Annotated in this window: 39 protein-coding genes; 4 read left to right on the top strand and 35 right to left on the bottom strand. The window is 36.3% G+C overall.

The window, feature by feature from the left end; genetic code table 11:
- Nucleotides 1-52: 52 nt before the first annotated feature.
- Nucleotides 53-400 (bottom strand): hypothetical protein, encoded by a 348-nt coding sequence (locus ACPV3A_RS30340; protein ID WP_063477668.1) that lies wholly within the window; start codon nt 398-400, stop codon nt 53-55.
- A gap of 269 nt (nt 401-669) precedes the next feature.
- Between ACPV3A_RS30340 and ACPV3A_RS30335 the strand changes: the two genes are divergently transcribed.
- On the top strand, nt 670-2073 hold the full coding sequence (locus ACPV3A_RS30335; RefSeq protein WP_063477667.1) for a helix-turn-helix domain-containing protein: 1404 nt from the start codon (nt 670-672) through the stop codon (nt 2071-2073).
- 463 nt (nt 2074-2536) lie between these two features.
- Here ACPV3A_RS30335 and ACPV3A_RS30330 read toward each other — a convergent pair whose 3' ends face one another.
- The 11 genes from ACPV3A_RS30330 to ACPV3A_RS30280 all read right to left on the bottom strand — a co-directional run bounded on the left by ACPV3A_RS30330 (nt 2537) and on the right by ACPV3A_RS30280 (nt 13582).
- The gene (locus ACPV3A_RS30330) at nt 2537-4555 is read right to left on the bottom strand and encodes a hypothetical protein (RefSeq protein WP_063477666.1); all 2019 of its coding nucleotides are present in this window, start codon (nt 4553-4555) and stop codon (nt 2537-2539) included.
- 329 nt (nt 4556-4884) lie between these two features.
- On the bottom strand, nt 4885-5271 hold the full coding sequence (locus ACPV3A_RS30325) for a hypothetical protein (RefSeq protein ID WP_063477665.1): 387 nt from the start codon (nt 5269-5271) through the stop codon (nt 4885-4887).
- A 46-nt stretch (nt 5272-5317) separates the two neighbouring features.
- Nucleotides 5318-5794: a hypothetical protein gene (locus ACPV3A_RS30320; RefSeq protein WP_063477664.1), complete on the bottom strand. Its 477-nt coding sequence runs from the start codon at nt 5792-5794 to the stop codon at nt 5318-5320.
- 311 nt (nt 5795-6105) lie between these two features.
- The gene (locus tag ACPV3A_RS30315; protein WP_063477663.1) at nt 6106-6789 is read right to left on the bottom strand and encodes an SOS response-associated peptidase; all 684 of its coding nucleotides are present in this window, start codon (nt 6787-6789) and stop codon (nt 6106-6108) included.
- 120 nt (nt 6790-6909) lie between these two features.
- On the bottom strand, nt 6910-7380 hold the full coding sequence (locus ACPV3A_RS30310; protein ID WP_063477662.1) for a hypothetical protein: 471 nt from the start codon (nt 7378-7380) through the stop codon (nt 6910-6912).
- 18 nt (nt 7381-7398) lie between these two features.
- Nucleotides 7399-7929, bottom strand: coding sequence for a hypothetical protein (locus ACPV3A_RS30305; RefSeq protein WP_063477661.1), 531 nt, complete (start codon nt 7927-7929; stop codon nt 7399-7401).
- Nucleotides 7930-7972: 43 nt separating this feature from the next.
- Entirely contained in the window at nt 7973-8533 is a 561-nt protein-coding gene (locus tag ACPV3A_RS30300) for a hypothetical protein (protein WP_063477660.1), read from the bottom strand.
- Between the two features lie 144 nt (nt 8534-8677).
- On the bottom strand, nt 8678-9526 hold the full coding sequence (locus tag ACPV3A_RS30295; protein ID WP_063477659.1) for a DNA adenine methylase: 849 nt from the start codon (nt 9524-9526) through the stop codon (nt 8678-8680).
- Nucleotides 9527-9809: 283 nt separating this feature from the next.
- The gene (locus ACPV3A_RS30290) at nt 9810-10697 is read right to left on the bottom strand and encodes a hypothetical protein (RefSeq protein ID WP_063477657.1); all 888 of its coding nucleotides are present in this window, start codon (nt 10695-10697) and stop codon (nt 9810-9812) included.
- 492 nt (nt 10698-11189) lie between these two features.
- On the bottom strand, nt 11190-11393 hold the full coding sequence (locus tag ACPV3A_RS30285; RefSeq protein WP_063477656.1) for a hypothetical protein: 204 nt from the start codon (nt 11391-11393) through the stop codon (nt 11190-11192).
- 428 nt (nt 11394-11821) lie between these two features.
- On the bottom strand, nt 11822-13582 hold the full coding sequence (locus ACPV3A_RS30280; protein WP_063477655.1) for a sensor histidine kinase: 1761 nt from the start codon (nt 13580-13582) through the stop codon (nt 11822-11824).
- Nucleotides 13583-13712: 130 nt separating this feature from the next.
- On the opposite strand from ACPV3A_RS30280, the gene ACPV3A_RS30275 reads away from it, so the two are divergent.
- A complete protein-coding gene (locus ACPV3A_RS30275) occupies nt 13713-14450 on the top strand; it encodes an MBL fold metallo-hydrolase (RefSeq protein ID WP_063477654.1) in 738 nt (245 codons plus the stop codon).
- 777 nt (nt 14451-15227) lie between these two features.
- Here the strand turns inward: ACPV3A_RS30275 and ACPV3A_RS30270 are convergent.
- From ACPV3A_RS30270 to ACPV3A_RS30250, 5 genes are all read right to left on the bottom strand, one after another.
- On the bottom strand, nt 15228-15467 hold the full coding sequence (locus ACPV3A_RS30270; protein WP_063477653.1) for a hypothetical protein: 240 nt from the start codon (nt 15465-15467) through the stop codon (nt 15228-15230).
- 79 nt (nt 15468-15546) lie between these two features.
- The gene (locus ACPV3A_RS30265) at nt 15547-16092 is read right to left on the bottom strand and encodes a hypothetical protein (RefSeq protein WP_063477652.1); all 546 of its coding nucleotides are present in this window, start codon (nt 16090-16092) and stop codon (nt 15547-15549) included.
- Nucleotides 16093-16131: 39 nt separating this feature from the next.
- On the bottom strand, nt 16132-16677 hold the full coding sequence (locus ACPV3A_RS30260; protein WP_063477651.1) for a hypothetical protein: 546 nt from the start codon (nt 16675-16677) through the stop codon (nt 16132-16134).
- Nucleotides 16678-17014: 337 nt separating this feature from the next.
- Nucleotides 17015-17704 carry a hypothetical protein gene (locus ACPV3A_RS30255; protein ID WP_063477650.1) on the bottom strand — a complete coding sequence of 230 codons (690 nt, stop codon included), beginning with the start codon at nt 17702-17704 and terminating at the stop codon, nt 17015-17017.
- Between the two features lie 210 nt (nt 17705-17914).
- Complete coding sequence (locus ACPV3A_RS30250; RefSeq protein WP_063477649.1) at nt 17915-18883, bottom strand: site-specific integrase; 969 nt, start codon at nt 18881-18883, stop codon at nt 17915-17917.
- 870 nt (nt 18884-19753) lie between these two features.
- On the opposite strand from ACPV3A_RS30250, the gene ACPV3A_RS30245 reads away from it, so the two are divergent.
- Nucleotides 19754-20644, top strand: coding sequence for a hypothetical protein (locus ACPV3A_RS30245; protein WP_063477647.1), 891 nt, complete (start codon nt 19754-19756; stop codon nt 20642-20644).
- 1005 nt (nt 20645-21649) lie between these two features.
- Here ACPV3A_RS30245 and ACPV3A_RS30240 read toward each other — a convergent pair.
- The 16 genes from ACPV3A_RS30240 to ACPV3A_RS30165 form a co-directional block, all read right to left on the bottom strand.
- On the bottom strand, nt 21650-22024 hold the full coding sequence (locus ACPV3A_RS30240; protein WP_063477645.1) for a DUF2538 family protein: 375 nt from the start codon (nt 22022-22024) through the stop codon (nt 21650-21652).
- 298 nt (nt 22025-22322) lie between these two features.
- Entirely contained in the window at nt 22323-22577 is a 255-nt protein-coding gene (locus ACPV3A_RS30235) for a helix-turn-helix domain-containing protein (RefSeq protein ID WP_063477644.1), read from the bottom strand.
- Nucleotides 22578-22664: 87 nt separating this feature from the next.
- Entirely contained in the window at nt 22665-24914 is a 2250-nt protein-coding gene (locus ACPV3A_RS30230) for an ATP-binding protein (RefSeq protein ID WP_063477643.1), read from the bottom strand.
- Nucleotides 24915-25198: 284 nt separating this feature from the next.
- Nucleotides 25199-26221, bottom strand: a complete 1023-nt coding sequence (locus ACPV3A_RS30225) for a hypothetical protein (protein ID WP_063477642.1) — start codon at nt 26219-26221, stop codon at nt 25199-25201.
- A 178-nt stretch (nt 26222-26399) separates the two neighbouring features.
- Nucleotides 26400-27749, bottom strand: a complete 1350-nt coding sequence (locus ACPV3A_RS30220; protein ID WP_063477641.1) for a hypothetical protein — start codon at nt 27747-27749, stop codon at nt 26400-26402.
- A 176-nt stretch (nt 27750-27925) separates the two neighbouring features.
- A complete protein-coding gene (locus ACPV3A_RS30215) occupies nt 27926-29464 on the bottom strand; it encodes an RES family NAD+ phosphorylase (protein WP_063477640.1) in 1539 nt (512 codons plus the stop codon).
- A 293-nt stretch (nt 29465-29757) separates the two neighbouring features.
- Nucleotides 29758-30420 carry a PilZ domain-containing protein gene (locus tag ACPV3A_RS30210; RefSeq protein ID WP_063477639.1) on the bottom strand — a complete coding sequence of 221 codons (663 nt, stop codon included), beginning with the start codon at nt 30418-30420 and terminating at the stop codon, nt 29758-29760.
- A 225-nt stretch (nt 30421-30645) separates the two neighbouring features.
- Nucleotides 30646-30837 (bottom strand): hypothetical protein, encoded by a 192-nt coding sequence (locus ACPV3A_RS30205; protein ID WP_063477638.1) that lies wholly within the window; start codon nt 30835-30837, stop codon nt 30646-30648.
- A gap of 356 nt (nt 30838-31193) precedes the next feature.
- Nucleotides 31194-31535 carry a hypothetical protein gene (locus ACPV3A_RS30200; RefSeq protein ID WP_063477637.1) on the bottom strand — a complete coding sequence of 114 codons (342 nt, stop codon included), beginning with the start codon at nt 31533-31535 and terminating at the stop codon, nt 31194-31196.
- A 195-nt stretch (nt 31536-31730) separates the two neighbouring features.
- A complete protein-coding gene (locus ACPV3A_RS30195; RefSeq protein WP_063477636.1) occupies nt 31731-32570 on the bottom strand; it encodes a GIY-YIG nuclease family protein in 840 nt (279 codons plus the stop codon).
- Nucleotides 32571-32599: 29 nt separating this feature from the next.
- Nucleotides 32600-33613: a 3'-5' exonuclease gene (locus ACPV3A_RS30190; RefSeq protein WP_063477635.1), complete on the bottom strand. Its 1014-nt coding sequence runs from the start codon at nt 33611-33613 to the stop codon at nt 32600-32602.
- Nucleotides 33614-33631: 18 nt separating this feature from the next.
- A complete protein-coding gene (locus tag ACPV3A_RS30185) occupies nt 33632-34783 on the bottom strand; it encodes a hypothetical protein (RefSeq protein WP_063477634.1) in 1152 nt (383 codons plus the stop codon).
- Between the two features lie 175 nt (nt 34784-34958).
- A complete protein-coding gene (locus tag ACPV3A_RS30180; protein WP_063477633.1) occupies nt 34959-35171 on the bottom strand; it encodes a DUF3006 domain-containing protein in 213 nt (70 codons plus the stop codon).
- Nucleotides 35172-35190: 19 nt separating this feature from the next.
- Nucleotides 35191-36096 carry a ComEC/Rec2 family competence protein gene (locus ACPV3A_RS30175; protein ID WP_063477632.1) on the bottom strand — a complete coding sequence of 302 codons (906 nt, stop codon included), beginning with the start codon at nt 36094-36096 and terminating at the stop codon, nt 35191-35193.
- A 515-nt stretch (nt 36097-36611) separates the two neighbouring features.
- Nucleotides 36612-37976: a hypothetical protein gene (locus ACPV3A_RS30170; RefSeq protein ID WP_063477630.1), complete on the bottom strand. Its 1365-nt coding sequence runs from the start codon at nt 37974-37976 to the stop codon at nt 36612-36614.
- A 15-nt stretch (nt 37977-37991) separates the two neighbouring features.
- The gene (locus ACPV3A_RS30165; protein ID WP_063477629.1) at nt 37992-39137 is read right to left on the bottom strand and encodes a 3D domain-containing protein; all 1146 of its coding nucleotides are present in this window, start codon (nt 39135-39137) and stop codon (nt 37992-37994) included.
- Between the two features lie 531 nt (nt 39138-39668).
- On the opposite strand from ACPV3A_RS30165, the gene ACPV3A_RS30160 reads away from it, so the two are divergent.
- Nucleotides 39669-40427: a LytR/AlgR family response regulator transcription factor gene (locus tag ACPV3A_RS30160; protein WP_063477627.1), complete on the top strand. Its 759-nt coding sequence runs from the start codon at nt 39669-39671 to the stop codon at nt 40425-40427.
- A gap of 23 nt (nt 40428-40450) precedes the next feature.
- Here ACPV3A_RS30160 and ACPV3A_RS30155 read toward each other — a convergent pair whose 3' ends face one another.
- Entirely contained in the window at nt 40451-40768 is a 318-nt protein-coding gene (locus tag ACPV3A_RS30155) for a hypothetical protein (protein WP_063477626.1), read from the bottom strand.
- Between the two features lie 184 nt (nt 40769-40952).
- Nucleotides 40953-41048 (bottom strand): IS3 family transposase, encoded by a 96-nt coding sequence (locus tag ACPV3A_RS30150; RefSeq protein ID WP_426203347.1) that lies wholly within the window; start codon nt 41046-41048, stop codon nt 40953-40955.
- Between the last annotated feature and the right edge of the window lie 19 nt (nt 41049-41067).

Below are 41067 nucleotides of genomic sequence, written 5' to 3'. Positions count from 1 at the left end.
AAATAGCAGTTTAAAAAATAGAAACAGCAAAATTCTGCAGGTCTGTCCATTTTTAGAATGGAGCCACCATATAAGCTTGATCCTTATTGGATCCTGTTGTCTTTACGTCAATTTTCGAATTATGCAAAATGCTCAAGTACAAGTAGCCATCTTCATGAAAAAAAGTCGAACCAGTAAATGACTCATCTGTATCCCTATTAGCGCCCCAAGCAAAATATTTAGTATCAGGGGCGTTAGTTTTCACCCTAATATTGTAAGTATCATCCCCTTTTAGAAATACCACAGGTTCCTCAAAAAAAATTTCAATTGGTTCTATTTTTTCCGAACAAGCAGACATAAGCACCAATATAAGGAAAAGCGAAGGAATCATTGTCCATCTATTAATATTAGACTTCTTCATATGTTGAGCTCCATTCTCTCGTTTTGTTCATTCGCATATCTTAAGGGTTTTATAAATCACTATATATATCGGCTTCTCTCAATCAAGATATAACCAATCTCGAATGAATTGCTGATTAAACAAAATATTTCGTCGATAATGTTTAAAGTGTTTCAGATTTTATAGATAAATATTTAAAAAATATTGACCGCTGGTATATTTATACATTAAATTACTTAGTATAAAGAAATTATTTAGAAAATACTGGATTTGGATCTGGGGGGGTCTCATTGGAACCTACAGACAGAACGATTAGTTCAGAATTGTTACGATATTTAAGGCAAGAGAATGTAACTATCTCATTCTTTGCAGATAAATCGGGGATCAACTCGGGGACTCTTAGCAGAATCATAAATGGGCAACAATCTATTTCCGTATCAAGTCTTGATTTGATAACCAAGGCGATGAATCTTGAGGAAGGATCTTTATATTCTTTATACGCTAATGAAACTTGTATGTTATCTTCTCTCGATTGGAGACGGCTTGGACCTTTCATCAAACGGTGTGCTGAACTCAGGAAATTACAAATTATTGATCAAGTAGTTGGTTTGATGATGGATAGTCTCAGCTATGCAGCTGTGCTTTTTGAATGTGCGGAAAATTTATATATAGCAGGTTATAAAGATGCCGCAGTGATTATATACAAAAAAGTGGCTGAAAGTGAAAGATATCAGCATGCAGAGAGGTTAGCCTTATGCCAATACAGAATATTTACTTGCTCACTAAATAAGAATCAAGAGCACAATTTGGAGTGTGCTTTACAACTTGAATCGTATGTATCACGTCTTGGTGAATCTGAGCAATTAGACGCATTAAAGGATCTCTCGAATATTTTTTTATCCTTACGAAAATGGACTAAAGCAAAATACTATGCACAATTGATGGGTCGCATCTCTAAAAATCTTTACGATCGAAAAATAAATCGAAATAAACAGGGAAAAAAATCTGTAGTGCCGGCAAAACCACTGTTTGGTTATATTTTATATTCTAACTTGATGTTGGGTGCGATCGCTGCAGAAAACGCAGCGTATGACCAAGCTCTATATTACGTTTCCTGTTATGAAGATCTTAACTGGGTTGTAGAAACAGATAATGAATCAGAGCAAACCAAGAAACAATTCCAAGAGTGGGCAATAGGTAACAAGTATCTCTACCGGTTAATGTCAGGGAGTACTGAGGTATTGGAAGAGTACGTAGATTATATTTCTGTTCGTAAAAACGAGGTGTTGATGGCCCTATTTAAGATTGTTCAAGCAGCAAATTTGTATCGATTTGATATCGATAAGTATCTCGAACGATTTAGGGGTTATATATCTGATCAACTGGAAAGAAGCGAAACCGTGGGTAGCTATACGACTCATTTCTTTGATGATCGTTTTGCAAATTTTTTGACTGATGTAGGTTTATATTATTTGGGAAGAAACAATATCCATAATGGCGTTCGATATATATTGGATAGTTTGGCAGTTTCATATAAAATCAATAATGCAGCGAATATAGTGAGGTGCTGCAGCACAATCGAGAAAATTCGATCTAAAATAGATCACTCAGATCTCCAAAAATACGCTGCGATTATGAAGGAGGTTTACGATCAAGATGAAGAGAAAAATGGTGTTGCTATCATTAATTGCTAGTCTAGTGTTTCTGGTATTACCGAGCGGTATAAGTTCAGCGAATGAAGCAAGTTTGATTATAAAGAAACCTTATACCGCTGCAAGTCCTCAACATGGTGAAGGCGGATGGTGAATAACATCCAATAGGGTGCAGTGTTTTTGCTTGTTGAAAAATAGTTTTCTGATAAAAAGATGATTCCTGGTTACAGGAATCATCTTTTTTATGCAAAAACAATTTTATAGATGTACGGTTAAACGAGGATGTTAATGGAAAAGTATAACAAGGAATCGTTATAACATAAGGAGGAAAGTAAATGATTAAAGTTACCTTAGATATACTCTGGGAGACCTAACCCTGACACTCAATTTTGTGGATATATGTTGGCACCTAAAAGCATGAAAGTTAATTAAGGCTATCTTATCACAACACTATATTAGAACAGAGCCGGTAAATCGCAAGAACGATTTACCGGCTCTGTTTTTGCTACTGTTTTCTTCCTCCCTCACGGATAATATCCCGATTACTCCATAAGAGATTTCTTAAGTTAGATTTAGATCCCTCTATCGTAAAATGAGGGATATTGTGTTCTTTAGCAATCTCTACTCCGGAAATTGTAGCTCCATGTGATGTTGCTGTCAGAAGCTTAAATAGTGCATTGGATTTTCGCAACTCAGCGAATATTCGTTCAGGGTGTTCCCCGTTCTCATGCACAAATTCAGCGCCGGTCTCTTTTACAACTGATTCAAACCACTTTGCTTGTCCACCAATAACAGCAATTTTACAACCTTGGAGAAAAGGAGCAATATTTTTTGGGGGCTTTTTGATTTTTTCATCAGTCTTCTTCGGATGGAAAACATCATCTTCTGATTTCATATCTTCATGGTTCTTATAGATTTTAGAGATTCTTGCATACTCTCCTCTTTCTAAAGAAACGTTAAAGAGACATGGAACCCCGTTTGTAGGGTTGTGAAAAGCAACATCCCGTTCGTGTATAAGATACCTATTATTGTTGTCATGAATATCCACACAGTAATATTTGAAGTGCTCACCTAGCTCTATATAGCCTAAATACTGAACTATAGGTGCATAAGTATCGTCTCCTTGAAAGAGGAGCTGAATATACTGATAGGCTGAGCCATCTCCTCGTTGTCGTTTGGTACATTCTACCTCTGCTTCGTGTTCCAACCCAACAGCATTAACTATGGATTCAGTTATGACACTTTGCTGCCCATCGTCAAATATAATGTAGCCACCGTGTTCTCTTCGATAAAATGTTCCACTTCTTTTGAGTTCATTAGATGATAATGTATCGGTTACTGAAGCATCTTCTGTCTCGATGTTTGTCGCAACCGCTACTTCTGATACTGACTTATTTATTTGCGAGTGCTCATTACTTGAAGTTGCAATGTCAGATTCTTGGTGATTTTCTGATTGCACAATAAAATATGATTCAATTTGAGAAGCCAGATTTAACATCTGAGTGATTTCATATCGTAAGTTTTGTTTCTCGGTTAAATCAATGGTTCTTAAATTTATTAGATTAAGTTTTTTTAGTGCATCCTTATGAATAATTTCAATTAATCCTTCTGCTTTAAAGGATGGAGAGGAGTCATTATTTTTATATACTTCAACTTGTTCTAGTAATCGAGATTTTTCCGCTTCGTTAATTTGTTTTAATGTTAACTCTTGTTCTTCGTATTCAGATATTCTTGAATTTAATTGTGTTATTTCCCTAACTAAATACTTATTTTCATATTCTAATTGAGATACTTCCTTGCTTAATTGTGTGTTTTGATTTTGTACATCTAACAAGTCTTTTTCTGTTGATATCAGTTTTTTAGATAAGTCATTATTCGCTTTAATTAATTGGTCCATAGCTTTATTTATTTCTTTTATTTCTTTATTAAGCCTGGTTATTGTTTTTTCATTTTCTTGTCTGAGTTGACGTTCTTGTTTAATAATCAGGGTTTCTTTTGAAACTTTTGTTTCTTTCTGATCTATAGGCGGCTTTAAAATTGAAGTATCTTGTGATTGTTTCATACCATTAGCACTTTGTATAAGTTCCTCTAACCTCTTGTCAATAGCATCTGACCTTCGAGGAAACATGCGAAGCGCCCAAAAGTAATGCCATTGGCCAAATTTGTTTATTATTTCATTTTCTTTCGAAAGGAAATCAGAATCTGTTAAATCGGGATTCTCACCTGTATAAATATCTATCAGAGTATAAGTGATTGCCTTCAGCACGCTGATTTTCCCGGATGTAGTGTTAACTTTAAGTTTAATTATTTGTAGAAGTCCATCAATTTCTGCTGTTTTTTGAGTTCTTACATTCATTAATTTTTGAAATTTCCGAATTTCAGATGGATTCATCTCTTGAAGTAAGAGGGTTAAGTATTCAATTGGAAAGGTCTCATTCAGTAACTTTAGCAACACATACTCGTACTCTTTCTTTGCTGCTGGATCCAGCTGATCAAGCAGTTGGTCTAATTTTTTTTCCTTCAATATTACTCCTCCAGCCATTACTATGAGATAATAAAGCCCCCAAAGATTATGTAATTTACTCTTTGAGGGCAAAATCTACATATGTTTTTTTAGATTATACAATTCATTTGTATCGCTAACAATAGCCGATGTATCGACAAAGAGACTGCAACAATGAAGGCAGTCTCTTTGTCCAGCAGTTTTATACCCATTTAACGGTTTCACGTTATTAGTATATTCAAAGAGCCTGTTATTATTCATCATTACCATATTGGTTTAGTAAACATGAATATCTGTTCCCCCATGCGTTACTCATTTATCATCTTCCCACCCCTATTAAAAGCTGATTTTTATGATGTTCGAGTTTTCATCCCATATGTAAGAAACACTATACCGAGCGATCCAAAGCTTGCATAGTTAGTTACTTTAGTAATCAGCAGTTCGTCAGTCTCCTTCATAAAGAACAATATAAAATAAACTGACCCAGTTATTGCAATCAATAAAAAGAAATACTCCGCACCATGAGCCAGGCGTTTACTGAACTTATACTTACTTTTCCTCTCAACTACGTCATAGGATGCTTTAGATAAATCGTAGCCTGTTACCAGGAGTGCAACTACACTTACATATCCCGAAAAAGTCGGTGGTATTTTGATGTCAGTAAAAAGAGCTAGAGCTGCAATAATGACATAAACCACTGCAAGACTATAAAAGACGATAGCTACCTTAAGTTTCATTCAAATTCTCTCTCTTTCAATAGAATATAAAAAGATTATGAAAGGCTCATTTTACAATGTTTAATTCATATTCTTCAGTCGCATTTCCTGTAGTTACCATAAGTTTGTTTTTGTTTTCTTGTATTGATCCGGTCAAATCAACAACAAAGTGCTTTTTAATATAGTTTTTGGAGTAGAAATTTGCTGCCTCTTTTTCAGGTTGGCCATTATAAATTACTTTGCCGTTCAGAATAATAACAAGTGGATCAGAACTATTTACATATCTACCGTAGAGAAACAGATCTACTTTGTGGCCGCTATATTTAGCAAGGTCAATATCCACTTTGTATTGATCATCTAAAGAGATCTCTTCCTCATATCCTCCACCAATCTCATTAAGCATTACTCCTAAGTACACCCCATAAAAATTAGTGTATGGATCACCAAACGCATTCTCCAGCTTGTATCGCAGATTATTTGGAACTTGTAGTATAATTGCGACAATTAAAACCGCAATTATTCCTCCTATTATTTTCTTTTTCATTTGTTCTCCTTTATGTTTTATTTGCTTTTCACAAGATCCACGATAAATGCAGGTTTATCTTTCATTAGCGGCTCCAATTCACTTATTGTTGAAACACGCCTTTGAAATTGCAGTAATGAAATTGGGTTTAGTCTTATTTTACCATTTTGACTCGACATCTTGTCTCAATTTTAAAGATATTTTTTATCAAGGATGCTGATTGAAACAAAGGACCCGCTACAATTATGTAGCGGGTCACTTTACTTTAATTGAGTTTTTGGTTATTTAAAAAATGCTGTGCGAAGTTAATAATCAAAAGCTCTACATTTAATCTATTTAGAATTTAATGGTATCTCCTCTATCAGAGAAGGACTGGTATTCTTCACATTTCCCACATCTTTAGAAACAGGATACTTTATCATTCGGTCAGCAGGATATGGTTTCAAGAAACTTATAACCTTATTGGTCTCCTGGATATTTGGATTTATCCATTCATCTGCTGCTCTACCTGTTAATATTACAGGCATACGATCATGAACATCCGTAACAAGTTCATTTGGTGTGGTAGTTATGATAGTACAGCTATGAATTTCATTACCTTTTGGATCCTTCCAGGTATCATGTAGACCAGCAAAAGCAAAGGGGGCTTTCGTATTCAATTGAAATCTAAATGGCTGCTTTCCTTCTTTTTCATGACGCCATTCATAAAATCCGTTACTAACAATAAGGACCCTGTTTTGTTTTAATAAGTGCCTGTAGGCAGGCTTTTTTTCTATACCTTCAGATCGAGCATTAATGGTTTTGTACGCTATCTTGGGATCCTTGCTCCAGAATGGTATGAGTCCCCACTTTAGTCCGATTAATATCCTTCCTTCTCCTGATTGTTGCAAGATACAGGGTATCATTTGTGTCGGAGCAACATTGTAGCGTTTCGAATAGTCATAGTTGACCTCATCTATTCTAAATGTATCTTGAATTTCTTCCAGGTCTGACGTAATAGTAAAGCGACCACACACTTTAATCAACTCCTTTTAAAGTTAATACTCTCCTTAAGAGAATTACCTACTTCGAATAATATTAAACTCAAATATTATAAGGGAAAACCCACACTTCTTATCAGTGTGGGTAATTTTTTGCTAACCTCTGTTGTATGCTTGTTTAACAAATTTGGAAACATATTGCTCCATTTTGTTCCATTTCCTTATTAAAATATATACAAATGCTGCAGTAATCATACTACCAAGACCAATAGATACAAATAAACTGATTTGACCAAGGAGTACTATAGAGACGAACCAAATTGCTGCTAGTACCAAGTAGGACAGGCTAAACAAGATTAGTTTTTGAGTGAAATATACTATTAATGGTTCTTGTTTGTTGTGTTTAATCTGGTTAATAAAGCTGAGGAGAATAATTGCAAGAACTGTAATCAGCGAAATCATAGCTGTTGGAGATGCTACCATAGCTTGCCACCCTTTCCACTTGTATAAATATACAAATATTATAACACAACAGATTTTATGGGTGTCTTGTTCAACGTAAATAATCGCATCATTAACAAAAAGAAGCTCGATTAAATCATCGGGTTCTTTCCGCGTTATCTCCATTAGGGGTAACAGCCCTAACTACCGGACATTAACTTTTTTTAGGTATTCATGGTAAAGCTCATTTAAATAGGTTGTATACTTTAAATCAACTTCAGATATTATATTTAGATTTTTAAATCGTTTTCTTTCGTTAGTTTCTACTTGATTTTTTCTATACAACTTACATATGATTTCTTCATAAGCCATTATCTCAGCTAATTGGTTATCATTTAATTCATTTTTTGCTACAAAAGCGGTAACTTGGGCTTGAATGTTATTAATACCAAATTCATTGCATAAAAACGATCGGTGATTACCCCCTGCATTAACAACATAGGATTGATCAGGAAGTCTAATCAGACTTATGCCGTGCGGTTCAATATCCTGCCATCCATTCTCTGCAATCTTTCTTCGCAATGTACTTAGCTTTTCCTCATCTAGCTTCCTAGATAATCCGATAATATCCAATGGATTGACTATTTGGATGCCTAACTCGATTGAGATGAAATCGTGGCTGTTGTAAGAAATTTGTTTTAATATAGTGTCCGTCATTCCCCATATTTTCTTCATACACTTATTACCTCGATCTTCATTAAATTGATTTACTAAGGAATTAAATGACAGTCCAATCAACAAGTCTCAATAATCGATCGATTTGTTCCGGAGTACTACTATCACGCTGTTGCATTAAAATGCTGGAGGCATATTCGATATCTTGTAGCTGTTTATCATGTGTTCCCAATGAATAGACATAGTTATCAGTAGGAAGCGTCAAGTATCTCTTGACATCTACGCCTATTATAAGGTCCCGCTTTACTCTGACTGAATGTAAAATTTCAAGACTGTCGTTCCATAAAAAAGGTGACCGAGCTTGAATCAGTTCCCTAGTACGTGGCCAAATGCTCATAACCCCAATTTCATCTTCATCCACTAGAAGTTCCTCTTCACTAACTTCTACTTCAAAAATGTAAATTTGATCATTAGAATCTATGGGGATTACCCTGGCACCATAGAAAATACTAAGAGGGAAACTGTCAGTTAAATAAACAAAGCCCTCGGTTGTAGGATAAGTAGATGATGTATCGAAGTTCCTTATTACCCCCGTTGATTTTACTACACCAGCAGATAAAATCTCCTTTGCACGGGTTTCATATGTAGCATGGTATAATATCATGGTTTTAATCTCCTTTATTTTTATTACTATTATCGGATCATGAGATTCGTTGAATTATAGAGATATGATTTAACCAGTATATTGTAACGGGGAAAGAAAAACGAGCAGTCATCCAATTAAGGAAGATGCTCGTTTTCACACGAACTAAAACAATGTCAGAGGTGCATATTCCTCTTCATAGTTCATAAAAAAGTATTCAGTCTCAATCCTCTTCTTCTGACCACGTTCTGCCTTCGTCACTGTTGATCCAACCTTTGCTTCCACCGTGACAAAACGCCAATCCTTATATAGTTCCAGGATGAAAGGGTGTCCATAATAGGAGACTAAACATTTTCCTTGGATGTTATGAAGAAGATCAGCTAAATCTCGAAAGTCCTTTTCGCTGAAATTACCTTTGTAATAATGTGATCGTCCATAATACGGAGAATCAATGAAGAAAAAAGTTTCTTTGGAATCATATCGTTTGATACATTCTCTAAAATCCAACTTTTCGATCATGACATTCCGCAGTCGCTTTTCAAATTCAGCTAATCGACCGAGGGAATTTTGATAATCAGTTGCGGTTGATTTTATTTTTGAGGCTCTCCAGCCTGAAGGTTCATTGTTACACGGAACCATCATCTGACGAAGAAGGTAGTACCAAACTACTGCTCTTTCAAAATCATCTTCAGGGAGCGGTTTTTTTGACCAAGTTTCATATAGATACCTGGATGTTGGGATTGATGACAACGCGTCAATCAAGTCATCTCTTCTGTATCTAAGTTGCATAAGAAAATTTATGAGGTCAGTATCAATATCATTATATACTTCAACTGTGCTTGGAGCCTTCTGCGTGAGACAATGGCCACCCCCGCCGAACACTTCGCAATACGTATGATGCGCTGGTATTAATGGTATGATTTCTTTGGCTAATAGGCCCTTTCCGCCAAACCACCTAATTGGACTTTTAACTTTGTTAATATGAAATGGATTATAAGTTTTGAAGGCTTGCATAAGAGAGATCCCCTTTTCCGTATCGTTTAGTATTGATCGATCCGGAAAATGGCAGGAATCTTCGTTTTCCTCTCATAGGCTATTACTGGGGGCCGTATGAGTGCTACTTCTCACATTCGTGAAATGAGCCGGAGGCGGCCACAATGGACAACCAAACGGAGAATCTATCTTACTATGTCCCCAAATAGTAAGTTCCCCGCTCCTCCTTCGCACCATGAATTAGAGTCTCTCTCTTCGTTTCCTTCCCTTATCTTTGATTATTTTCACGGTATACACTTCCTCATTAAATCAGTGCTACTCTAAGTTTATTAAGAGTTGCTGCAATTTTGTTTTCCATCTGCAGCACATAGTCTCTCTTAATAAGATACTTTGTAAATTTCGCAATCAGTTTTCCATAACGGGATTTTATTTTTTCGTAGTGCTCCCGCTCCTTAAATAATTTAGGCAAAGTATCCTTTCCCAGTAGGAAATTTTCTACTTCCCCGAGATGATCCTGCTTCTTAAGTAGGGACAAGAAAGCTGCTTCGGCAGCGTCACTGTCTTTTTTTCGATTTCCGTAACTTTTTAGCAATTCTTTAATTTCCTCAAAAATGTTTTCTACACCAAAAAGTTGGGCTTTGTATTGGTAGTTTGTTAAGATTTCTCTGGCAATTAAGGGTGTTAACATTTCAAGTTCTGAAATAATCGAGTGTTTTTCACGCTGAATATCCTTTAATCGCCTTTTGTTTTCTTCCTCCTCGATGAGCTGTTGATAATGCCCAGGCTTCATAGCCAAAGAAACCGACTCTCCATAAATTCGGAATCGGATACCATTTTTCTCGAACTGAGCTTTGAGCGGATCGGTCATGACTCGACTCATATGTAATTCAATAAAAGGAATCGGATCATAAGACTTAACAAATTTGACTATATTTTCTGCAAATTGCTTCGCTGCAGACCGGGTCGTTTCGGTTTGCGGATAATCACTAATGGTTTGTTCAAATGGAATAATACGCTGTTCATAATGACTCAGAAAATAAATGTCTTCTCTTGGGAACTCCCGTGCTTCCATGTAACGAATGATTTCATTGACCCACCGACTTTTAGGACTCTGATAAAAAAGATATGCCGGCAGCTCTGTTGCTTGACGCGTGGATGATTCCGTAATGAATGCGATTCGTTGTTCATTCATGAATTGTCATAACCTCCTATTGTGTGATTTCCACTAAGGCGACGTCACAAGTGCTATTCATGAGAAAACAAAAAACACTTCCCCTAAGCACTTTGTTATTCTGCAAAAAGCACAGAAAAGCACTTAAGGAAAGTGTATGTTTCTCAAAAAAGATAGAGCGGATAAGTCGCGTGACGCCGCCAAAATGGTTGTTAAGATAAGCTAAGTATAATTCAGAGACCAATACAAAGTAAAGGGTATTAACCGGTATGAATAATCAATTAATCTGTCTTTAAAGGATGATTTTTTGCGATTCGATCTCCTCAAGTGAGCTACTCTCAAATAACCATTCATCTTTATCCGGAATATAATAAACTGATCCAAGACTCCATTGCATGATTTTACGATCGTTAACTGTTTTAATATAGGTGTGTGCCATCATCAATTGTTTCCTTTCAGATATTAAAAACCATGTGAGAATTAGGTTCGGACTTTAATAATTGCAATTTGATATTAAAGACATTTAACAACAACATTGAAAATTAAATGTGGGTTACCATATTCGGAATCAAATACAGATTTAACGCTACCACCTATTTTGATGGCATACATATGCTTCCAATCAAGTTGGTCGAAATATTGCCATAGTTGCGTATTGCCCTCATCATTAAGTAATTCCCAGTCTCTAGTAAACTCTTCAATATATTTATTATCCATGCCAAACTCCTTCTTTTATATTTATATTTTTTGTTTGATTGTTAATTCTAATTTTAATTTTTCCGTCCGCTATGCAATGCCTCCTTTGTCAGTTTGAAGAAATTCCTCTAGAAAGATTAGTTGACATAATCATTGATTTGAACTGGATATCAAACAGTCTTCCGTCTCAATAGTAATTCGATTCTTTAGTTTTTCAATGAGTGTACTTTTACCTATCCCACTACCTTCTCATCTAATGGGTAAAGAAAACACTTTCCTTAAGCCTGATAATTCTGCATAACAACACAGAAAAGCACTTAAGAAAAGTGTTACTTTCAAATTTGAAAAAGTAGCGGGTGGGTCGCGTGACACCGCCAAAATGAATTCTAAGTTATGTTAATTATAAAACAATAATAAATTTGATGTAAAGTTCTTAGACTCAACGTTTTCTATCCTATTTTCTTTACCTCTTTCCCCAAAGCGTAAAGTGGTATTCTCAACTTAAACAGGTTCCCATCTGCCAAAGGTTCTACAAAAACATTCCCGTTGTACTTTTTAAGAATAGTATTCACGATATAGAGTCCTAGGCCCGAATGCTTCTCTGTATTTGACTTAGTGCTAAAACCCTTCTCAAAAATCTGATTAATTTGTTCGTCCTGAAGTATTGTACCCTTATTAAATACTCCAAAACACAAATGATCATTTTCGACATAACCATTTACTACAACATATCGATCTTCCTCAGGATTATTTTCAACTGCATCAAAAGCGTTATCAATTAGATTACTGAGGATTTTAACAAGATCGGTACTCTTCAAAGTACCCAGCGAAATATTCCCCATATTTATAATGTCATGTTCAAATAGGATCTTATTATTCATCGCCTGTGTAATTTTGGCCTGAATAAGAGCAGAAATGGCCGGAGAGTTGATATTAATGATGTCGTTTACAATCATAGTTTCACCAACGATCTCTTTCGTGTACTTTTTAAGCTCATCATATTCACCTAGCTGCACAAGGGAATGAATCGTACTTAGATGATTATTAAAGTCATGTCGCTGTTCTTTAATAGAGGAGAACATTTGATCAATGTTTTCAACGAATACATCTCGAACTGACTGAAAAGCTACTTCCTTATTCCGGCTATAATACTTTGAAACCAGTAAAAAGAAAATAACTCCCAATATGGTTGTGATGGATATGATGATTAGCAGATTCTTTTGAAACTCATGCATAGTTGCATTGACGGTAGTTAAATCTGCAACTAGACCAACAACTACTGGGTAGTCTAAATGTAGCGGGATAAAAGATTTTAGAACACTGGTACCGTGGATTGTAGTCTCATAAGATAACTCTTTCTGTGATTCATATGCCTGCTTCACGTATTCATCGTCTCGTGCATCTTTTAAATTGTATGAACCAAATAGTATTTCTCTATCGGAATACCAAACAACGCCTTCTTTTATAAATTGCTCTTGTTCTTTTAGGAAGATTGGTGGGTTAAACACGGATACTTCTGTTACGATACTGTTCTGCACGATTTGACTTATCATGGCATCAACGCCTGTATCCTTCTGATATTCCCTGAATTTTTCATCATGAACGAATGGGTCGATAATATAGTTTGTAGTCCCATCATAATAATATCCCCAAAGATCAACATTCTGAGTGTTTGTCATAGACGTATTCATGGGTCCCGCCCAATAGTTCGGTAGAATCTGTCCTACCGGCACATCAACATTTTTATGATCTAGAAGCTGGTTGAATGCTTCAAACCAGTAACCCCTCCAGTTCTTTGTGGTCATCCCCAATTCTTTTGGATCAGAAGACTTGTAGCCAATGATATCATCTCCGGAACGCTTCATTAACGTAATATGATCAATTCCCGCTTTTTTGCTGATGATATCTAGCTGTTCGTTTGTTACCTTTTCTATATCCGGATCCAGATTAGATTGAGCGTATAAAGCAACAGATCTTAAATTTTGACCAAGCATCCAAGTCATATAGTCTTCACCTTTTCGAGAAAGTTGGATCGAAGCGCTGATGTTCTCTGCCTGGATTTTCATTTTTTCGTTTTGCTGGTCGATGAGAGTTCTTCGACTGAAATTGTAGAATGCGTAATCGATCGCTCCCAATATTAAAAGAATTAAATGCAGTGTAATAACAGTGACTTTAAATTGTTTTGATGTTAAGTAGGATCGTAACTTCAACAATGCTCCCCCTTAGATGTTATCAATCTTCTTCTATATCTTCGACATAACGAATGTAAACATTTAGATGCGTAATTTTTGAGATGAGTTATAATGATATTTCAATTAAACAACAGGAGGAGCAGATGTAATGAAACTTACTTTCTTAGGGGCTGGAGATATGTTTTCCTTCAACCAGGGCCATAACAGTGTTTTGGTGGAGTTCTCTTCCACCAATTTAGTGATTGACTTCCCGGAGACAAATTTCAAAGCGCTACGTGAGATGGGTAAAGATTTAAATGATATTCAAAATGTTTTTATATCCCATCTTCATGAGGACCATATTAATGGGCTGCAGTTGCTAGGTTATTACTGTGGTGTACACTCTGAGATCAAACCCAACTTATTTGTACACAGCACATTGTACGATTTGCTTTGGCAAACACTTCGTACCGGCTTGGAACATAGCACCTTTGGGCCTAAATCCCTCTCGGATTACTTTAACGTACAGATTTTTGATGATGAATTCACGGTTGAAGGCCAGACGTTTAGGGCCATTAAAACTTTACATGTTCCAGGGATGATTTCTCATGGATTGTTGTGTGAGCCACATTTTTATTATTCTGGCGACAGCACATTAGATGAAGATTTTGTTGTTCAAATATCCAGTAATGTGAAAACAATCTTCCATGAATGTCATCTGCAGAATGAACAACTGAAGTCTCATACCTCGCTTGAGGAAATCATGAGTTTGCCCAAAGAAGTTCGTGATCAAATGGTTCTCATGCATTATGAGGATCGATACACTGACATTATGGAGAAAAATTCTCTTGAAGAACGAACGGGGCTAAAGATCGCTGCAGCTCATACCGAATTTCATTTTTCTTAAACGCAAAAAAGGGACTTCTCAGTGGAGATAGGTCCCTTTTTGGTTGCTTTGATAGTTTTTAGAAGTCGCATGGTATGTTAAGTACCCAAGAAACAAAGAGATGTGAGAATCAAAAATAACAACCACATCAGAAAAAATATTGATTTTCTTGTTTACATCCGTCTCTATTATTTCATTTCCAGAAATGATACATATATCAGGCACCAAAACACTTATATCTAAGCCAGCGGTATGTAAAACCTGTATGTATAATAAGGTACAAGCTAACTCCTATAGACCCGGATAACAAATAAAGTACCATTCTGTTCATTGGTTCCACAATTATAAACAAGTAGAACATAGAACCAAACCCCAAAGTGGTAATCGCGAGAGCTTTTATTGTATCAGAAGCACGTGTTTTGTGATTTGGTGGAGATATTTCTCTTTCCTTTGAAGATTTTTCGAAAAGTTTACAAGTTGTTTGGTACCTGTGCCTTTCTAAAAACATTTGCATTGTGACGCTATAAAATAGGAAAGTACCAATTGTTCCTGTTAGGAATGTTTTAAAAGATGGTGGTTGGTGCGAAAATGAATAGGCTAGGCAAGATACAATAATGATCATTAGTGTCAATGCAGCAAATTTAAGTATTGCAGGTGGTGTTAATTCAGTATTCGAATTGGTATTTGAATTTTTCATTAGGTACCTCTGATTTATTGATGGAAGTTTTATTAGTAAAGCTTTTAAAAATTAGATTAATTCATTAGCAACTAACAGATGGATATATAACACATGCATTTCTACTTATCAGATAAATCACTAGTATTAATGTTTATCATCCACCCGACTGATTCTAGATTTTTATTTCTAGCGTATTCAGCCATTATATCTGAACGTTTTATCACTTCGTTTACCATCTTAGCTCTCTGTTCTTGCTTTGCTTCAAGGGAATTTATGTTTATAGCTACCACGGATAATACTGAAACAATGATCAGAGAGGAAGCAATCCCCATTATAAATGCAAGTTTTTTCGGTTTCATTTATGTGTGCTCCTTTCCCTTATTGGAGATATAGGTTAAAAGAAAATCAGTCAATTTCATATAAAGATTGATTAGTAATTTATTTCTTGATGAGTTCTTCCGCTGGCGCAGTTAACTCTATATGATAATAGCCATCTTGTATACCGTACATGCTCATTCCTCTAACATCTTTGACTGTTAGAGTTGTCTTATCGTCCTTAGATACTCTTATTTTATCAACGACTAGAGACTGTAGTTCCGCTTTGTCATCTTCAACTTTAACAATTGTTTCCCTTGCTTCACTAACTATATCCAGAACATGAAGTGATTTTTCCGGTAAGTTGTTTATGAAGTCAGGCACATGTGTTTCTTCCCAGACTTTCTTTTGGACTTCCCATTTTTTGCTGTTTGATGTCTCGATTATGTACGAAACTAAGTCTGAAAGAACCAATGAGCCTATTAAAAGAGCGCCTAAATAAATATATAGAACCCATTTTATTCTTTCTCGAATTGACTCAGTATCAAATTTATATATTAAAATAGAACCAACAATTAAACCAAATAATACAAGAATCAATTTAATCCATATTGGTATATCGGGCGGGACATCACCTGGATATAAACTTATTAATTGTTCTTTTGTCAAATCAGCCATACTCCTTTAACTAAGATTTAGTATATCATTTTATCTTTTTGGTAAGTATAAAGTCACTTCATGGAAATCCGGATAAATCTCATACTCAGATAAATCACCTACCCACTTAGCTTCAACATACGGTTTTTCAGAATTTGTATATTGTATTTTTGATGTCTCTACTATTTTTATAGATTTATCGGTGTCCAAAACTACTGAGTATTTTCCATTATTTAATGTCCTTTCTATAATTTCATACCTTTCTAGTGCTACATATGGTAAATACTCTTCATGGAAAGTGAAGTTTTTCCATTTATAAACATCTATAGAATGATTTAATTCGGATGATAAAGTTGGTTTTGTAGAAACATCAAATATACTAGTCAGTAGAAATATAGAAATGATAGTCGTAAGAGCAAATGATAGAAAAAGCAGGAACCTATTAACTTCTCTACTTATTTTTAAAAAGAAAAAATAAACAAGTACTGTGATAAAGACTCCAATGATTACTGAAATTATAATTAAGTTTATAAGTTTTATAAGAGGTGAGCCTGATTCCATCAAAGGATAATTTGAAATGAATTCTTCCCTCGTCATGTATAACTCCTTTATCATGAAGATTTTTGTGCTTACAAGAATTTAGTTTTAATTTCTAAGCAATATATAGATCTTAGCAAAAATATGAAATAGCTTACTTAAACTATAGATTTGATATGCTTTCTCTTCCTAGAGGTGTTGTTAATTTCGGAAACTTTCTTTAATCTAGTTGTATATATACATCGTAAATCCTAAAATTGTGAGAACCAATAGCAGCCTACTACCAAAAGAGCAATAACAGGGCCAATAGTTAATTCACTTAACTATTACACTTCATCTTTGCAATTCATCAAGCACCCTCCGTGGGATTACTTCGTAATGCTTCCCATAAGTGATTCTAATTTGAAACCAATGGTTCAGATTCAAAGTTATCAGTTCTTTCTACTTCAATCTTATTCTTCACAGCATTTCCTTTGTGAGCTTTTTTCAGTGAAGACAAGTGCTTTTGTATTTGTTTTTTGTATTCTGGGATCTTGGCAACTTCTTGTTCATCGATATCAGTTGTGATCCCCGCCGTAGTATATTTGTATGGGTGAGGTTTTATATAGTAAGTACCATTCGTTTGATATATCTCACCTGAAGGGTCGAACCAAAAGATAAAATCTCCCGCGTTTCCAAACACACCAACTTCATCAGGTGCCTCAACAATGACATCATTATTGTAACCACCTTGGTATGCCTTACTGAAAGTTTCAGTGCTGGTAAGCCTCTTGTTACCATTCGTAACTTTTCCTCTTACTGGTACCCTATCGATTATATTCCCTTCGGAAATTACGTATAGCCACATAAGCTTTGATGGATCATTAAAAGCTTTGATGCGGTCAACAATATTCTGTCGTTCTAAGCTCGCATCCATTTGGGGTACTTCCACTTGGGTTGCTAGTTGAGCAGCTTGCTGCATCTTTTGTTCTGTTTGCTTGTTTATTTCTTGCTGGGCAATACTCGGCTCCTCTAAAAAGCAGCCAGAAAGGATTGATAGTGAAGTACAAGTTATAACAGAAGCGGAAATGATTCTCTTTAAAGACATATCTGCGTCCCTCCTTAATTTCATGATTACACTCAATCATTATTAACTTACGGATGATGATTTTTTTAAATATAAGCTGTTACGTTTAATATATAACAAGGGTTGTTGGTTCGAGAAACAAAAGAAAAGAAGCGGGATGAAAGCTTTCTTCCCGCTTCTTTACTATGCTCACGTATAAAGTCTTGGTATGTTTTGATTAATAGCTCATCATTACAAACCGATGCCGGCAGCTGCATTCTCTGTAAAAAGAGATCCCATTCGTATATATTTACGCACCATGGCTTCGGAGCTGTGTCTTGTTTGCTCCATAATAGAACGTTCGCTTTTGCCGAGCATGGCCGCTGATGTTGCTAGTCCCGCTCTCAAACTGTGACCAGCATATTTAGATTCATCGAGTCCGATAGCATCGATATAACGCTTTACTATTAATGCTACAGACCGATCTGATAGGCGGTTTTCAGAGATCTGGCTGTGTCTATTAATTGCTCTATAAACAGGACCAGATTCAATTTGAGCAGCTTGTAACCAGGATAGATAAGATCTAACTGGGCAGGTTTCGATGTTTGTACCATAAGGTATACCAATAAGTTGTCCTTTTCCATCTTGATCTGTTTTGGATTGGTTAATTCGGATCGTAAGCCCTTCCCTTGAGAGATCAATATCTTCAACATCCAAATTCACTAATTCGCTTCGTCGGAATGCTCCAGAAAATCCAAGTAGCAAAAGTGAACGGTCTCGGACTCCAATCAGTTTATCAGGAAGTTCATTAAGCATTAATTTCAAAGTGTCAACCAAAATGGGAAGCTTCCCGGTTTCTGAAGCACCGTGCATTTTTCTTATCCCTGCCCATACTGTCTTAATCCGAGCAGTTGTCGGTGAATCATAACCATCTAGTGTATGTGCTTGTGATATAGCAGTCATACGGCGTTGGATCGTACTAGCTTTTTTTCCTTCGTAAGCTAAGCTGGAGAGATAAAGAGCATATGTTTCATCATTTGTTGGTTTGGCCGGTAGCTGATACTTATCACACCAATCTTTGAAATGCCTCCAATCTGAGCGATAAGACCTGAGTGTATTATCTGATTTGGAATTGTCGACATACTGCTTAGTTAGCATTAATAGTTTATTTAGAGTTTCCTCAGCCATTTGGATTTCGTTGTTAAATGCAGGTGTAATCATTTCAATAATCCTCTCCCCCGTTACAAAGAACCAAAGAACAAATTTTATGAATCCGAACTTATAAATGTTTGAGAATAATGGTTAACATAATATTCATACTGTTCCCTTTTTGATTTTTCTTATGAAATTAGTAGAGAGGTCAACTATGAAACAAAAAGAAATGAAAAGTAGAGTACCGATTTTGAAGCTTTGAGGATCTACTTTTAAGTTCAGTATATAACTAGTGTACACCTCGAAGTATTCACTAAATATGTAAGGGAGGTAAAACCAAAGAAAATACATGCATCCGACCAAGGTTAGTAAACCTGGAATATTTCCTAGATCAAGCCCCCGTTCATCCTCTGCATATAAACACACCAATCTTTTCCCTATTTGATTTGAATAGAAGACAAGAACTAATAAGAGTAATTATGATGATAGCAATCAAGTTTTCTGTATTCATACCATGTATATATACAGAAATAAAGGGACATAATAAAACAAGAATAATAAACATAGGGAATGTTATATTAACTAGCAATCTCATGACTATCATTTGATAATCGCCTCCAATGATCCCATATAGCAGTTTTTTTAAACGATTATAACGTCTATCTCGTCAATTCATTATTCCAAAATCTAAACGAAGAATCCAATTTACGCTTCTCCATTCACTCCTTCTTTTCCTCAACTAAAACTTCTACAATCCTAACTTCCGATACACTTACATTATCGGAAGTTAGGATTTCTTTAATTATAACACCCAAAATAAACGGCTCACTACTATCATTCAGTTTAAATCCATGTTATTGTTACCATATAACAGATAGGTTAACATGTTAACATAGCTGTTATATAAGAAATATTGATGTTAACATAGGAGATGAATAAATGAGCGCCACTGAAAATTTGAATGTTGACATGATTGAAAATGAGGGTAAAACAAAAGGAATGAGGTTGTCCCCTTCTACTCGTACTATGTATGATCAGATGAAGGCTGCAGCTGGGGGGACAGATGATGCGTTTATAGCAAGTCTATTGCAATTATCCAAACTTAAGGATTTACAAGAGACTGAACCAGGGTTTGCAGCAGAGCTCAAGGAACTCCAAAAATATTTAAACCGTATATCTAGCTCATTCATTAGAGTTATGGAAAGAGGTTCCGATTCACTTACGGAACAAAAGAAGGAATCTCAAGATGAGTTACAGCGCTTAGAGCGAGTAATAACATCTCTAAAAGATGAAAAAAACGCACAACAAAAAAAGCTCTCAATTAAAGACCAGGAGCTTATGGAGCTAAATGAGGAATGTGATGAACTTCGCTCTAAAATGGTTCAGTATGAGAAAACGATTCAGGCTATCGAAGAACTAAATAAATTAACAAATGAAAATAACTCCAAATTACAGGCTCGTGTTGAGGAACTTATAGATGCAGAACAGAAAGTTATTGAACTGAAACAGCAAATGCATGATCTAAAGGAAAATTATGATCGTGAAATTGTTAACCTAAAAGAGGTGGAGAAGGAGTTAAGAGTTCGCATAGAGGGAATTTCAAGTGAAGCCAAGCGTGATAAAGAAGAATTAATACAAAGGTATAATGATTTACAAAAAGAACATAAAAGAAACATTGAACATATTAAGAAAGAAACTGAAATGGAAGCAAGAGAAAAAATCTTTAAGGAGAAATTGGAGTTACAGAAGGCCATGGATCAATTAAGAGAAAGACATAGCGAAACGATTGAAGAGCTATTAAGAAAACTGCAGGAAAAGAATGATAAATAAAAATTCCATTTTCAAAAGTGGAAAAGATGTTGTATATTCGTTCTTTATTAATTCTCATTCAAAGCAAAGGTTGAAATCCAAAGGCAAGAAGCCGTCCGGCATTATATGGACCTGTCCGCTCTATGTAAAGCGTGTACGGCTTCTTTCTCAAAAACCTCCTGTAGCACCATTTAAGACCGACAATAAGTTTTCAATCTGTAGTATTCCGGACATCTGAAGGGATTCGATGTAAACTGCTTAGGAGGGACTTTTCCAAATCCATATTTCTAAACCCTGACATTCTGTATCGCATATAAAAAATTTGGAATAACGTCCTGATGTGAAATGAATCTACTCTGCTTAAATTGGATAAGTCCTCGATTCTGTTATTAGAAAGGATCTGAGGATTTCTCTTTTCTTCTATTGTCATATACTTCGTAAATTGTCGATAAGCATATAGCTGCCCCACGTTAATACCACTTTTGTTAGCCCAGTCATTTTCACGATAGGATGACCTCAGTTGAACAAGCAAATAATCAATAGAAATTTTTGAGAATATTCTCCTTTTACACCGACCAATCATCCCTATTTTTTTGCGGTATTCTGGTAGGATCAATCTATCGACATGGGTATCATCCCACATCTTCATTAATGCACGCTCCCTATTGTTTACCCATTTAATTCTTTATCCAATGGTTTTATTAGCGACAAATACACTCCTCGATTGCATTTCGTTGATCGCGCCAAAATTCGAAGCGAATGCGTGCCTGAAGCCGTTCTTGAGATGTTTTCGTTGTATCACGGACAATCCTAACCTGTTCTAACATTTTGTCGTGCAATTCATGCCACTTACACATTCTCTCCACTAGTTAATCACCCCGTTTGCAATTACACTTTGCTATTTTGTCGAATCAATCTTTTCCAACAAAAGACTTTCAGTTCTACAACAAATCAAAGTTTGTATGCAAGACCATCCCCCGCTCCGCTCTTGCCATACCCTTATTGCGTTATAGGTTCTTATTCAATTTATAGCTTTCCTCTAATCTTACATGCCTGTATAAAAACTTGAAAATGAGTGTCGTTCCATGTACTCAGACCACTATTAAGTCTAAATATTTCACCGTTATACATGTGCATTCCCGCAAACACCAAATATTTGTATGGATCATCCATGTAAAAAATAGCATCAGTCAAGCTTTTAGTGCTTTCATCATTCTCATCTTCCCAATGATGTACCCAATCAAAAGGAAATTTACCACTGTTTTCAGGTATTCTCTTTAAAACATCGGGCAAAGCCAAGATATAACAAGCTACTTCATATTCAATACTGGGTAGGCTGCTTGCATAAAAAATTAATAGAGATTCATAGTTCTTTCTATGGGCCTCATCAACAAAGAACATCAAAAAACCTCCTTCAAAGGTGAAATTCGCTAATCTCCCGATCAATTATGTCTTGATTAATCCCTATGTATCTCATGGTGATGAATTGAGCTGACTGGTCAAATATCTCCTGCAGGAGAGTTACATCTTTTGTTTTTTGGTTAAAGTGATATCCGGAACGCCTTACGTAGTGTATGAGTCTCTATTTAACTTAGATCGAGCGACTTCTGCCGCTGCTGCGTTCAATATTTTCGATAGACCTTCCCGAACTATGTTTCGTTTCGTTTTCCTGGATGGGAACAAAAATGTGATTTCAAATCTATTTTTTAGATCTCCAATTTTTAGGGTGTCTTGGTTGACCAGGATTAGGTTGATTTTTATCAAGAATCCATGTCTTACCCTTCTTAACGGCCTTTCCTTCTTTTTGGAGTTTCAATCTGCATAAATCTTTTATGTAAGAAGGCTTAAGCCCCCAAAGCCTAGAAGCTTCTTCAACATCCATAATGTGTTCAAGAGGATTCATTGGCAGTTTGGAGGCTAAATCATTGTCCTTGCCATAGTCACTGGAATTCATTATATCACCTTCAAAAAATGCTTTAAACTCAATATAAGCGATATCGCGTATTGTGTCTATGAAAGGAAGAGGTTGAAGATAATTTCCTTATTGCTTATTGATAACCTCGTTTGCCATTTCAATTACAGGCGCATCCCAGCGATGCTGTGGGTTATCAGCAAGCTTATCACTCACTTTATTGCGAATGTTCATCTTCGCAGTATCCATACGATCTCTTACATTATTCAGTTCGATCTCCACTTGCTTCTCATAGGAATTTTTATCCAAAATGTCACGCATTATTTGAGAACGGATAACTCGTTCTGCGCTTTCTTCGAATGTTCTGGCCAGCACCTCTTCGGTAGGGATTACTTTGCCGACACCGTAATCCTCCATTTTCCCTTCCAACCACTCAATGAACTCAGGTGTTGTCATAGCGTTCAACTCCACGCGATTCGACTGCAACCACTCTGTCCATCGATAAGATACATAATCTGCTACCGGCCGGCGCCTATCACTTTCGAAGGACTCGACCTGCAAATCCATATTAATAGCTTCCTCCGGATCGAGGCCGAGATTAATGACTTTAACCTTTCGTTCAGGACGGGCACTTGTGGCCTCTTGCAACGTCTCGAATATTTTAGTTCCGGCAGCGTCTGCATCGTGAACACAAAAGAACTGAATCTCTTCGTCCGTTTCTCCCAGTAGATCGAATAAGTCCTTTACAGCTCTCGAAGCGTAACCCTTAGAAGAGAGCAGAGCACAGTCATACTTTTCCGGAAAGCCTACATCCCGTAAGCTGGCAAAATACCCTTCCTTCTCAATAAAAATGATTTTATTAAATGTCCAGCTCGGTCGATTATAGTTATCTACCGCGATCGTGCCAAGCGGGATCTCCTCGCTAGTATGAGGGTGATAGAGTGTTCCCCGCGGATCTCTATACATTCCCGGTATATCTCCGTATTCTGCTTCATAGTCAGTGATAATGGAGCAGAAATACGTGTAATTCGGTTGCTTTCCATCAAAAGCATCCATAATATAGGGACGGATTGCATAGTACAACTGTCTCTGACTAAATATATACTGACCCCCGCCACTGGTCTTCTCTATTGCAGCTTCCATATTATCTACTATGATCTGTTTTTCGCTTCGCCCCCCTGACAAATCGGTTTGATGTTTCTTTTTTGCTTTTGATGCTGCCCGTTTGACTGCATCTTCGATTAGTTCAGACATCACCCTTAAGTCAGGAGCTTTACCGTCGCTTGTAATTGGCATATAAGGGGTGATGATATTAACAAAAAAACTCGCGGGGCGGCTCCGCACATCAATGTATAATCCTCCCCCCCAAAGTGTGCTCGTAGCCTGCTTAGTACTGATTCTGACATCAGCTGTTACAGGCGTTTTATTAACGCATATTGTCAAATCGGATTCTTTAGAATCGGTGTTACCTTTATGAATGCCAGTCCATGCTTCGACAACGACGGGAATACTAGCATCGAATTTGCCTCTTTCGGATGCCATCCAAAAATCCCCTACCTTTTTGGAATGCTCCAAATTCTTAAAACCATCACCCACCTCCCCTAGTTTTTGTGGGACAGTTGTACGTATTTCTTCACGCATCAGTTTCATTAAGACCTCTGTATCTGCAAAGTTGAACTGATCCGTTGTTGAGAGTAAGGATCCGGATTCATGTTCGAATTGTTTAAGAATCTTAACTGCTTTGCGGCTGCTGCAGAAAAGTGACAAGAATTTATCCGTTGGCATATTAGCAGCATTCACGAGCTCATAGAAAGCTTCCGATGTGTACCAGTACGGTGAAGAGAAACCGGAGAACATACTCCCTTGTCTAGTGAATGCAATAGCCGTCTTTCCCCAACTTAGCGTATCTTGGTTCACAGTCATGCCAAGGGTTACAAGAATCGAAGTCCCGCTATGGCTATCGGTACAGATCCACTCCTTTGTACTGCTCCCATCTTCTTGTGGATGTATTCTATAAACTTGACCTCGGGTAGAAACTGTTAGACTTCCTCCCGTAGCAATAACTGAACCGGTTACAACTCGCAGACCATTCCCAAGAGCTCCACGACTCGGCAGCCGAAGCAATTTAGAAGAAATCATCGGTCGATTAATCGAAAAATATTGTTCAATCCATTCTGGATCAATGCCAGCACCATTGTCAGTTACCCTAAAACTGTGATCATCGACAAGCTCTAACTCACAGTCCCCAGTAGCATCCAAAGCGTTATCAACCAATTCTTTGACGACGAGTAGCGGGATGAATTGACGGTGTACACCCGCCTTTTGGCAAAGCGTCTCAATACTACGAAATAGCTTCCAATCCTCACGAACCAGTTGCATATGTATGTCCCCCCGATAATATGTTTTACACAAGCGATCTATATTTAAATTATCATAAGCGATATCGCTTATCAATTTCTCGCGGATATTTTTAAATCTATAAAAGGGAGTTGCTAGAGATTACTCGGAGTGTATCCGAATATGGCAGTGTATTGATTTCATATTCGCATAATATGGGCAATAATTGCTGCTATTTGTTAGTCATATATGTTCGTAATTTTAAAAAACAATAAAGAAGCCCGAGGGAGTAAAGTTCCCTAGGGCTTCAGCTTCTTAAGGAGAAATTATGAATTGTTTCTTGGAAGGTTCATCACCCAGATCATTACATCTTCAAGGATTCTGAGGCACCATAGCGCATCATTAATAGTCGGTTCTTCCTCAACACCTTCTGTGCGATGAGGACCTAGTTCGCAATATAATGCGTATGCTCTATACACTAATTTAAACCGAGGGAAAGTTGCTCCCTCTTCCGCTTTGTCTTGTAGAATCACGGCTGCATTTTTAATTTTCAAAATCTTCTCTGCATCATTATAGCTATCAGGTGTAAGTTGTAGAACACCATTGAACCAATCCTTCATATTTGTATAGTTAGAGAATAATCCAGTCAACGCAACACGGCAATCAGCAATGCAAGAGCCTGGTCTTTCCTCAATGTAATTATTAATGGCATCAAGATAAGCTCCATGTACCTCAGGATGTTGATTTTGAAGCCATGCTTCTAAACTGGAAGTATCCTCATCTCGATTGGCAACTCCCGTAGTTAAAGGACGAAGGGCAAATTGACCATCAACAATTTTAATGTCTAAAGATAACACACGGATTGCTCGTAGAAATTTCTTGAATGGCAGAATGCCATGTGAGTTCCATAATTCAGGGTTTGACTCAATTTGAGAGAGGATATTTTTCTTCTTTTCGTTTAGTTTAATTTCATCATCAAAAATCCTCGCTTCTGTCCCGACCAGTTCAGCCTTTATTGTTGTTAAGGGATCAATCTCTTCAACGACTGTTTTTAGGAATTCATGTACGTCCAACATATTGTTATCGCTAAAAGGGTGGGGCTGAGAAATATAAATCAGAATATCAAAAAGGGTACTACTAATCCTGTCAAATCTAGGATTTGGATTGGTGAATCCTCCATTGTATGTGAAAGGAACCAAAAGAGCTTCTTTCTGTTTTGCTAGTTCCGGAAATCCAGCTCTCCGGAGGATATCAGGCCATACATCAGGATTAGACTTAGGATCAATCAGTTCTCCCTTAGATAAAACACTTGTTATTTCAGCTATTGCTATTTTCTCTGATCTCTGCACGTTAAGTCTCCTTCATTAGTTAAAAAATGAAATTAATTGAGGGCGCATTATTCACAATGTGGTCGTCTAGAATTCTATCATAAATTTATACGTAGTATTATCATAGCTAAATTCATCTGCCATGTGTTGGAGTAGGTACTGTTCCTGTTAGGCTGTATATTACTCCTAATTTATTCATCTAGGGACGTTGACTTAGGCTCCTGCTCAAACTGTTCAAGTCTTTAAGTTGTTCTCTTGTATATTTTTTACCAGGATGGGAACTTATATATAACTCCAGATCGTTACGTGTAGGTTTATCCATGCCGAGGACAATACCTTTAAACCTATTAAATAATTCGGAAAGATCTGACTCCACATATTTTTTTGTCTGTTTATCTTTAAGATAAGCTTTGTTTTGATCGATCGATGAATCAGTGGTTACGAAACCAATGCCCCATTTACTTATGTGTTTTTTGAAATCCTCAATAAATGTATAAACTGATATTAGATCGTAAGATTCACTGATTCTAATGATGTTAGCAAGGCTAAACGCAGCTTTGGGTTTTTCATTCAATAATATCTGGCCGAAGTGAGAGAAGAACTTCTCGAACCGGCAAGCCAATTTTATTTTAGAATGTCCGATTTTCAGGACAAAAACATTACTTTCCTGATCAAGATTTAAAACTGTTGCACCAATACTTTCAAAGACATCTTCTATAATCGGTTTTTGTTTGCTGACATACTCTGGTTCCCATATAGATGAAATTGTCTCAACCGTAATGAATCCAATCGTTTTTAATGTATTAATCGACTTATAATCATTACGGATTTCAAGCCAGTTAATTATTTTTTTAGTCGCTATAAATGGGTTACCGACATTTGTTTCTGTATAGCTATCAAACTGGTCAATGTAAGAGGCCTCACTAGACAAAATGCTCTCGATATCATCAAAAACAGATTCATCATAATCTCCTCTAAGGTACTTGCTATGCATATCATTCAAACGTTCGCCATCTTTAGAATGTGGCTCTTCGTACAAACTTGGTATAACTACAGAGTAACGATTCAATCGATTTTCCCATGTGTCAATTCTGTTCTGAATACCTGGAAATCTCTTGTTAATCGTACTCATTCGCCTAATTTCTTGTGCTTTTTTTATTAACTTACTCTTTGACACTCCCTGTGCTATGGTACTTAAATCTACGAATTCTTCTACACAGTCTTTACCAACATTCATTTTTCGCCCATTTAGCTTATTCTGAATATAATATATATACCTATTACCTGTGCCACATAATGAGCACGGTCGTCTTTCTTCACCTAAGTCTTCAATAGGGTGGAGAACAGATTCATCCCCTCTCCACTCATCACCACATTGTTTTATGATGTAAGGCACCACATATCTGAAATCGTTCTTGTATTCTTCAGCAACATCATCAATCGATATTTTTTCATTATTTAGCAAGAGTTCTTTTAGCCAAGGGTGTTCATCTATGATATGACTATTAATCATTAGATTTCGCTCTTTCTTAACTATTCTCTCTTTCATTTCATCCCCCCACAGAGATGTCATATTTTGTATTTATATTATATCTTATTAGAGATTGGAATGCCTGTTTTGAATAGTAATAGTCCTTGTTCATATATTTAAGGTTAGCGTATGCAAACTATAAAAATGAAAAAAGAATCCCGTCAATTTAAATGATGAGATTCTTCACAAATTTTTTACCTTATTACCGTTTCAGAAGAAAGATAATAGAACCAAGATCGTAGTTTATCAAAAAAAACAAAGTTTTCAACATCAGAGTTAAACATGCTCTTATATTTTATTGCATGTATGCCCTCTCTTTGGCAACATTGTGAAAGAAAATTTGGTACCAGGTATTCTTTAACTACTTTATTATTATTTGATGCGGGGTACATGCACATATCAAATAACGGGCATGAGTACATTGTTAAGTCAATTAATTTAATTTTTGCTGATAACCTAAATTGAACAATATCATAAGTTTTCCCTTTTTCTTGTTTCATTTCACGAATCGCTACATCACTTGTTTGTGATAAATAGAAAAAGCCATTGCCACCAACATTAAACCTTCCCTGTGAGCTTACACCCATTGGAGCTTCCCACATCTCAGTTTCCGTCCATGGCATTAACTCATTATTTTCACGAACCCTGCAGCGATAGAGTGTTTCCTCAATTTCAGCTTCGACTGCAAGATCACAAACGGATTCTCTGATGATCTTTCCCACAGGTTCTTCTAAACCTAGCATTGGATATCTTTGTAGAAACCCAACGAATTTAACCATCTCATCTCTTGTTATTTCCATGATATCAGTCAATCCCAAAGCGCTCGGCATTTGTTCTAACTCAATTTTAGTTTCAATCGAATCAGAGGTAGGGTCTAAATCGATTATTGATGAATCTTCATCAGGAGAATCTGAAAAATTTGGTTCATACAAGTAGGTATTGGCTAGGCTGTTGACGTGAGTTGCATAATCAATTAAACCTGTTGTGATGAACGGTTCAGATATCAAATCGGATGTCTTAGGTAGAAATCTTGATATTGATTTTAAGGGTCCCTGATGGATATTCAATGGACTGGTTTTGAAAATGTCCATAAACTCTTGACGAGGTAATAATCTATCTAATGATGATGTCGGTAATTTGAAAGGCTCTGCGATTGGCCTCACCATATCCAATGCTGATGAATTAAACATTTGACTATAAGATGAGGTTGGAATCCATTTTTCTATGCCCTCTGGTCGATAAAACAAGGATTTTTTTAAAGAATCTAGGGCCGAATTTTGAGCAGTATAGCTATATAAGTTTTTCTCCTGGTCCATAAATGAACGAGATATGCGTGCAGCAGGTGATTCTTCGAGCGCCTTTAATGCTCTATTGTCTAGTAAATAGCTAAGGTCGTTTTGTAAGCCTTTAGGTTGATGGAACATGGATGCTTTTATAGAATCAAAAGCAGAAATGTGATCAGTGTATCTGTATAGTCGTTCTTGATCCGCCATAGTACGTGCAACACGAGAGGCAGGTGATTCTTTAAGCGCTTTAATTGCTTTACTATCAAACAGAGAGGATGTTTTTTCTCTAAGATCGTATTCTTTTTGTAATACCGATGTTAACCTCTTTAATGGATCACTTGATCGAATTTCAGTCAAAGAATTTTTTACTTTCCGGCCCGCCGGCTTTTCAGAATGATTAATGTCACCAGATTTTTGTTCTTTATCTTGTCTTTTATCATCATTCATAGCGATGTCCTTTCTCTAGAAAGAGATCTTATTGTTTTCTCAACTGTATACTATCATAATTCCGGTTCTTATTTCCTTAATTTAGTGGGGGGTATTCTCTTGAAAATTAAAAACAACCTTCATCAATAAAATTGACAGAGGTTGCTGAATCAATCTGGTCCTGAAAGAATTTAATAGGATTCTCAATTGTCATATGTCACAATAAATTGTGATTTCAGAATCAAAATTCTTCTGGATAATAAAAGTAGAGCTATCGTATCCATATAAAAGGTCGTGTCAATTTCCTTTGTTTTTTAGACCTGCTCAACAAGCTCATCTTCGATTTGTTGTAATCGATTTGCGGCTTGCTGGTTAACAATCAACGAACGAATGGCTTGTTTTTGATGTTCTTTTAAATTTTGAAACTCAACACCAATTTGAACATCAGAGGCTTGATCAGATTTTTTAATATGCTTAATTGTTGAATCAAAAGTATGGTCAAGGAAGCTAATAGACAGCCTGTCATTTACAAGAAGGGGTAACGGGCTCTTAAGGGTAAACAATATACCGTTCATACTGACGTTCTGTATACCACAGGGGATACTTTGATCAAGGATCAGCGCTTTTTCTAAACGCGATGTTTTCATATTAAGGATCGAGCACTGTACATCAGTAACCGGTACTCTTACGTCTTTTCGTCGGTTGATGATTCTTTGCTGGAAGTCTGATGGTAATATACAAAGTAACCTGTTTTCATAGGAGGCAACTGGGTAAGTCTCGAAAACAACTAATCCATCAGGGGAATAAATGGTGACCCCAATTTCTTGTCTTAATTCGATCTTTACAAGGTTTGAAAAACAGATTTCGAAGACATCACCTTCAATATAAGAAATATTTCCACCCATCGTTTGTTGATTGGTATGAATGATGACAATACAATTAATTAATGAAGATTCAGTTATTTTATATATATTCATTTCACATTGTTCCTCCGACTACTTTGTAGATGTTGACTTAAATTTATCTTTCTCTTTGAATTTGATTGGAGGAAGATAATCTCCATAAATGAACATTAATTGACCTTAGGATCCTGGATTTTCATGCAATACCGTTTACAACTTCATTATAAAAAGAACAGAACAACTCAACAAATTTAGATGGAAAAATCTCGAAAGTTAAGAGCTTGTTAAATGGCAGCTACTTTAAATTTCAGCTATGCTCTTTAGTAGATAATAAACCCCTAATTCATTTAACTCTTCCTCTGTCAGAATAAATTCATCGTCTAGTTTCATACGACCATCTTTAACTGCATAATGGTCATATCCCATACACATACAGTATTTATTCCAAATGCCAAGTTCGATGAGTTCACTAATAGTGAATACAACCTTCATTTAAAAGCATCCTTTCAAAAGTGAAAATTAAATTTAATTAGTTCATAAAAATCAAATAGTAGAATATGTAGGCAATTTCAAAAGAAAGACCCATTTAAATAAAGCTAAACTAGCTCCATTTAGATGGGTGCTTCCATTTCAAACCATTAGGTTTGTATATTTATACTATATCTTTTTTCATGTTTGTTGTAAATCCAAAGTCCTAGTCATGGGAATGGGTAAAAAGTTCTATCATATGCACTTTATCTACTAGAATATCCTTGTCTTATACGGCTGCTCTGAACAGGGAATATTTTGTAGCTATGCATTTAGGTAAGTCGTTTAGGATTAGAACTATTGATTCATCAAAATTTAAATCAGTCAATCAAACCAAAAGCCCGATGCACTCGTTCTTTTATTCTAAATTGTTTGTTTGTGTCCCTTAGTGGCGATGGTTGGAAGTTAGTCGGATTCTCGAATAGATTGAATTTTTTAAACCTTTCTCGTTCATATCCATCGTTCTCTAATTGTCTAACACAATCTTTTGCTTTGTCACGGAGAGAATCACTCCAGGGGATGAATTTCTTTGAATGTGTGCTATAAACGAAATAAGTAATTTGGTACTTACCAGGCACCTTCGCAGACATCGATAAAATTGCACGTGCTCCAGTCAGTTTAGGGTGAAAATAATAATAAGCGAAAAAATGGGTTTGATGCATTGAAATGACTCCTTCGCATTTTGGATTGAAATACAAAAAGCCCCTAGAAAGTATGTGATGACAACCATCAACAAACCTTCAAGAGGCACTTTAACTTAAAAGACAACGCCCTTTTGTCGCATGACTAGGACCTGCATAAGGAATTTATGGCTCTATTATAGCATCAAAACGGCCTTTAGTCATTTTCTTGGTTTCCTAAAATAATAGTGGCTGTCCTTCAACCATCTCCCTAAATCGGTCCTTTAAGTCCTCCACTGTAATCTTGGGTTTGGTTATGTTAGATACATTATACTGTTCAAGTTTATATTTTTGGATCCACCAGGACTCAATGCTATTTAAATAGTGTTGATTCTGATCATCAGTCAAGCTACGGTTTCTATTTACATTGGCTAAGACGGAGAAAGTCAAATCCGAGATATCTCCTTTTTTTCCTGACTTTATGTGTTCTTGCCACCTGAAAAAGGGAAGGAAGCGGGTTTGGCCAATATAATATGTATTTTGTTCACGATTATAAATCAGATATACATAACCGAATGTATTCCCATCGTTACCTTCCTCTTTAACCTGGAATTCCCCTTCATTATTTCTTTTCACTATATTAAAATCTTTCTTGCATTCATTTGAGCAAAAAAAAGCAGACTTATTAAAATCACTGAATACATCATCATTTGGACTATAAAATAAACCTTCGCCGATAAACTCTCTTGGAAATTCACTTGCTTTCCCTTTGATTGGTTTATTGCAGAAGAAGCAGATGGAATCAAGTTGACAATAAAATCGATCATAATAAAACTTAGTGGATTCCATCACGATCGCATAAATACCATTGTTACCTTTCTTAGGTTTGGCAAACCGCAGATTTTCTTTTGAATTTGAGCAATATCGCTCACGCACTTGTAACTTTACTTCTTCTCTATCAGCAATTCCTTTGAGATAAAACTCATCCAGCATTGTACCTTTTTCATTCTCAAGATGGTCCCGTTCATAAATATAATCAAAAATCCTAATCCAATAATAATTTGAGTTGCTTTTCATGTTCTCTTCCCCTCTCTCTCATATCGATCTCATGCTATAGGATCTTGTTTTCCTAAAAGTGTGTGATTATATAATGCTTTCAGTAATTCAAATGTTGATTCACAATCGTTCAAAGCTCGATGTGCCGATCCTGATGTAATGTTAAAGAGACGGCAGAGAGTTTCGAGTTTATAGTCTTTCACAATGATTTGACTCTTGCGAGCAAACTTCATCGTACATAATAATTGGCCATTCCAGGAGGGCATCCTGAAGCGTTGTGAAAATAATCGAAGCAACTCATAATCATATGAATAGAGATTATGGCCAACTAAAACCTTTGTATCACCTATAAAATTGATTAGTTTTTTCATTACTGTATATGTTGTCGGAGCTGTATCAATGTCGATTTGTCTGATCCCGGTTAGTTCTCTTATAGCCTTTGGAATTTTTATACCTGGGTTTGTGAAGCTTTGAAAGCGATCGATAATAACCCCATTTTTGAATTTAATTGCTCCAACCTCAAAAATACGTGCATATTTAACATGAGTAGAATTAGTTTCGAAGTCGATAACTACGCCACTTAAAGGCATCAGGACTCCGTTGTAATCTTGGGGCCTATCCCTCTTCTTTTTTCTTAGTTTTTCTTCGTTTAATTGGTTTCTCCTCATCTCTACCTCAGTCGAAGAATATCCATGAAGTATACATTGATCAATAGAATCGATCTCCCCCATCTGATTGACTATACTTAGTACTTCTAGATAACGATCATTAGTAAACTCAAATGATTCAAATTTGTCTAGTACTCTATAAATCTCACTTTTGATTTGGGGATGAAGAATCGATAGATAGGCTTCAGGAAATGCTAAAATAAGTGATCGGTTGTTATAAGATTTAACTATTACTTGTATTGCAGCAAGGATGCATTGACCAAATGCTTTAACTGGATTTGAAGTACTTTGATTGTAGTACAAGTATCCGTTCTTTATTCCTTGGATTTCACAATACATAGCAGCTGATATGTATCTTTCATACTGATAGAGTTCTATTGCCAACAGTACCTTCACGTTATATTCTCACACCTTTCAAAACATAACTTTTTGTTCATCTAAGGTAGCAAGGATACTTTCGATCAATCCAGAATCAAAATGCCACAAGGGTTTGTTAGGCATTGATAATAGTTCTTGTAAGTAACCCATATCGATAAGCTCATCAATATATTTTTGAACTGACTTTTGAGTGTTATTAGATCTTGAGCTTAGTTGACTAATGTTTGTTTGGAAATCAACTACAAATAGAAATTGAAGTATCCCTTTTGCTCCCCAGGAGAGAAGAGGATCATCCATAGCCATTTGCAATAATCTGGTTTCTGCTTGTTTTGTATGTATTACTTTGTTGACTGAATCTGACACTCGTTGTTTTTCGGAATTCATTTCTAGAAGTAAACCCATTCTGGTTAAGGGTGTATCTTGAAACCCGATTCCATACCAGAAGGATTTTTGATTAGGTTGAATAATTCGTTCGGGGATATACACAGATGTAATTTCAAACTCATGTTCAAGCGTTGCTATTAAAGTATGTGCAGCTTTAAATGAGTTGGTATCTTGCGTTATTTCTGATTTAATTTCATGGACAATTGCAAGATCTTCATAATCACTTATGGTGGGGAAATCGGTAATACTCATACCAATGATCTCCTGCATAAATAGAATAGAATTTCGAAGGGTATCTTGATCGTTACTTATTAAAACAGAGCCGGACATTATGGCGTTTTCTTTTGGAGCTTTGAGATTAAAGCGCAGTTTATGAACGCCGAATGACGGATCAAATATTTGTTCGTATTCTGAAACAATTCCGTCAGTGATGCTTGGTAGATGAACACGTTCATCTAGAACATCCTCTTGAGTTAATCCTAATTCCTTATAAACGGCTTCGATGTCATCATCTAAAAAATCTACTATTATCTGTCTAGTTTGGTTGTTTACAGTCTGGGAATTAACAACTATGAAGTCTCCATAAATTTTCGTAACTTTGTTATGTTCTAATCTAATCAATCGATTAAAAGTCTCACTATTATCTTGTGCCTTAACATTGTATGCATATGAATATGTACCAAATGGTTTTATTAACATTAATTCATCACCTATTAGCTTACGAAGTGCATGTATAGATCCATCAATTGATATTAAAGTAGGTACACCGGTTGCCTTCATAAGCAAGGCGGATACTTCACCCATATACTTAACCTCCTAGATGTCTTGTAAAATATTTTATATTAGTATTACTGGTGGTGCGAATTCAAAACAAAAAATAAGCACCATAAGCAGCCTCTAATAGAGACTGCCATGGTGCTTCCATGGGAAATACTTATTCCCCCTATTATACCCCAACTTTATTTGTATTGAAAAGTTACTACTCTTCCCACAATTCCTCTGCAAGTCGATTAATACGGTCAGATTGGTTTTTTGTTTTTTCTGGATTAGTTACCCATTTTCCATTTACCAGATCTACTACATCACCAGGGGACGCTGCAGGATCCACTAAACTTTTGCTTACATCTTGCGTATGACCATCAATCTCAATAATAACAATTTCCCCTTCAAATCGGTCGATGATGCCTTCCATAAAAGTATCCCTTCTTTCATTATTTTTCAACTGATACGGACCATTTCTGTCCATCTGTCGAGGCAAACACAGTTCCGTTTAAATCATTCCTATAGATATGTACATCTTGATCCTTTAGTCTCTGGAGAGTCTTCGATGTGGGATGTCCATAATTATTCTCTCCAACCTGAATTACGGCAAACTCTGGCTGGACGGCTTTGAGAAACTTGGAGCTGGTGGAGCCGGCCGACCCATGATGAGAAACCATAAGTAGATCTGCAGATAAATCTTTTCCAGAATCCATCATATCATTTTCGCTAATAAATTCTGCATCTCCTGTAAGAAGGGCAGATCTATCCTTATATTTCAATTTCAAGACTACACTATAGTTATTAGTGTCCTCATATTTATCCTTTACTGGGGCTAACATATCTATCTCAATACCTGGTTCCCAGTCTAGTTTTACGCCAGCCTTTGCAGTTGTGATCTTCAACCCTTTTTCTTTAATGGCAGTAAGCAAAGACTCAAAAGTCTTTGTATTCTTAGTAACTTTAGGCATGTAGATTTTCCCAACATCTACATTGGAGACTACAGCATCAAGGCCTCCGATATGATCTGCATCCGGATGCGTTGCTATCAAAATATCGATTTTTTCTACACCATAGCTCCTAAGATATTCTAACATCAACTCTTCTTTGTCGTTGTCTCCCCCATCGATCAACATGGTTTTACCTGTTGGACCGACCAAAAGTTGACTCGCTCCTTGCGATACATCGAGAAAAATAATGTTTAATTTTCCGTTTTCAATCTTTAAATTGGACTCAACAATCGGCTTTTGTTGCATTTTGGTTGCTGTAGAACCGGATGTTGTAGCCGTTGGAAATGAGCACCCAGATATAAGCAGCAAAAACACAGTAATGATGAGCAGGTTTTTTATAAATTTCATTTTTCTTAGTATCCCCTTTTAGGTTAATGGATTTTAAATTCATTATGTCGTTACTCATGGACATTTGTTTAAATATACAGTTATAATAAAATCAACCGAAAGGAACGGTGTTCTATTATGGAATATAAAATGGTGGGTTGTTGCGCAATTGTGGCCATCGCAATACTACAATTTTTTTACTTGATATGGGATATTTTTTTGTTGAGTCCTACCGCAATTTTGGTCACGGGAATTGGTCTCTTGGTGGATCTAATCATACTTCGATTATTCTTTATTGACGAGGCTGAAGAGTTATACAGAAAAATCCTTAAAAAAGAATCCTAGTCGTTTCAATTTGGTTTCTTATTCGCTCCTTTCATATTCTTCTTTATTATAAACAAACAAAGAAAGAGCACTAGCGCATCGTGTTTCAGGGAGGTTTAGACTCCTGAAGAGTTTACACGAGAATGGCTAGTGCTCTTTTATATCCCATAAGCGCGTGCTAGGGATTGTTCGTCCATTTCAATTACTTAGCACTATAATAACATCTTCCTTGCCTCGTGGGAAGCAATTAGTCCATCCATGTAACGGCAATTGAGTGCATGAGGAGCTTGAGCGATGTGACCTTTACTTCTCGCTGTTTTTGTATCACAAGTCCATATGACAAACGTACCAGCATCCAGTTGCATGAGCTCATTAGGTTTTATTGAACTGGTTTCTTGGAATGAAGAATGTATGATGTTTATGATAGCTTCAGCGCTTTGGTAGTCCATCTTAAGTCCAGTAATGGTTTTTACTTTTTGTATAATGTGATGATTTGATTGTTGATAGCGTTGAAATGACAATGAGATCGACAATTTCTCAGAATTAACAGTAGAGTCCATCAAATAATTGATAGGAGAAAGATCATAAGCCTGTGCATCATCTATAGTTAGAAAGCAGGGCAGCTCTACTGTAGAACTTGTCTTCTCAAAGAAACTGACACTCAACGCGTTAATAAACAGATTGCCTAAAAATGATCCATATTGAGGATGTTTTGATGTTCTAATAAACACAATCTTGCTTTCATTCAATACCTTTGAAACGCGAAAAGAGGACGTACTGTTTAGAACTCTCATCAACCCTTTATCATTTGTGATGTCCTCAAAAAAGCGGATCACTTCATAATTCATCATATTATGCTTTGATATCACCACCTGTAGTCCTTCGTAATAGTGTCCTTCAGGATACCTTGTTGGAACTAAAATACCATCGTCCTCATGTTCGAGATAATCAAGAACATGATGCTTAAAATAGTCAGTTATCGTTTGCCATTCTGTATTTTCCCTATATCCCTCTCTTTCTGTCATTTCTTCAACAATGTCAGCTAGGTAGCGGGGATCACTGTATAAGCGATTAAGATAAATAAGATTTGCTCGGTCAGAATAGTATGCCTTTACCAATCTGACCATCCACCTACAATCGTGCTCAATGAAGTCTTTAAGATTTTCCTCGCAGTTCGCCAAACTTGATGCAATTGCGCGTGATAGAATTTCTGCTGCGCGTTCTTCTAATAGTGGGTTCCAGCCAGATTCAAACTTAGGATCTACGGCATTCAGTAGTTTCACTTGACTTGGAGTAATCCCTAAACGATTCATTTGTTTCTGCGCCCCTGAGAGAAGGCCTCCGTCTTCCTCTAAGACAACAATAGATCTTTTGTCTCCCCGAGATAAAGATAACAAATCATGGGTTATCCTTCTTAGCAAATGGATACTTGATTTTCCTGTTCCCTCAATCCCAAGTACAACCTCATGTTGAAATCTTAAACTTTCAGGTAAAGCAATTGGTTTGTTATTTGAGGCACTCCAACCCAGCACTAGATCATTGTTTTCCTGTTTTCTTGTTTTAAATAATTGGAACATCGTTCACTATCTCCTTCAGCTATCAGTTGGTTTATTAGGTCCAATTACAGTCACTGTGAAGCCGTACTTTCGACCGAACTGCATGCAGTATTCTTCACTTTCAAAATAGATATCAATTTTATTTCCTTTTATGGCACCCCCTGTATCTTCAGCTCTTCGGTATCCCAAGCCCTCAATATATACCCACCAACCAATAGGGATCACTTCAGGATCGACTGCGATCGTTCGACCTTCTACTACTCTGGCTCCGGAATAAGTAATGCCGTATTGAGGATGATCCTCAGTTTTTCCTGTTGATTTTAGATGAGCTGAATAGGCTGACAGTTCAACATTGTGTAATATTTTTTCGTAGGGACCGTTATAAGGTGATGAGAGTGATGAGCTGCTAGCCATTTCTTTTACGGTTTGTGAAACAGGTTTATCTATAGGTTGTTGAACTGGCTTTGGTTTTTGTGTTCCAATTACTACTATTTGTGGAACCCCTTTTACTTCAACTTTGCCGGCGTCTTGTTCATTAACAAGAACACCGTTCTGGTAAGTTTGATTTGTCATCTTATGAATTTGCTGCGGAACTCCTTCCTGGGCTATTCTTTGTTCACCTACTGGAAGTGTTTCATCATATACGGTTATTGTTTCTATAGGTAATGTTTCAGTGGATGATCCGATATTTTGATTTATTTTTATAATGTGAATATCATCATCCTTCATCAATGTCGCAGTACGAATTGGCGAAGTCTTATCGCTTGGCTCAAGTATAATTCCAACATCTTGAAGAGCAGCTTCCACTGTCTGTCCAGTTGAAGAAAAGGAATAATTCGCACCTTTATATGTCACTGTGAAAGGTTTGGCATATCTGATTTGAATGGTCATATCGTTTTGCAATTCAGACTGAAGAGGTACCGAAATGAAGTCATTTTTAGAGAGCGGAATCAGTTCTTCCTGTAGCATTTCTTCTACGCTTTTACTCTCTGTTCTGATATCCAATACTTTTCCATCCACTTGAAGTTTTATACTGGTATAATCACTACGAAATATAAATACAAAAAAGAGGATAGTTGCAATGGTGATTAGGAAAAATGTAAATGCGGCTACCCTTATCCAAGTTTTGTTCAAGAGAGAACTTACCAGATATCCTTTTGAATGGATTTGACGATTTTCCATGCTTATTTATATACACCTCCATATAACGAAATTTATACAACAAGAAAAGCACCTCAAAGTGAGCCTGTTAAGGCTACCTTGAGGTGCTTCCCCATTTAACACATATAAATTGCTGGCTAAATCTATTATTGAATATTGTGCGTTAGTCGTCAAGCAATGGGCGTATAATACCAGTAGAAGCCGTCTCTATAGCTTATGTTGAAATGCCCCTGGTCTGTGAGAACCTCAAATGTTTCCCCATTGTTCTTATTAGGTGAATTAATTCTTATGGAACGTACTTCATAATTTTCTCGTAAGAAAATACTATAGATAGAATCGATATGATCCATTGGTGTGAGAGGTGCAATCTCAACATCAGAATTAACCTCAGATGGTTTAGAATTGACTACATATTCGAAGTCAAAACATAGTTGTGCATAATCTGGTATAGTTTTTAATATTGGCCCCATGTTGGTCTATCCTTTTTGTTTAGTTTATAATTAAAAGACAGTTTCGTTGTTGCAGCAAGCAGTACATAAGCGAGGTCATGGTATGAAGATTAAAACTATAATTGCAGAGGATGATTTATCTCAACGAACCGTGGTCCATGAATATGCAAGTGAATTAGGACTAGAAGTGGTTTGTACTGTATCATCAGGTACACGTCTTGTTGAAGAGACATTGCTTCATCAACCGGATTTGTTGTTTCTCGATATTTCGCTTATGAAGCTCAATGGACTTGATGCCTACAGGCGAATATTAGAAATGGGTCTTAACCCTAATTTAATTATTATTTCAGGATCTATTGATAGTAAACACCTGGTAGCGGGCTTCGAATTTGATAGCGTAGATTATATCGTAAAACCATATACATTTGATCGCTTTGCTAAAGCCGTAAATAAAGCCAAGAGAACAATAGAAGCTAAACACCTTCTTATGAACAGCACAAGCGATAACCCTTCACGCTGGATCCTAATGAAACAAAATTATCGAGAACTTCGATTAAAAGAAGATCAAATCTTATTGGTTGAGAAAAGCAATCTTTTCCGCAATAGGACAAACGTATACTTAATCAATGGAACAATCGAGGAGACTACTTCCCAGCTAAGCGAGATCAAAGATTTGTGCTCTGAGTTAATAGTTTATTCACATAGAGCGTATCTTATTAATTTGGCTCATGTTGTAGGTATTCAGCCAGATAAGTTTATTTCAAAGAATTTTATTGTTCAATTTGAAAATACTGGCCTCACTGCTCCTCTAACACGGAGGTATTACAAAGATTTTCAGGACTCTTATGACCGGTATAAATAATCTTAGTAAAAGAACACTCTATTTTATCCGGAACGGACAGTTATTCCCCCATCCTTAATTTTGCCCATTATATTGGTTGTTAGGTCTATCTCAATTTCTATCAGGGTATTTTCAACCCGTTGCAGCTTGCGCTCCAATTGTCTAAGAACGGGAGCGATAATAACTTTATCTGATATAGCTCCTCCCCATTCCATTCGTTCATATTGAATAGAGCTACTAGTAAATGTTCCATTATGAAATCTGATTTGAATTTTGTATGAATAACCAACCGATAAATTCAGATGGTTTAACCAAGTGACAGTTTGGTTCAAAAGTCCTTTTTCATAAAGTGATACATCCATCTTTAGACCCCTCCAACCATTAATATGTGCGACTACGAGACTATTCTATCATTGGTTTATTCATGAAAAAACAGCGTATGACTGAAAGGTCCTGTTTTATGTCTGAACGGTCTCTAAAGAATAAAAAAAGGGTCCCTCCAGTGGTCATAGCCCCGTCAAGTAGACATTAAAAAAAGAGATTTTATTAAGCGGCGACTTTTTCCCGAAACTCAATCGGGGAGAGGTCGCCCAGTTTGTTTTGGAAACGTTCCATGTTGTAAAACGAAATATACTCCGATATACTCCGTAATTTGGCTCCT

The sequence above is a fragment of the Paenibacillus sp. Dod16 genome (genome assembly GCF_049893405.1).
Taxonomy (GTDB): domain Bacteria; phylum Bacillota; class Bacilli; order Paenibacillales; family Paenibacillaceae; genus Paenibacillus_AQ.
The sequence above is the reverse complement of the archived record's forward strand: the minus strand, read 5'-3'. Positions and strand labels throughout refer to the sequence as shown.

Excerpts from the sequence above, each read along its gene's own strand:
- ACPV3A_RS30340 (WP_063477668.1), bottom strand. The coding sequence starts at position 400 with ATGAAGAAGTCTAATATTAATAGATGGACAATGATTCCTTCGCTTTTC.
- ACPV3A_RS30325 (WP_063477665.1), bottom strand. The coding sequence starts at position 5,271 with ATGAAACTTAAGGTAGCTATCGTCTTTTATAGTCTTGCAGTGGTTTAT.
- ACPV3A_RS30320 (WP_063477664.1), bottom strand. The coding sequence starts at position 5,794 with ATGAAAAAGAAAATAATAGGAGGAATAATTGCGGTTTTAATTGTCGCA.
- ACPV3A_RS30310 (WP_063477662.1), bottom strand. The coding sequence starts at position 7,380 with ATGGAGATAACGCGGAAAGAACCCGATGATTTAATCGAGCTTCTTTTT.
- ACPV3A_RS30305 (WP_063477661.1), bottom strand. The coding sequence starts at position 7,929 with ATGAAGAAAATATGGGGAATGACGGACACTATATTAAAACAAATTTCT.
- ACPV3A_RS30300 (WP_063477660.1), bottom strand. The coding sequence starts at position 8,533 with ATGATATTATACCATGCTACATATGAAACCCGTGCAAAGGAGATTTTA.
- ACPV3A_RS30295 (WP_063477659.1), bottom strand. The coding sequence starts at position 9,526 with ATGCAAGCCTTCAAAACTTATAATCCATTTCATATTAACAAAGTTAAA.
- ACPV3A_RS30290 (WP_063477657.1), bottom strand. The coding sequence starts at position 10,697 with ATGAATGAACAACGAATCGCATTCATTACGGAATCATCCACGCGTCAA.
- ACPV3A_RS30285 (WP_063477656.1), bottom strand. The coding sequence starts at position 11,393 with ATGGATAATAAATATATTGAAGAGTTTACTAGAGACTGGGAATTACTT.
- ACPV3A_RS30275 (WP_063477654.1), top strand. The coding sequence starts at position 13,713 with ATGAAACTTACTTTCTTAGGGGCTGGAGATATGTTTTCCTTCAACCAG.
- ACPV3A_RS30270 (WP_063477653.1), bottom strand. The coding sequence starts at position 15,467 with ATGAAACCGAAAAAACTTGCATTTATAATGGGGATTGCTTCCTCTCTG.
- ACPV3A_RS30260 (WP_063477651.1), bottom strand. The coding sequence starts at position 16,677 with ATGACGAGGGAAGAATTCATTTCAAATTATCCTTTGATGGAATCAGGC.
- ACPV3A_RS30255 (WP_063477650.1), bottom strand. The coding sequence starts at position 17,704 with ATGTCTTTAAAGAGAATCATTTCCGCTTCTGTTATAACTTGTACTTCA.
- ACPV3A_RS30250 (WP_063477649.1), bottom strand. The coding sequence starts at position 18,883 with ATGATTACACCTGCATTTAACAACGAAATCCAAATGGCTGAGGAAACT.
- ACPV3A_RS30245 (WP_063477647.1), top strand. The coding sequence starts at position 19,754 with ATGAGCGCCACTGAAAATTTGAATGTTGACATGATTGAAAATGAGGGT.
- ACPV3A_RS30240 (WP_063477645.1), bottom strand. The coding sequence starts at position 22,024 with ATGTTCTTTGTTGATGAGGCCCATAGAAAGAACTATGAATCTCTATTA.
- ACPV3A_RS30235 (WP_063477644.1), bottom strand. The coding sequence starts at position 22,577 with ATGAATTCCAGTGACTATGGCAAGGACAATGATTTAGCCTCCAAACTG.
- ACPV3A_RS30230 (WP_063477643.1), bottom strand. The coding sequence starts at position 24,914 with ATGCAACTGGTTCGTGAGGATTGGAAGCTATTTCGTAGTATTGAGACG.
- ACPV3A_RS30220 (WP_063477641.1), bottom strand. The coding sequence starts at position 27,749 with ATGAAAGAGAGAATAGTTAAGAAAGAGCGAAATCTAATGATTAATAGT.
- ACPV3A_RS30215 (WP_063477640.1), bottom strand. The coding sequence starts at position 29,464 with ATGAATGATGATAAAAGACAAGATAAAGAACAAAAATCTGGTGACATT.
- ACPV3A_RS30210 (WP_063477639.1), bottom strand. The coding sequence starts at position 30,420 with ATGAATATATATAAAATAACTGAATCTTCATTAATTAATTGTATTGTC.
- ACPV3A_RS30205 (WP_063477638.1), bottom strand. The coding sequence starts at position 30,837 with ATGAAGGTTGTATTCACTATTAGTGAACTCATCGAACTTGGCATTTGG.
- ACPV3A_RS30200 (WP_063477637.1), bottom strand. The coding sequence starts at position 31,535 with ATGCATCAAACCCATTTTTTCGCTTATTATTATTTTCACCCTAAACTG.
- ACPV3A_RS30195 (WP_063477636.1), bottom strand. The coding sequence starts at position 32,570 with ATGAAAAGCAACTCAAATTATTATTGGATTAGGATTTTTGATTATATT.
- ACPV3A_RS30185 (WP_063477634.1), bottom strand. The coding sequence starts at position 34,783 with ATGGGTGAAGTATCCGCCTTGCTTATGAAGGCAACCGGTGTACCTACT.
- ACPV3A_RS30180 (WP_063477633.1), bottom strand. The coding sequence starts at position 35,171 with ATGGAAGGCATCATCGACCGATTTGAAGGGGAAATTGTTATTATTGAG.
- ACPV3A_RS30175 (WP_063477632.1), bottom strand. The coding sequence starts at position 36,096 with ATGAAATTTATAAAAAACCTGCTCATCATTACTGTGTTTTTGCTGCTT.
- ACPV3A_RS30170 (WP_063477630.1), bottom strand. The coding sequence starts at position 37,976 with ATGTTCCAATTATTTAAAACAAGAAAACAGGAAAACAATGATCTAGTG.
- ACPV3A_RS30165 (WP_063477629.1), bottom strand. The coding sequence starts at position 39,137 with ATGGAAAATCGTCAAATCCATTCAAAAGGATATCTGGTAAGTTCTCTC.
- ACPV3A_RS30160 (WP_063477627.1), top strand. The coding sequence starts at position 39,669 with ATGAAGATTAAAACTATAATTGCAGAGGATGATTTATCTCAACGAACC.
- ACPV3A_RS30155 (WP_063477626.1), bottom strand. The coding sequence starts at position 40,768 with ATGGATGTATCACTTTATGAAAAAGGACTTTTGAACCAAACTGTCACT.